This is a genomic window from Pusillimonas sp. MFBS29, assembly GCF_020687695.1.
Lineage (GTDB): Bacteria > Pseudomonadota > Gammaproteobacteria > Burkholderiales > Burkholderiaceae_B > Pusillimonas_C.
Genome location: NZ_JAJEWL010000012.1, coordinates 1 through 56973 on the forward strand (window position 1 = coordinate 1; position 56973 = coordinate 56973).

53 protein-coding genes (1 of these 53 only partly in view) are annotated in these 56973 nt (G+C 56.9%); 15 read left to right on the forward strand and 38 right to left on the reverse strand.

The genetic code is table 11. The features are described from left to right. Positions 1–191: 191 nt before the first annotated feature. Genes LKR43_RS14890 through LKR43_RS14900 form a run of 3 tightly spaced genes read right to left on the reverse strand, consistent with a single transcriptional unit; the run spans position 192 to position 3356 of the window. The gene (locus tag LKR43_RS14890; RefSeq protein WP_227685003.1) at positions 192–1175 is read right to left on the reverse strand and encodes a tripartite tricarboxylate transporter substrate binding protein; all 984 of its coding nucleotides are present in this window, start codon (positions 1173–1175) and stop codon (positions 192–194) included. A gap of 57 nt (positions 1176–1232) precedes the next feature. Next, positions 1233–2168: an alpha/beta hydrolase gene (locus LKR43_RS14895; protein ID WP_227685004.1), complete on the reverse strand. Its 936-nt coding sequence runs from the start codon at positions 2166–2168 to the stop codon at positions 1233–1235. A 21-nt stretch (positions 2169–2189) separates the two neighbouring features. After that, the gene (locus LKR43_RS14900) at positions 2190–3356 is read right to left on the reverse strand and encodes a mandelate racemase/muconate lactonizing enzyme family protein (protein ID WP_227685005.1); all 1167 of its coding nucleotides are present in this window, start codon (positions 3354–3356) and stop codon (positions 2190–2192) included. Positions 3357–3478: 122 nt separating this feature from the next. Here LKR43_RS14900 and LKR43_RS14905 point away from each other — a divergent pair, with 122 nt between their 5' ends. Continuing rightward, positions 3479–4363, forward strand: coding sequence for a LysR family transcriptional regulator (locus LKR43_RS14905; RefSeq protein WP_227685006.1), 885 nt, complete (start codon positions 3479–3481; stop codon positions 4361–4363). A gap of 60 nt (positions 4364–4423) precedes the next feature. On the opposite strand, the gene LKR43_RS14910 is transcribed toward LKR43_RS14905, so the two are convergent. The 3 genes from LKR43_RS14910 to LKR43_RS14920 form a co-directional block, all read right to left on the reverse strand. Beyond that, positions 4424–5416 carry an Ldh family oxidoreductase gene (locus tag LKR43_RS14910; RefSeq protein WP_227685007.1) on the reverse strand — a complete coding sequence of 331 codons (993 nt, stop codon included), beginning with the start codon at positions 5414–5416 and terminating at the stop codon, positions 4424–4426. Between the two features lie 16 nt (positions 5417–5432). Beyond that, entirely contained in the window at positions 5433–6377 is a 945-nt protein-coding gene (locus LKR43_RS14915) for a hydroxyacid dehydrogenase (protein WP_227685008.1), read from the reverse strand. Positions 6378–6464: 87 nt separating this feature from the next. After that, a complete protein-coding gene (locus LKR43_RS14920; protein ID WP_227685009.1) occupies positions 6465–7214 on the reverse strand; it encodes a GntR family transcriptional regulator in 750 nt (249 codons plus the stop codon). Between the two features lie 274 nt (positions 7215–7488). Between LKR43_RS14920 and LKR43_RS14925 the strand changes: the two genes are divergently transcribed. The 3 genes from LKR43_RS14925 (at position 7489) to LKR43_RS14935 (ending at position 10122) form a co-directional block, all read left to right on the forward strand. Then, the gene (locus LKR43_RS14925) at positions 7489–7770 is read left to right on the forward strand and encodes a UxaA family hydrolase (RefSeq protein WP_227685010.1); all 282 of its coding nucleotides are present in this window, start codon (positions 7489–7491) and stop codon (positions 7768–7770) included. 45 nt (positions 7771–7815) lie between these two features. Further along, positions 7816–8991 (forward strand): UxaA family hydrolase, encoded by a 1176-nt coding sequence (locus tag LKR43_RS14930; protein WP_227685011.1) that lies wholly within the window; start codon positions 7816–7818, stop codon positions 8989–8991. Positions 8992–9117: 126 nt separating this feature from the next. Next, on the forward strand, positions 9118–10122 hold the full coding sequence (locus tag LKR43_RS14935) for a tripartite tricarboxylate transporter substrate binding protein (protein WP_227685012.1): 1005 nt from the start codon (positions 9118–9120) through the stop codon (positions 10120–10122). 33 nt (positions 10123–10155) lie between these two features. On the opposite strand, the gene LKR43_RS14940 is transcribed toward LKR43_RS14935, so the two are convergent. From LKR43_RS14940 to LKR43_RS14975, 8 genes are read right to left on the reverse strand one after another with little or no spacing between them, the layout of a single operon-like run. Further along, the gene (locus LKR43_RS14940) at positions 10156–10908 is read right to left on the reverse strand and encodes a sulfite exporter TauE/SafE family protein (RefSeq protein WP_227685013.1); all 753 of its coding nucleotides are present in this window, start codon (positions 10906–10908) and stop codon (positions 10156–10158) included. A 36-nt stretch (positions 10909–10944) separates the two neighbouring features. Continuing rightward, positions 10945–12582: a thiamine pyrophosphate-binding protein gene (locus LKR43_RS14945; RefSeq protein WP_227685014.1), complete on the reverse strand. Its 1638-nt coding sequence runs from the start codon at positions 12580–12582 to the stop codon at positions 10945–10947. Continuing rightward, positions 12579–14312: an L-aspartate oxidase gene (locus LKR43_RS14950; RefSeq protein ID WP_227685015.1), complete on the reverse strand. Its 1734-nt coding sequence runs from the start codon at positions 14310–14312 to the stop codon at positions 12579–12581. The genes LKR43_RS14945 and LKR43_RS14950 overlap by 4 nt, the downstream gene beginning before the upstream one ends. Beyond that, a complete protein-coding gene (locus tag LKR43_RS14955) occupies positions 14312–14920 on the reverse strand; it encodes a FumA C-terminus/TtdB family hydratase beta subunit (RefSeq protein WP_227685016.1) in 609 nt (202 codons plus the stop codon). The genes LKR43_RS14950 and LKR43_RS14955 overlap by 1 nt, the downstream gene beginning before the upstream one ends. A gap of 16 nt (positions 14921–14936) precedes the next feature. Then, positions 14937–15815, reverse strand: a complete 879-nt coding sequence (locus tag LKR43_RS14960) for a fumarate hydratase (RefSeq protein WP_227685017.1) — start codon at positions 15813–15815, stop codon at positions 14937–14939. A 3-nt stretch (positions 15816–15818) separates the two neighbouring features. Continuing rightward, positions 15819–16172, reverse strand: a complete 354-nt coding sequence (sdhC, locus tag LKR43_RS14965) for a succinate dehydrogenase, cytochrome b556 subunit (RefSeq protein WP_227685018.1) — start codon at positions 16170–16172, stop codon at positions 15819–15821. Then, complete coding sequence (locus LKR43_RS14970; protein ID WP_227685019.1) at positions 16169–16525, reverse strand: succinate dehydrogenase; 357 nt, start codon at positions 16523–16525, stop codon at positions 16169–16171. The genes sdhC and LKR43_RS14970 overlap by 4 nt, the downstream gene beginning before the upstream one ends. Continuing rightward, positions 16525–17271 (reverse strand): succinate dehydrogenase/fumarate reductase iron-sulfur subunit, encoded by a 747-nt coding sequence (locus tag LKR43_RS14975; RefSeq protein ID WP_227685020.1) that lies wholly within the window; start codon positions 17269–17271, stop codon positions 16525–16527. Before LKR43_RS14975 ends, LKR43_RS14970 begins: the two co-directional genes overlap by 1 nt. A gap of 139 nt (positions 17272–17410) precedes the next feature. On the opposite strand from LKR43_RS14975, the gene LKR43_RS14980 reads away from it, so the two are divergent. Beyond that, positions 17411–18304: a LysR family transcriptional regulator gene (locus LKR43_RS14980; RefSeq protein WP_227685021.1), complete on the forward strand. Its 894-nt coding sequence runs from the start codon at positions 17411–17413 to the stop codon at positions 18302–18304. Positions 18305–18335: 31 nt separating this feature from the next. Here LKR43_RS14980 and LKR43_RS14985 read toward each other — a convergent pair whose 3' ends face one another. After that, entirely contained in the window at positions 18336–19922 is a 1587-nt protein-coding gene (locus LKR43_RS14985) for a TerC family protein (RefSeq protein ID WP_227685022.1), read from the reverse strand. A gap of 104 nt (positions 19923–20026) precedes the next feature. Then, positions 20027–20359, reverse strand: a complete 333-nt coding sequence (locus LKR43_RS14990; protein ID WP_227685023.1) for a hypothetical protein — start codon at positions 20357–20359, stop codon at positions 20027–20029. A 237-nt stretch (positions 20360–20596) separates the two neighbouring features. Here LKR43_RS14990 and LKR43_RS14995 point away from each other — a divergent pair, with 237 nt between their 5' ends. Then, complete coding sequence (locus tag LKR43_RS14995; protein WP_227685024.1) at positions 20597–21649, forward strand: glycosyltransferase family 9 protein; 1053 nt, start codon at positions 20597–20599, stop codon at positions 21647–21649. 52 nt (positions 21650–21701) lie between these two features. Here LKR43_RS14995 and LKR43_RS15000 read toward each other — a convergent pair whose 3' ends face one another. The 9 genes from LKR43_RS15000 to LKR43_RS15040 all read right to left on the reverse strand — a co-directional run bounded on the left by LKR43_RS15000 (position 21702) and on the right by LKR43_RS15040 (position 31626). Continuing rightward, a complete protein-coding gene (locus tag LKR43_RS15000; protein ID WP_227685025.1) occupies positions 21702–22271 on the reverse strand; it encodes a YceI family protein in 570 nt (189 codons plus the stop codon). A gap of 189 nt (positions 22272–22460) precedes the next feature. Then, positions 22461–24545, reverse strand: coding sequence for a proline/glycine betaine ABC transporter permease (locus LKR43_RS15005; protein ID WP_227685026.1), 2085 nt, complete (start codon positions 24543–24545; stop codon positions 22461–22463). Further along, positions 24542–25501, reverse strand: coding sequence for a glycine betaine/L-proline ABC transporter ATP-binding protein (locus LKR43_RS15010; protein WP_227685027.1), 960 nt, complete (start codon positions 25499–25501; stop codon positions 24542–24544). The genes LKR43_RS15005 and LKR43_RS15010 overlap by 4 nt, the downstream gene beginning before the upstream one ends. 272 nt (positions 25502–25773) lie before the next feature. Next, positions 25774–26739 (reverse strand): ABC transporter substrate-binding protein, encoded by a 966-nt coding sequence (locus tag LKR43_RS15015; protein ID WP_227685028.1) that lies wholly within the window; start codon positions 26737–26739, stop codon positions 25774–25776. A gap of 436 nt (positions 26740–27175) precedes the next feature. Beyond that, positions 27176–27835 carry a DUF2894 domain-containing protein gene (locus tag LKR43_RS15020; protein ID WP_227685029.1) on the reverse strand — a complete coding sequence of 220 codons (660 nt, stop codon included), beginning with the start codon at positions 27833–27835 and terminating at the stop codon, positions 27176–27178. Then, positions 27832–28479, reverse strand: a complete 648-nt coding sequence (locus LKR43_RS15025; RefSeq protein WP_227685030.1) for an OmpA family protein — start codon at positions 28477–28479, stop codon at positions 27832–27834. The genes LKR43_RS15020 and LKR43_RS15025 overlap by 4 nt, the downstream gene beginning before the upstream one ends. Further along, the gene (locus LKR43_RS15030) at positions 28476–30449 is read right to left on the reverse strand and encodes a DUF802 domain-containing protein (RefSeq protein ID WP_227685031.1); all 1974 of its coding nucleotides are present in this window, start codon (positions 30447–30449) and stop codon (positions 28476–28478) included. Before LKR43_RS15030 ends, LKR43_RS15025 begins: the two co-directional genes overlap by 4 nt. 18 nt (positions 30450–30467) lie before the next feature. After that, positions 30468–31220 carry a DUF3348 domain-containing protein gene (locus LKR43_RS15035; protein ID WP_227685032.1) on the reverse strand — a complete coding sequence of 251 codons (753 nt, stop codon included), beginning with the start codon at positions 31218–31220 and terminating at the stop codon, positions 30468–30470. A gap of 55 nt (positions 31221–31275) precedes the next feature. After that, a complete protein-coding gene (locus tag LKR43_RS15040) occupies positions 31276–31626 on the reverse strand; it encodes a two pore domain potassium channel family protein (protein WP_227685033.1) in 351 nt (116 codons plus the stop codon). A 451-nt stretch (positions 31627–32077) separates the two neighbouring features. On the opposite strand from LKR43_RS15040, the gene LKR43_RS15045 reads away from it, so the two are divergent. From LKR43_RS15045 to LKR43_RS15055, 3 genes are all read left to right on the forward strand, one after another. After that, positions 32078–33232, forward strand: a complete 1155-nt coding sequence (locus LKR43_RS15045) for a TRAP transporter substrate-binding protein (protein WP_227685034.1) — start codon at positions 32078–32080, stop codon at positions 33230–33232. Positions 33233–33354: 122 nt separating this feature from the next. Continuing rightward, a complete protein-coding gene (locus LKR43_RS15050; RefSeq protein ID WP_227685035.1) occupies positions 33355–33984 on the forward strand; it encodes a TRAP transporter small permease subunit in 630 nt (209 codons plus the stop codon). After that, positions 33981–35891, forward strand: a complete 1911-nt coding sequence (locus LKR43_RS15055; RefSeq protein ID WP_227685036.1) for a TRAP transporter large permease subunit — start codon at positions 33981–33983, stop codon at positions 35889–35891. The genes LKR43_RS15050 and LKR43_RS15055 overlap by 4 nt, the downstream gene beginning before the upstream one ends. An 80-nt stretch (positions 35892–35971) precedes the next feature. Here the strand turns inward: LKR43_RS15055 and LKR43_RS15060 are convergent, their stop codons facing one another. Next, positions 35972–37303, reverse strand: a complete 1332-nt coding sequence (locus LKR43_RS15060) for a UDP-glucose/GDP-mannose dehydrogenase family protein (protein WP_227685037.1) — start codon at positions 37301–37303, stop codon at positions 35972–35974. A 114-nt stretch (positions 37304–37417) separates the two neighbouring features. Between LKR43_RS15060 and LKR43_RS15065 the strand changes: the two genes are divergently transcribed. Beyond that, positions 37418–37939: a C40 family peptidase gene (locus LKR43_RS15065; protein ID WP_227685038.1), complete on the forward strand. Its 522-nt coding sequence runs from the start codon at positions 37418–37420 to the stop codon at positions 37937–37939. Positions 37940–37988: 49 nt separating this feature from the next. Here LKR43_RS15065 and LKR43_RS15070 read toward each other — a convergent pair whose 3' ends face one another. The 7 genes from LKR43_RS15070 to LKR43_RS15100 all read right to left on the reverse strand — a co-directional run bounded on the left by LKR43_RS15070 (position 37989) and on the right by LKR43_RS15100 (position 45595). After that, on the reverse strand, positions 37989–39575 hold the full coding sequence (locus tag LKR43_RS15070) for a glycerol-3-phosphate dehydrogenase/oxidase (RefSeq protein ID WP_227685039.1): 1587 nt from the start codon (positions 39573–39575) through the stop codon (positions 37989–37991). Positions 39576–39590: 15 nt separating this feature from the next. After that, positions 39591–41321 (reverse strand): ABC transporter substrate-binding protein, encoded by a 1731-nt coding sequence (locus LKR43_RS15075; RefSeq protein ID WP_227685040.1) that lies wholly within the window; start codon positions 41319–41321, stop codon positions 39591–39593. A gap of 81 nt (positions 41322–41402) precedes the next feature. Continuing rightward, positions 41403–41711, reverse strand: coding sequence for a DUF2160 domain-containing protein (locus LKR43_RS15080; protein ID WP_227685041.1), 309 nt, complete (start codon positions 41709–41711; stop codon positions 41403–41405). 25 nt (positions 41712–41736) lie between these two features. Next, positions 41737–42552 (reverse strand): carbohydrate ABC transporter permease, encoded by an 816-nt coding sequence (locus tag LKR43_RS15085; protein ID WP_227685042.1) that lies wholly within the window; start codon positions 42550–42552, stop codon positions 41737–41739. Further along, on the reverse strand, positions 42545–43438 hold the full coding sequence (locus LKR43_RS15090) for a carbohydrate ABC transporter permease (RefSeq protein WP_227685043.1): 894 nt from the start codon (positions 43436–43438) through the stop codon (positions 42545–42547). The genes LKR43_RS15085 and LKR43_RS15090 overlap by 8 nt, the downstream gene beginning before the upstream one ends. Beyond that, positions 43435–44511: an ABC transporter ATP-binding protein gene (locus LKR43_RS15095; protein WP_227685044.1), complete on the reverse strand. Its 1077-nt coding sequence runs from the start codon at positions 44509–44511 to the stop codon at positions 43435–43437. The genes LKR43_RS15090 and LKR43_RS15095 overlap by 4 nt, the downstream gene beginning before the upstream one ends. 1 nt (position 44512) lies before the next feature. Next, positions 44513–45595, reverse strand: coding sequence for an ABC transporter ATP-binding protein (locus tag LKR43_RS15100; protein ID WP_227685045.1), 1083 nt, complete (start codon positions 45593–45595; stop codon positions 44513–44515). Positions 45596–45730: 135 nt separating this feature from the next. Here LKR43_RS15100 and LKR43_RS15105 point away from each other — a divergent pair, with 135 nt between their 5' ends. After that, positions 45731–46498: a DeoR/GlpR family DNA-binding transcription regulator gene (locus LKR43_RS15105; protein WP_227685046.1), complete on the forward strand. Its 768-nt coding sequence runs from the start codon at positions 45731–45733 to the stop codon at positions 46496–46498. Positions 46499–46557: 59 nt separating this feature from the next. Further along, complete coding sequence (gene glpK, locus LKR43_RS15110; RefSeq protein ID WP_227685047.1) at positions 46558–48051, forward strand: glycerol kinase GlpK; 1494 nt, start codon at positions 46558–46560, stop codon at positions 48049–48051. Between the two features lie 15 nt (positions 48052–48066). On the opposite strand, the gene LKR43_RS15115 is transcribed toward glpK, so the two are convergent. Continuing rightward, a complete protein-coding gene (locus tag LKR43_RS15115) occupies positions 48067–49371 on the reverse strand; it encodes a type II toxin-antitoxin system HipA family toxin (protein ID WP_227685048.1) in 1305 nt (434 codons plus the stop codon). After that, the gene (locus LKR43_RS15120) at positions 49368–49703 is read right to left on the reverse strand and encodes a helix-turn-helix domain-containing protein (protein WP_227685049.1); all 336 of its coding nucleotides are present in this window, start codon (positions 49701–49703) and stop codon (positions 49368–49370) included. The genes LKR43_RS15115 and LKR43_RS15120 overlap by 4 nt, the downstream gene beginning before the upstream one ends. 196 nt (positions 49704–49899) lie before the next feature. Here LKR43_RS15120 and LKR43_RS15125 point away from each other — a divergent pair, with 196 nt between their 5' ends. From LKR43_RS15125 to LKR43_RS15135, 3 genes are all read left to right on the forward strand, one after another. Further along, positions 49900–51072, forward strand: a complete 1173-nt coding sequence (locus LKR43_RS15125) for a class I SAM-dependent methyltransferase (RefSeq protein WP_227685050.1) — start codon at positions 49900–49902, stop codon at positions 51070–51072. 125 nt (positions 51073–51197) lie between these two features. Continuing rightward, on the forward strand, positions 51198–51665 hold the full coding sequence (locus LKR43_RS15130; protein WP_227685051.1) for a TM2 domain-containing protein: 468 nt from the start codon (positions 51198–51200) through the stop codon (positions 51663–51665). A 12-nt stretch (positions 51666–51677) separates the two neighbouring features. Further along, the gene (locus tag LKR43_RS15135) at positions 51678–52400 is read left to right on the forward strand and encodes a lipoate--protein ligase family protein (protein ID WP_227685052.1); all 723 of its coding nucleotides are present in this window, start codon (positions 51678–51680) and stop codon (positions 52398–52400) included. A 22-nt stretch (positions 52401–52422) separates the two neighbouring features. Here LKR43_RS15135 and LKR43_RS15140 read toward each other — a convergent pair whose 3' ends face one another. From LKR43_RS15140 to LKR43_RS15150, 3 genes are all read right to left on the reverse strand, one after another. Continuing rightward, positions 52423–54054 carry a SulP family inorganic anion transporter gene (locus LKR43_RS15140; RefSeq protein WP_227685053.1) on the reverse strand — a complete coding sequence of 544 codons (1632 nt, stop codon included), beginning with the start codon at positions 54052–54054 and terminating at the stop codon, positions 52423–52425. Positions 54055–54256: 202 nt separating this feature from the next. Further along, positions 54257–56536, reverse strand: a complete 2280-nt coding sequence (locus LKR43_RS15145; RefSeq protein WP_227685054.1) for a nitric-oxide reductase large subunit — start codon at positions 56534–56536, stop codon at positions 54257–54259. Then, positions 56523–56973: the 3' portion of a hemerythrin domain-containing protein gene (locus LKR43_RS15150; RefSeq protein WP_227685055.1), read on the reverse strand. 77 nt of this gene lie beyond the right edge of the window; 451 of the gene's 528 nt are visible here — the last part of the coding sequence; its start codon lies off the right edge, out of view — the gene reads right to left on this strand; it ends in the stop codon at positions 56523–56525. The genes LKR43_RS15145 and LKR43_RS15150 overlap by 14 nt, the downstream gene beginning before the upstream one ends.

A 56973-nucleotide genomic window follows, 5' to 3' on the forward strand; every position in this document is an offset into this window, starting at 1 on the left:
GCCACGCTCCACGCGCTCAATCATTACATCTCGGATTCCTAAGATAAAATCTACTGGGGACATCGGCATTCCTTCCATTAAGCTCGTTCTTCGCAAAAACAAGTTTAATGAATGTCGCTTGTCCCCCTTTTATGATGAAGAGCCAGTGCCGACCAAAAGTCCTGACGCACTCAGATCCCAAGCTGTAAACCCTATTTCTTCAACCCTAACTGCTCCAACAAGCCGGAATACAGCTCTACCTCACGGTCTACCACTTTCTGGAATTCCTGGTTGGACATGGGATTGATGCCCAGGCCCATACCCTGGTATTTGGCTTTGGCTTCCGGCGTTTGCAAGTAGGCGCCGGCAACCTCTTCGAGAACGCTCAGTTTCTCGGGTGACGTGCCTTTAGGTGCCATCAACCCTATCCACGATGCAATGTCGAAATCCTTCAGTTCGGTGACTTCTGCAATCGCAGGAATATCGGGAACTGACTCGCTGCGGTCTTTGGATGAAATGGCGTAGGCGGTTACCTTGCCTGCCTTTAGTTGACCCGACACCGATGCCACCGTATCGAACATATAGGTAACACGACCCGCCAGTACATCAGTCAGGGCCGCCGCGCTGCCTTTGTATGGCACATGGGTGGCCTCGATGCCATGACCCATATTGAATGCTTCGGCCATCAAGTGCGTGGCCGAGCCGTTGCCGGACGATGCAAACGTATATTTTCCGGGATTGTCTTTAAGAAGCTTGATCAGTTCATTGATGTCTTTTGCCGGAAAGTCTGCCGCCGTAATCAGGATGGACGGGCTTTTTGCAATCATGGCGGCGGGAACGAAATCCGAGGCCGAATACGATGTTTCATTTAACAGCGGGCTGACGATGACAGAGCCGGTCGATGCGGCAAGCAGGCTATAGCCATCTGCCTTGGCGCGTGCCACATAAGCGCTGCCAACGGCGCCGCCTGCGCCTGCCTTGTTGGATATGAAGAAGGTTTCACCCAGCTTTGCCGTCAGTTCTTCGGCGAAGGTTCTGGCGGCAATATCCGTGGCCTGGCCTGCTGTCCAGGGAACCACCACCTCAACCATTTTTTCGGGGTACTTGCCCTCTGCACTCGCCAGGCCGGCCGCCAGCAGCGCTGCCAGACCGGTCGCACGGGCAATATTTCCAATGAACTTTCCTTTCCTCAACATAGTCTTCTCCTTGATGGTTAATTCTTCTACCGGCCTTTCGGCAAACAGCAGCGTGGTTTATGCAAAGCGAGTTCGCAGCAGCAGTGCGGCTTCTTCAATGGCGTCGAGTGCCTCGGGAATGATGCGGCCCCGTGTAATAAAGCCATGTACCTGGCCGGGAAATCGCCTTAAGGTGGTTCTGACGCCGGCTTGCGCGAGCCGCAGCGCATAGGCTTCGCCTTCATCGACCAGCGGATCAAATCCGGCGGTAATGATCAAGGCTTCCGGCAGGCCGGACAGATCTTCTTGCAGTATGGGTGACGCCCGCCAATCGCGCTTATCGCTTTCGCCTGCGAAATACTGGTCGGCGTAAAAATTGATCGCCGATCGTGTCAACAGATATCCGCTCTCGTAGCGCTTTTTGCTGTCGTAGTCGGCGTACTGGTCGGTCACGGGATAAAACAATATCTGCAAGGACAACGGCTGCAAGCCCTTGCGTTTCATGTCGATCGCCACAACGGTCGCCAGGTTTGCGCCGGCGCTGTCTCCGGCCAGTGCAATACGATGGGCATCTATGCCCAGTTCATCCGCGTGTGCGGCTATCCAGGCTGTGGCATCAATGGCATCGTGTACCGCAGCCGGAAACTTGTGTTCCGGAGCCCGGCGATAATCAATGGCGATCACCACGCAAGCCGATTCCTTGCAGATTTGCCGGCAGACAAAGTCATGGCTGTCCAGGTCACCCAGTACAAAACCACCACCATGAAAAAAGATCACGGCGGGCGCTTTCGTCATGGCGATTTCCGGTCGATAGACTCTGAATGGAACCACCGCCCGCAGTCCGGAAGTCCCGCCCTCTTCGACACTGGCCAGCACTGGCGCCTCGGGCTGCAGCTGTGCACGTATCGCATTCGACTGCGCTCGTGACTGCCCGACCGGCACCGTGCCCAGCGCGGGGCTGTTCTGCTGTTTGGTAAAGTCAATCAGGGCCTGGGCGCTCGCGTCCAATTTCATTGATGCTTCCTTGCCGCAGTGTTAATCAGAGAGCTTGCGCATCTCGGCATACAGATCAGCCTTGCCCTCAAAGCCAATTCCCACCAGGTCGGGCATGGTGATGTAGCTGTTCTCTACCTTGACGCCGTCAGGAAAGCCGCCGAAAGGCTGGAACAAGTCGGGGTAAGACTCGTTGCCGCCCAGCCCCAGGCCTGCGGCAATATTGAGCGACATCTGGTGGCCACCGTGGGGAATGCAACGGGTAGGCGACCAACCGTGCTCGTGCAGCATATCGAGTGTGCGCAGATACTCCACCAGGCCGTAGCTGAGCGCGCAATCAAACTGCAGCCAGTCGCGGTCGGGGCGCATGCCGCCGTAGCGGATCAGGTTTCGGGCATCTTGCATGGAAAAGAGATTCTCGCCAGTGGCCATTGGGTTTTTGTAATAGCTGCGCAGCGCGGCCTGCAGTTCGAAATCCAGCGGATCGCCCGGCTCTTCGTACCAGAACAGATCGTATTGCGACAGCGCCTTGGCGTATGCGATAGCAGTGTCCAGATCGAACCGGCCGTTGGCATCGACACACAGCTTCTGGCCGTCTTGAAGAATGCTCAGGATGGAGTCAATGCGGCGCAGATCCTCGTCGAGCGATGCTCCCCCTATTTTCTTCTTGACCACGGTATAGCCGCGATCCAGATAGCTGCGCATTTCGTCCTTGAGCTTGCCGTGGTCTTGCCCCGGGTAGTAATAGCCACCGGCGGCATAGACAAAGACCTTGCGGTTGGGCTGCCCGTTGCCGTATTCATCGGCCAGATGCTGGAACAGGGGCTTGTTGGCAATCTTGGCTACAGCATCCCAGACCGCCATGTCTATGGTGCCGATCGCCACAGAACGCTCGCCGTGCCCACCCGGTTTCTCGTTGGTGTACATGCAATCCCAGATTTTGTGCGGGTCAAGATTGTCGCCGGCCTCGTTGATCAGGGTGTCGGGATCAGCTTCCAGAATGCGCGGAATGAATCGCTCGCGCATCAGGTTGCCCTGGCCATATCGTCCATTCGAGTTGAAGCCGTAGCCCACCACGGGCTTGCCATCCCGTATGACGTCGGTGATGACGGCAACCAGGCTGAGCGTCATTTTGCTGAAGTCGATATAGGCGTTCCGTATGGAGGAACTGATAGGCAGGGTGACTTCGCGAATTTCCAGGATTTTCATTTTGTGGCTGACTTATAAAGGATAAAAGATAATGCGATACCGCATTTATGTGAACAGGATACCCATAGAGCAATCCCTATTTATTTACTTATAATTAATTCACTATTGCTTTTTATTTATATATGGACTCCACCCTGTCGTTCTTTGTCATGCTGGCCCAGTACAAGAATCTGTCTGCGGTCGCCCGTGCGCTCGACATCACGCCACCTGCCGCCACACGCAAGCTGATGCAGCTTGAGAACCGGTTGGGTGTACGTCTGGCAAATCGAACCACCCGCAGCATCAGCCTGACCAGCGAAGGTGAATTGTTTCTGGAGCAGGCCAAGCGCATACTGGCCGACATCAAGACGATGGAAGACTCCGTCTCGAATCACCGGCAACAGCCTCGTGGCGTGCTGCGCATCAATGCCAGCCTGGGGTTCGGCCGCCGCCGTATCTCGGCACTGGCCTCAAAGTTTGCCCTGAGGTTCCCCGACATAGAACTCGATCTGCAGGTAACCGATAAGCCGGTGGATCTGGTTGCAGACAATTTCGATCTGGCCATTCGTTTTGGCTCCCTGCCCGACCGGCGCCTGGTGGCCCGACGCCTGCTGGCCAACCGCCGCTACCTGTGTGCTTCACCCAAGTATCTGAAAAAGTACGGTGAGCCCAAAAACCTGGCCGATCTGGCGCATCATCGCTGCATCATTCACAACCAGAATGACGAAGCGCACGGCATCTGGCGTTTTTCGCATCAACAGCATACTGAAGTCATCAAGGTCAGGGGTGCCATGTCGAGCAACGATGGCGATATTGCGCTTGGATGGACGCTTGAAGGACACGGCATCATGATTCGTTCGGAATGGGATCTGAACAAATATGTGGCGGCGAGGCGCCTGAAGATCGTGCTGTCGGATTTCCTGCCCGAGCCGGCTGATCTGTTCGTGTACTACCCCAGCCGTCAGAATCTGCCGGCCCGGGTCAGGGTGTTCATTGATTTTCTGGCCGATCAGTTTGACCCGGTTTGATCTGGCCTGAAGCAGGCCACGGAAGGCTGACCGCGCAGCCTTCCACCGTGGCCAACCTGGCTACGCTTGCAGCTGCGCCATGACACTATCCGGAACTTCAATACCTTGCGCAAGACTTCGCTCAAGGACCGCATTCCGCCGGCCTCCGGGCAAGCGAACCTGCTCATCTTCCAGCATGGCATTGATCAGGTCTTCGACTCTGTCAAAATACGCTTCCTGACCTGAAAGCGCCGACGGATCAATGGCCAGGAACGCATGCCCGATATGCGGACGGTTGCCCTGATCGCCGAAGAAGGAATCTGCCTCATAACCAAACGAGGCACCCGTCAAGGCAACACACAGCAGCTCGACCATCAAGGCGAGCATGGCACCCTTGACGCCGCCTGCAGGGCACATCATGCCTTCAAGCCCTACTGCGGGATCGGTCGTCGCCTGACCATGCTTGTCCATCGCCCAACCTTCGGGGATGGAACGCCCTTCGCGCGCGGCGACCATCAGCTTGCCACGTGCCACTTCCGACAACGACAGGTCGATGGTGATGGGCTCGCCTTGACGGCGCGGGAAAACAGCGGCAATGGGATTGGTGCCAAACAAAGCACGCTTGCCCCCCCAGGCCGGCATTGCAGCCGGGGAGTTGCTGAAGGCCAGACCAACCATGCCGCTTTGTGCGATGGGTTCGAGATGCATGCCGGCCATGCCAAAGTGGTGACTGCGCGTAACCCCGGCGAAACTGATGGTGAACTGCCGGGCGCGTTCGATAACTTCGCGCACCGCCAATTCGCAAGCCGGAAACGCCAGGCCTTCGTCCGCATCGATCAGCAAGCCGGCACCATGCGTCTTGATGATGGCAGGTGTAGCACCTGCGTTCACCCTTCCGCTGCGCAGATGTCCTGCATACTGGCCTACCCGCGACAAGCCGTGAGAACCCATGCCGCGCGCTTCGGCCATGACCAGTGCGCGCGCGGTGCTCTGGGCCATTGTCCGGTTGGCACCGGCCCGTTCCAGTGCGCCGCTTGTCAACTCAATCAATTCATCAACTGTATGGATAGCCATCATCCTTCTCCGTTTGCTATCGTGCCGTGGCCGCAGCATCGGCCGACAGGCATTTGCTGACGCGATCCGCAATCAACTGGCTGACACGCTGATTGGATTCAGCAGTGACCCCGGCAACATGCGGGGTAAGAATCAGATTCGGAAGATGGGCAAGATGCTGCCCAGTGGGCGGCTCTTGCTCAAAGACATCCAGAGCCGCCCCCCCAAGCCGGCCCTCTTGCAGGGCTGAGACCAGTGCTGCCTCGTCCACGATACCGCCGCGCGACGTGTTCACGAGAACAGCTCCAGGTTTCATTTTTGCGATGCGGGCCGCATCAAACAGGCCGCGCGTGCTGTCCAGCAAGGGAATATGCAGGCTGACAACATCGGCCTGTTCAAGCAACTGATCCAGCGACACGGGCCGCACACCCGTTTCTTGCCAGATGGCTGCATCGTCTTTGATGGCAGGATCGTAGGCGCATACCGACATCCCCAGATTACGTGCCAGCGATGCCGCCAGCTGCCCGATGCCGCCAAAGCCTATCAGGCCCAGTACCTTGCCCCCCGTTTCACGACCATCGGACAGGCGTGCGCGTGGCCATTCGCCGCGCGCAATATCGGGTGAGGCGGCAAAAACACCCCGCAACAGCAGCATGGCCGAGACGATTACGTATTCAGCCACCGCCAGCGCATTCGCACCGGTTGCCGGCAATACCTGAATATTGCGCTGTTCGCACGCGGCAACATCGATATTGTCCAGACCGACGCCCAACCGGCCTACAGCCTTCAGTTGCGGAGCACCTGCCAGGAGCGCCTGGTTGACCTGAGTGCGATTGCGGACGATCAGGGCATCGGCGTGGGCCACAGCGGCAAGCAAATCGTCGGGCCTGTCGACCAGGCCGGCGTCGTAGGTTACGTCAAAACGAGCGCGCAGCTGATCAACCGCAGCTTCGTCCATGAACTCCGAAATAATGATTTTCATAAGTGTCTCTCCACAGAACGTACCGATGGTACTTGTGGCAGACATGCCATGTCAATCAAATCATATATATGACCTGTATGGCTGTAATCAGGAGTTTGCGTTGTCCTGCCCGATGTACTCGTAGTGCTCGGTGTTGATCGCCGAGACACGCCACTCAACAGGCTGCTTGTTGTAGGAATATGCCACACGACGCACGCTGAGCAAGGGATTGCCCGGCGGTACATCCAGCAGGGTTGCATGGTCGTCATCGGCAGCGACGGTGCGCACACGCTCTGATGTGGCAATGACATTGATATCGTACGAATCTTGATAGAAGCTGTACAAAGTGCTGGGCCGTGTGGCCAGTTGTTCCCGCGTCAGGCCCTGGAACAGCGTTTCGGGCACAGCAATGGTGTCTACAATCACCTTATCACCATTGAGGCTGAGCAGGTTTACGAACTCGTAAACATAGGCCCCCTTGTCAAGGGCAAGCTTCTCACGAACCTCTTCATTGGCACGCATTCTGCGGAATTTCTGCAGTTCTGTAGATGGATAATCTTTCTTGCCATCTTGTCGCACAACCCGGAAGAACCTGAAGAAATGCTGGTTGCGCGAATGGATGGCCACGAAGGTGCCCCGCCCCTGATGCCTGATCAGGATGTTCTCGGCCTCGAGCTCGTCGATGGCTTTGCGCAAGGTGCCAATGGACACGACAAAACGCTCAGCCAGATGCTTTTCCGGTGGCAACGCCTCGCCCTGCGTCCATTCACCGGCCGCCAAAGCAGCCAGAACGGCGCGTTTGACCTGCTGATACAAAGGAGTGCCCGTGGGGCTGAGTTGCGGCAGTCTGTTGATCATAAGCAAATTTGGTCAAGTAAATTCCTGCGTCATTATAAAGCGGGTGCATAAGGGTATAAGCCAAAGGCATAAAGCGGGCACCTTGCACCGCTGCACGGCATGCCGCGATTGCCGATCAGTACGCCATTCAATACACCTTACCCTAACCCTAACACCTTATCAACTGATTCATCTATATGATATGCTTGACATGTGGAAATTAAGGGCATAAGATTTCTCCATCAACTACGGACGGACCAGGGTGGTCCGGCAATTTTTCACAAAGAGGAAAACAATGATTCATGCCATATTGCACGACGAAAAGGACACGGTAGCCGTCGCCGTGGTGGAAGGCATTACCGCCGGTACCGACATGACCGCCTGGATTATGGAAGAAGACAAACTAATCCAGATCAAGGCCCTCCAGGATATTCCTATCGGTCATAAAGTGGCCACCAAAGATATGAACGTTGGCGATACCGTCTGGAAATACGGCGTCGATATCGGCAAAGTTGTTGCCCCCATCAAGGCAGGCGACCACGCCCACGTACAGAACATCAAGACCAAACGCTGGTAATCCCCAGAAGACCTCACTCAAAGCTTAAAGACAAGGAGCATCACAATGGCTGTCATTTCTGCCAACACCACCTTCATGGGATACCGCCGCGACAATGGCCGCGTGGGTGTACGCAACCATGTCATCGTCCTGCCCGTAGACGATATCTCGAACGCTGCTGCCGAAGCAGTCGCCAACAACATCAAGGGCACCATGGCGCTGCCGCACCCCTATGGCCGCCTGCAGTTCGGTGAAGACCTGGAGCTGCACTTCCGCACGCTCATCGGCACCGGCAGCAACCCTAACGTGGCCGCTGTAATCGTTATCGGCATCGAAGAGGGCTGGACCAAGCGCATAGTCGATGCGATTGCAGCCACCGGCAAGCCTGTAGCTGGTTTCAGCATCGAGCTTCATGGCGACCACGACACCATCATGCGTGCATCGCGCAAGGCCAAGGAGTTTGTTCACTATGCAACAGGTCTGAGCCGTGTCGAGTGCCCCATCAGCGATTTGTGGGTATCCACCAAGTGCGGCGAATCAGACACAACGTCCGGCTGTGGCGGCAACCCCACCGTAGGCAACGCTTTCGACAAACTGTACGAAGTGGGCAGCACGCTGGTTTTTGGGGAAACCTCAGAAATCACCGGTGGCGAACAAATCGTTGCAGCGCGCTGCGCCAACGACGAAGTGCGCGAACGCTTTATGTTCATGTTCAACCGCTATCAGGACATGATCGACCGCTGGAAAACCAGTGACCTGTCTGAATCGCAGCCCACAAAAGGCAACATCGCCGGCGGCCTGACCACCATTGAAGAAAAGGCTTTGGGCAACATCCAGAAGATCGGTAAGAAATGTATGGTGGACGGCGTACTCGACAAGGCCGAAACACCTACTGGCAAGGGCCTGTGGTTCATGGACTCATCCTCGGCTGCTGCCGAAATGGTCACACTGTGCGCCGCAGCGGGCTACGCTGTGCACTTCTTCCCCACGGGGCAAGGCAACGTGATCGGCAACCCCATCCTGCCGGTCATCAAGATCTGCGCGAACCCACGTACCGTACGCACCATGTCAGAGCACATCGACGTCGATACATCTGCTTTGCTGCAGCGCGAGATCGATCTGGACCAGGCTGGCGACAAGCTGCTGGAATGCATGCTCGAAACGGCCAACGGCCGCTGGACGGCCGCCGAGGCACTGGGCCACCGTGAATTTGTGCTGACACGCCTGTTTGAAAGCGCCTGACCCAATAGCAGCACCTGGATGTAAGTACCTGCCCCGCCACGACACGATTGATGCCCTGGCGGGGTTGTAGTCTGTAGTCGTTGAATACGTTTTATCCACTATGCATAACTATATCCGGAGACTTCCATGGCTTTACCTTTTCGCCCCTTGCGACGCACCACCCTGTTGTTGGCGGCTTCCGCCTTCGCCGCAGGCCTGACCGCACCAGCCGCATTCGCGGCTAGCTGGCCCGACCGACCCGTTACCCTGGTTGTCCCATTTTCTGCAGGCGGTACCACCGACGTCGTCGGGCGCCTGGTCGGGCAAAAACTAGGCGAAATGTGGGGACAAAGCGTCGTCATCGAGAACCGGCTCGGCGCCGGCGGCAACATCGGTAGCGCGGCGGTTGCACAATCCAAACCAGACGGCTACACCATCTTGCTGGCATCCGGCAGCATCCTGACCGTCAATCCCCATCTGTACGCATCCCTGCCCTTCGATCCTGAAAAGGATTTCCTGCCTGTTACTAATGTAGCGCAAGGCCCCATGGTGGTTTCAACAGCCAAGAAGGTCAAGGCCAAAACGCTGAAGGAGCTTCTGGACTATGCGAAAAAGAACCCGAAGAAACTGAACATGGGTTCGGCCGGCATGGGAAGCCAGGTCCATATGGCTGGCGAGAACTTCTCATACTCCGCCAAAATCGAGGTCACGCACGTACCCTATCGTGGGGAAGCAGCAGCCTTTGCTGATCTGATGGCTGGCCAGATTGATCTGGTCGTCGGTAACATCGGGGCAGCTACCCCATTGATCAAAGGCGACAGAATCAATGCCCTGGCGGTGACCAGCAAGGAAAGAGCTCCCATGCTGCCCGATTTGCCCACCGTAGCCGAGGCGGGTGTACCCGGCTTTGAGAACTATGGCTGGTTCGGCTTTGTCGTGCCCGCCGGCACACCCGCCGACATCGTGACCAAAATACAGCAAGACACTGTCAAGGTTCTGGCCATGAAAGATGTAAAGGAAAAGCTGGCATCGCTGGGTATGGAACCCGTGGGTAACACTCCTGATGAACTGGCCAAGGCCATCAAGGAAGAATCCAAGCGCTGGGAAAAAGTGATCAAGGAACGCAATATCACCATCTCGAGCGGCGGGTAAGCCATGAAACGCTGGTAGCCGGCAGCAGGAACGTCAGGCTACCAGCCGCCATACCTGGGGAGCGGTCGAAATCAGCAGCATAACGCCCGACAAGGCCAGCAGTCCCAGCACGACCACCTTGAATGAACTGTCTGAAAATCGGCGATACAGCCGTATGGCAACCAAAGATGGAATCACCATCACCGGACCGACCAGCGCAAAAAGCCAAAGAACCTCACTGGTAATCATGCCATTTAAAGCGAATGCAGACAGCGTCAGGATATGCATGAGCAGATTGAAAGTCTGAAAGACATTGCGTTGCTGGTCTTTGGGCCAGTCTCGTAAAGTACACCACAAAGTCGGTATGGCGCCGGGCAGGCCGCCAAAACCGCTCATGGTTCCGCCCACCCAACCTATCAGGCCATCGGCCTTGCGCCCACCACGCTTAATGCGCGGAATGCTGGGCAGGAACAACATGATCGTGCAATACACCGCCAGCAGCAGGCCCAGGCCGAATTTGAACAGCAGCGGGTCCAGCAGCTTCAACAGCCACAGGCCGGTCGGTATACCGATCACGCCACCGATCAGAAAGGGTTGCAGCCGCCCCCAATTGAAACCCTTGCGCAGGGAACCGACCGCCAGCAACTGGCCGACCAAAGAGCCGAACACTACCGCAGGAACGGCCAGTGCCGGCTCGAGCACCCAGGACCAGATGGCCAGCGAAACCATGCCAAAACCAAAGCCGGCCAGACCTTGCACAAACGCGGCTGCCACGCTGCCGATAACCACATAAACCCAAAAATCCATACAGGGCCTGTCAACACAATTGAAGGGGCTCGCGCGTCATGCTTGTCGAATGACTGGTGCCGGCAAGCCGTCGATGCTGACATTCACGCAGGCCGGCAAGCCTGATGCACGCGCGCTTTGCAAGGCTCCGGCCAAGTCGCCGGCCTGCTCGACGTATTCTCCATGACCGCCAAAAGCCTGACAGACGCGTTCATAGCGCGAGGGTAATAGCTCACAACCTATCGTGCGGTCGGCGCCATAACTGCGCACCTGTATCTGATATTCAGCGTTCCATCGCGCATCATTGCCGATCACACACAACATGGGCGCGCCATAACGCAAGGCGGTATCAAGCTCGGCACAATGAAAGCCAAATGTTCCGTCTCCCATGACGGCAATTACCGGCGCAGACGGATAGGCCAGTTGCGCGGCAATGGCCATAGGCAAGGCCGCCCCGATGGCACCCGCAGCACCGTTGATAATGCGATGCGGTGCAGTCAGGCAGGCCTGAGCCCACTGGCCGATTTCACCGCCATCGACCACCAATGTGGCATCGGGATGACTATCAAGAATCGCCTGCACAGGCTCAAACACCTGCACAGGATGCAAAGCTTGCTCGCGAGAAGATTCTGCTTTTTTCCATGCAGGTGGTCGGTACGCGACGGCTAGCTCAACCTGTTGTCGCCACTGTGATGCTTGCTGCGAAACCTCTTGCCTGACCAGCGCCAGCGCCGCAAGCGCCGATGGCACATCTGCCTGATGGGTCGCCAGCAGACGGGAACCCACTGCACGGGCGCTGCGCTCAAACTCGGCACTGTCCGCATCCACTTGCAAGAAGACGCACTCAGCAGAGAATGTGGGGTTTCGCCCGAATCCCAAGGTGAAATCCAGCCGCTTGCCAACCAGCAAAACACAATCAGCCTGGCTCAGTACGGGCGCAAAAGCGCCCAGACTGGGATCATTGCTGCCGCGCGGACTCTCTGAAGCGACCACCGGTACGCCACCGGCCTGCTGCAGGCGGGCCACTGCCGCGCGCCCGGCATCGGTCAGTCCTTGCGGACCAACCAGTATCAACGGCCGGGCCGCTTGCGCAAGACGCGCCATCAGCCCCGATGCCTCGGCCTCGCCCAGCGGTACGGCTTGCGGGCGATAGGCTTCGAGCCCCGGAAGGCTGTCGCTAGTTGCAAGTTTCTCGAGGACATCAGTTGGCAGACTCAGGTGCACAGGCCCGGGACGTCCGCTTAATGCGATTCGGCAAGCCTTGGCAAAATCGGCGGCGATGGTGTCTGGATCAGAGGCTGCCCACGCAGCCTTGACCACCGGTTGCGCCATGGCGACCTGATCCATTTCCTGAAAAGCGCCCTCGCCCAGCTGCGACAAGGGTGCATGCCCCGATAGCAGAATGACGGGTGATTCCGACATGGCAGCGGTATACAACGCAGATATCGCGTTCGCATGGCCTGGCCCGCCTGTAACCAATGCAAGACCTACGCCGCCGCTCAGCCGCGCCCAGGCGTCGGCCATATGCACCGCTGCACCTTCATGTCGGGTATGGACGATTTGCAGCCCCTCGCTCAGGATGGCGTCGTATACGGGCATGATGTGGTTGCCCGATAAGGAAAAAATCGTCTTGACGCCGGCCTGCCGGATGGCGCGTACCAGCATGTCGGCACCGCGTGGATGTGTGTTCGTCATGTAGCGGCTTCCTCTTCAGTCAGTATGGTCTGGCCTGGTGCCACACGGGTAAAGGACACTGGCCGGCGTTCCAGATGCAACGTGCCGTCTTGTTGACGAATAATCGAGAACCATGAGTTTTCAAGGTCACGCACATCGGGGAAGTCTTCCCGGAAGTGCGCGCCGCGCGAATCTTCCCGCGCCAGAGCAGCATGCACAATGGCCTGACTGACATGAATCAGACTATCGAGATTCAGCCAGTCTTGCCAGGTAAGATTGTAGGCACGCTCGCCATCGGCTACCCCCGAAGCCAGCAGCTCCTGGTGCAAGACTTTAAGCTGAGCGGCAGCACGCTCCAGACCTGCCTTGTCGCGCACAATACCGGCGTCATTCCACATGACCTCGGCCAGACGTTCACGCAGCGCGTACAAATCTGCGGGTTGTTGCCCGAACGGTCGCTCGGCTGCGGCGACAGCCTGCTGTGCGCTATCTTCACTGTAGTCCTGCAACGAACGGCCTTTTACCCATTGCGCCATAGTGTCACCGGCCACGCCTCCGAATACGGTAGAGTTGGCCACGCCATTGCCACCCAGGCGATTAGCGCCGTGCACGCCGCCGGTATCCTCGCCCGCCGCGAACAGACCCTCCCATTCGGTAGTGCAATCTGGCTTGAACATCAGGCCGCCCATCATATAGTGCGCAGTCGGTACCACCTCGACCAGGCCACCGGCCAGATCAAAACCGCAGTCGGCGCAGCGATCGACCATGCCCTTGAACTGCTTGCGGACGTTATCTGGACCCAAGTGATTCATTTGTATGTAGACGCCGCCATTCGGTGTCACGCGACCGGCCCGCATTTCTGAAAAGATGCCACGCGACACGACGTCACGCGTGGCTCGCTCACCCCGGGGATCGACGTTATGCATGAAGCGTTCGTGGTTACCGTTAAGCAAATAGCCGCCTGCGCCACGCAAGCCCTCTTCAAGTACCGTACCCGTCATGCGGGTATCAGAGCCTGCAAGCAAACCGGTAGGATGAAACTGCACCATTTCCATATCGCGCAGGCCAAGGCCGGCCCGCAGCGCCATCGCCAGGCCGTCGCAGCTCTTGTCACCAGACGGCGTATGGAATTTGTACATGGCGGGACCACCACCGGTGGCCAGGAGCACTGCCTTGGCACGCACCAGCCGGTACTTGCCGGTACGCAGGTCTATCATCATGACACCGGCGATAGACTGCCCGTCTGCCGTGGCAATCAGCTCGATGGCGCGGTGTTCTTCCAGGCGCTTGATCTTGCGGGCCCACACCTGCTCGGCCAAACGATTGATGATCTCGATGCCGGTCAGGTCACCTTTGTGAACCGTGCGGTCAAAAGTCTGGCCGGCAAAGGCTTTCTGGTGCAGGCTGCCATCCGCATTGCGGTCAAAGAAGCAGCCCAGCTCGTTTTCCAGCTCGTGTATGCGTTCCACGGCCGTATTGACGAGCTTCCATGCAAGCTCCTGGTCGGGCAGCCATTTTCCGCCCGTAATGGTATCCATGAAATGGCGCTCTGGTGAATCGCCTTCGGCAAGCGCCACGTTATAGCCACCCTGCACCATGCGTGTGCAGCCACACTTGCCCAGCAACCCCTTGACGGCTACAGTGATATCCAGCGATGGATCTGCATCGTGTGCGTGCAGCGCGGCAAACAAACCCGCACCGCCAGAACCCAGAATCAGGATGTCGGTAGAGACGACGTCGAAAGCATTCATCAGTTTGCCCCCAACGATGCCAGCACAGCGTCGCGCCTGCTTTGCACAGAGTCATTGACTTCGTCATACAAGGAATTGCCGTGACTATCCATCGCCACCAGCAATGGTCCGAAATCACGTATGCGGAACTTCCACAACGATTCCGGATTCAGGTCATCCAGGTCAACGTCTTCGATCTGTTCAATCCAGGTCGTTTCCAGGGCAGCCGTGCCACCCACAATACCCAGATATACGCCGCCAAGCTCTTTGAAAGCCTTCAGCGAACCCTCATGCATGCCGCCTTTGCCAATAATGATGCGTACCCCGCATTGCTCGATCAGCTGCCCGGTAAACCGCTCCATACGCGAAGAGGTTGTAGTGCCAATGCAAACCGATTGATAGCCGGCGGGAAACTCTTCGGATATCTCTACCTTGCGCACGTTAGGCGCAGTATGGATGACCGCGTGGCCGTTCAGGTCGAAACGGGTCTTGCGTCCCTTGTCGAACATGGCGATATAACTCGCGTCCCGTATTCCGAACAAGGTTTTCTGCAGGGTAACGGTATCGCCCACACGCAAGGCGCGGACCTGTTCTTCCGTCACCGGCATCGTTAATTCGTAATGTGCCATGATCGTTTCTCCGTTATCAGAATCCGTATTCGATGCCATTGGGGCCCAGGCTGGCCAGCGCGCGCCGGGCCGAGTGACACTGCATATTGACCGCAACGGGATTCATGGTGATGTGGGTAGCCGCCAGTTCCACGTGGACAGCAAACGCTGTGGCGTCGCCACCCAACCCCTGCGGCCCAACCCCCAGCTTGTTCACGGCTTCGGAAAGCTCACGCTCAAGCTCGGCACCCAGCGGGTCATCGCACACGGAGCCCAGCGGACGCGTAGCTGCCTTCTTGGCCAGGTGGACGCACAAGTCGGACGTACCGCCCACGCCCACGCCGACAATGGTCGGGGGACAGGTTTTGCCACCGGCGTTGATGACGCAGTCAATGACAAATCGCTTGACTGCCGCCAGCCCCTCGGCCGGTATAGCCATGCGCAGGAATGAGTTGTTTTCCGATCCGCTGCCCTTGGGGATCATCTGGATCTCCAGCGTGTCTGGCGCCTCGACGAAGTCGATGTGAATGACAGGCACGCCTGGTCCACAGGAGGTGTGATTATTCTTGCGGCTGATAGGATGAACCACGCTGGAGCGCAGCGGATGCTCCCGGGTAGCACGTTCACAGCCCTTGGCAATTGCCTGCTTCAGGCGCCATCCGTCGACAGCAACGTTACTGCCAATATGAACGTTGTAAATCGGAATGCCGGTATCCTGGCACAGCAGGTTCTGGTTATCTTCGGCAACACGGATATTGGTCACCATCGTACCCAGTATGCCACGGGCCCTTTCAGACGTTTCCATGCCCTGCAGCATTTCGAAACCGTGTTTGATGTCATCGGGCAATATTTTGAGGGCCCGGATATAGAGCTCACGGGCGGCCTCTTCCACTTGTGCGTAATCGATCTGGTTCATAATTCAGCTCAGTGATGCAATTAGAAAGACAACAGAAACCGCCGCAGCGGTGCCCAGGCTGGCAGATATCCAGCCCAATCGCAGGCCGCGCCACGGCTTGAATTCAATCAGCAGCATGCGCACGCCCCCGATCGCATGAACGGCCAGCAGGAAGACCAGCAGCCATTCGCCCACCTTGAAGATGGGTGCCTCGTACCATGACAGGGCGCTATCCAGCGCAGCCTCACCTTCCAGTGCCAAGGCCAGCGTCCAGAAATGGAACGGCAGGAAAATAGTCAACAAAATGCCCGACAGGCGGTGTATGCCGAACGCCATCCAGCTGGCATGCTTGCGGGCGCGCATATCGTTCTTCTTCATGCTGCGCCTCCGAAAGTGACCGCCCATACGGCTCGCAAGCCCATAATCAGCAGGATCAGTGCCAGCAATCGCGATGCCCAAGTAGCCGTAGAGTCACCCAGCGAGCACCATTCGACCAGTACATTGCGTATGCCGATGGAGGCATGCACGGCAACCAGGCCGACGAAGGCTGCGTAAAACAGCCCCCACAATAGATTGCCCCGCGTGCGCGCCAGTATTTCCGCCGCACTCAGGCCTCCCTGAATCGCGTAGATGATCACGAAAAGATGGATGGTAACGAAGGCCGCCATAGCCATGGCGGTAATGCGCTGCCAGTACCAGCGGCGCGCACCCTGTATATTGACGGCGGTCATCAGCGGCTCCTTTTCACGGATTCAGCATCGAGCTCACCGCGCATGGCCGCACGGGCTGTTGTTCGCTTGAGACCGGCAATGCTGCCGGTTGGCGAAATCTCCTTGGGACAACGCAAGGTACAGGATCCTTGTGTATGACAGGAATGGCAACCCGCATCGCCTGCAACCGCCGACAAGCGCAGGAAGTCAATATCACGGATATCGTTCACCAGAGTCCATGCGCGGTTCAATGCCGCGGGCCCCAGGTAGTCGGGTTTCCAGGTGACGACATCGCACGAGGAATAACAGACACCACAGCCGATGCACTCTATGCCGGCATCGGCTTCCTGGCGCTCGGGGCTGTCGGGTTTGACTGCCGCAACCGGATCGTGGCGGGTATGCTCTCCGACAAATCGACCGTGTGCCGACTGTATTTTTTCGAAGAAGGTGTCCATATTGACCACCAGATCTTTCACGACCGGCATATTGGACAAGGGCGCCAATTGCAGGCGCCCGTCTGTTGCCACTTTCGAAACGTGAGTACGGCATGTCCACCGCGCCACGCCGTTGACCTGCATGGCACAGGATCCACACATCCCGACCCGACAGGCATAGCGATAAGACAGCGTCGGATCCTGATGACGCTGTATATGTGTGACCACGTCGAGCACCGTTTGATTTGCCCGGCGCGGGACCTCGAAGGGCTCGTAACCGCCCTGCTCGCCACCGCGCCAGACCTCAACGTGCAAAGTAGATGATTCCGTCATGTAAAACCTTCGTTGCGAGGCAAAAAATGCATGCTGTTGAATAGTCCCTCTATAGTGGACTGAAGCTTGACAAAAGTAAAACTATTAATTATTTTGATCAGGCCAAGTATTTTTTATAACAAGGTTTCGTAAACACCTTATGTCTTCCATCCGGCAATTCCGAACTGCACTTGCCGCAGCACGACTGGGCAGCTTTGCCGAGGTTGGCCGCCAGATTGGCCTGACCCAGGCCGCCGTCAGCCTGCAAATCAAGAATCTGGAAACTGAACTGAACCTGCGGCTGTTCGAGCGCGGTGCACAAACCTTCAGCGTCACACCTGACGGGCGCCGGGTGCTCGATCGACTTGAAAAGCTGGTGGCCGATTACGACAATCTGTTGGTGCAATCAGACGGCACCCTGCGGGGTACCTTGCACATGGGTGCCCTGGTATCGGCACTGATGGGTACCTTCGGCGGCGTTCTGGCAGACATCAAACGCGCCTATCCTGATCTTGATGTGCGACTGCTGGCCGGACAATCAGCCCAGTTTGCAGGCATGGTATCCAAAGGCGAGCTGGATGCCGCCGTCGTCACCGAGCCGCCCAACGCAGTACCGAACGGCCTCAGATGGACACCTTTATACGAAGAAAGAATGGTATTGATCGCCGCACAAGATCTCGGAAACAGAACCGTCATGGATTTGCTGCATCACGAGCCCTTCCTGCAGTTCGACCGTTCGCTCTGGACGGGCCGGCTGGTCGACTATGCACTGAAACAACTGAGCGTTACACCCAATATCGCACTTGAGCTGAACTCGATTGAAGCGATCGCCCAGCTGGTACGCCAGCATTATGGCGTAGCCATTGTGCCGCAACTGGGCAATGCGGAATGGGATAGTCAGCAACTGGCGATCAAACCCCTGCCCGGCCCACTTATCGTACGCCGTGTCGGCATGCTGGAACGACTGGAGCACGGCAAGCAGCCCATTACTCAGGCGCTGTGCGATCTGTTCGGGCGTCAGCAAAAAGGCCTTGGGCTGACCGCAACGTCATAAGCCCGAAACCCTTCTGCAACACCTCGACGTTTTACGGCGCCTCGTTAACATCTGTGGTCTCCGGTTTGTCGAACTCCCGACCATACGTTCGTACCACCTCCAGCGTGGCGATGCGTCGATGACTCACCTCCATTACCTCGAACCGCAGGCCGCCCAGCTCCATCGTGGCGCCTATCCCGGGCAATGAGCCGAATCGTCCCAACAGCAAGCCTGCGACAGATGTGTGCCCATCGGCCAGTCGCAGCAGTGCATCGGTCTCGAGCACCTGGGCCAGGTAGTGCAGATCGGTCGCACCCTCAACACGCCAGCGGCCAGGCTCCATGAGTTGAATGGCCGGCAACTCATCTTCGTCAGGAAACTCACCGGCAATCGCTTCCAGAATATCCATGGGTGTCAGCAGACCCTGGATGGTGCCATACTCATCAGTGACCAGCACCAGCTGACCGTGCGACGTCCTGAGCGTTTCCATCACGCTCAGCACACCCGTCAATTCATGAACGATTATCGGCTCACGCAGGCTTGAGAGCTCGTTAAAGCTCAGCCCATCCATCATATCCGCTATCAGGTCTTTGGCCCGTGCAACACCCAGTATGTTGTCAAGCTGACCGCGGCAAACCGGGAAGAAACCATGAGGCGTTTCTCGCAGGTGCTGGAGTATCGCGGCAGGTTCCTCGTCCACGTCGATCCAGGAAATTTCAGCCCGAGGAGTCATGACCGAGCGAATCGAACGTTCGCCCAGCGTCAGCACACCGCTGACCATGCTGCGCTCCTCGGCTCCGAAGGCAGATTCGAGCTCCTGCACATCCGCTTCCGACCCCTGGTTTGCCGCCTCAGTGCCCTTCTTGCTGCCCAGCATGCGCAAGACGGCATCCGCAGTGCGGTCCCGCAGCGGCAGGCGAGCCTGGTTCCTTAGCAGACTGCGACGCGCCAGCTGGTTGAAAAACTCGATAAGAATGGAGAATCCGATCGCGGCGTACAGGTAACCCTTGGGAATTTTGAACCCCAACCCCTCCGCCGTCAGGCTCAGCCCTATCATCAGCAGAAAGCTCAGGCACAACACCACAACTGTGGGGTGTGCGTTCACGAAGCTGGTGAGCGGCTTGGACGCCCACATCATCATGGCCATGGAGATCAGCACCGCAGCCATCATGACAGGTAGCTCATCGACCATGCCGACGGCCGTGATGACGGCATCCAAAGAAAATACAGCATCCAGGACCACAATTTGCACAACCACGACACCAAAGCCCGCATAGACTTTGGAATCTTTGCGCTCATGAACCGTCCCCTCCAGCCGCTCATGCAATTCAGTAGTGGCCTTGAACAGCAAAAAGATCCCGCCCAACAGAAGTATCAGATCCCTGCCCGAAAACGAAAAGGCACCCAGAGAAAACAAAGGGGTGGTCAGAGTTACCAGCCATGAGACTATCGTCAGCAAGCCCAGACGCATGATGAGCGCAAGGGACAAGCCTATCAGCCTCGCCCTGTCGCGCTGATGAGGCGGAAGCTTGTCCGCCAGAATCGCGATGAAGATCAAATTGTCGATGCCCAGCACGATCTCAAGTACAACCAGAGTGAGCAGACCTACCCAGATATTGGGGTCCAGAAGCCATTCCATATACAAACCTGATTAAATAAAGTAAGCCGCGTCATTGCGCAGGCGGACAACGCACGCCAACACAGGGCCGTGCGGCGCAGCCCTGAAAACGCCAGATGAGCGCTTCAGACGCGCGGCGGCTTGATAAATCGAAAATAGATCAGGCGAAATGGAACCGGACGGTAGCTTTGCCAGTGTCCGGCGGGCGTGTTTTCGTACACTGATGGCATTGCACCGCTGATTAAATCAGCGATGTCTGAATGCATCGGTTGCTGAGGGTTTGAATCGCCGGGAAACGACAGTGGCGCCTTTGCGATGGCAGTATCGCTCGCAGAGGCTGCGTCAGAAACGACGATGGCGGCGTCTTGGGGATGGCCGGCAAACAAGGCGGCTGAAGATTCAGCCAGAACCTGAACAGGAAGCAGAAAGATGAAAAATATGACGATAAATCGTCGCATGCGCAATAAGGCAATAAGATAACGTGCAGAGTATAACCTCCGATACGTCGGGTCGTTTCGAAAGACAGGCTTGCAGGCATTAGAAGCCATAAATGCTTTATACAAACCCCAGGCTTCTTAAAAATGCCATAAAGCAAGCATATCATTGCGCCAGCCGCCAGACGCCAGCGCTGTTTTCACAGAAACATCCATTCCGTCCGCGCGATCCAAATACTTATGCTGCGGGAAGAATCGCTGATGAAAAGGCTTGCGAAGAAGTTGGAAAAGATCGCCAAGCGGGCTGTTTTTATTGCACTACGCACCTCGTCGGCCAGCCAGCCGGAGATACCGGTTGCAGCGCTGCAGGATGTTGCAAGGATTATTGTCGTCCGCCCCAACTACCGCATAGGCAATGCGATTCTTAGCACCGCCGTTATTGCTCCGCTGCGCGAGCAATTTCCCGGGGCGCAGATAGACTTCCTGGTTACAAACAATACTGCGGCGCTGTTTACCAACCTGTCCATCGACAATGTTATCGCAATATCCAGATCTGCAATGCTGCTGCCCTGGCGTGCCTTGGCGATAGTGGGCAAAATGCGGGCCAAGCGCTACGACCTGGCGGTGCAGCTGGCATCCAGCTCTTTGAGCGGCCTGATGTTCTCGAGGCTGCTTGGCGCCCGCTACATAATGGGGCAGCCGAAAGACGATGCCGCCTGGTATCACGTCAAGGTCAAGGATCCTGTTGTTCATGCTTACGACACCGGCACGGCTTTTTCGCGGGCGCTGGGAGCCGTTGGGCCGGCCCGCACCCGGCTTGCCATATCAGACGAAGAAACGGCAAGCGCACTCGGCCAACTGCAAGACCTGGGTCTGGCGCTGAACGGCACTAACAAAGCCGAGCCATTCGTTGCGGTTTTTGTGGGCGGCCATGCAGACAAAGTCTGCCCTCTTTCCTTCTGGCTGGCACTGATGGCAGGCCTGGATCGGGCAGGAAAAAGATTTGTGGTTTTTGTGGGCCCCGAAGAGAAGACCATGCTGCCTGACTTGCAGCGCGCCCTGGAAGCGTTGCCTCACGGCACGCTTTGCCTGCCTCAGCCTCTACGGAAATTTGCCGCCATGCTGGCTCAGGCTCAACTTATGATTACGCCCGATTCAGGGCCTATGCATATGGCGGCGGCCCTGAGCGTACCCGTGGTGATGATGCTGCAGACACAGAAATCACTGGCGTTCATGCCACCCGGCGCCGACTCGCATTTCATTGAAAACCTGGATGTGCCACAGGCGCTCACGGCGGTGGCCAGGATGGGCTAGCCGTTATGGCTGCGTCCTGGCATCTGCCACGGCATGCCTGCGGCGCATTCCGTCAGCCCTTCTTCAAGGCTTCGATCTGTATAAGTATCCGTACGGCATCAGGTATGCCCGGCAGGCCGAAGTTCATGCCGAAGTCACTGCGTTTGATTGTCGTCTCGAAATCACCGCCACAGGCCTGTGCTTTCGCACGAGGGTTGTCGTAGCAGTTGAAACGCTGTGCCTTGAGCGTGACGGGCCGGGTTTTGCCCAATAGGGTCAATGCACCGGTAACGGATTTGACCTTGCCGTCTTCAAAAACAAAATCATCGCCCACGAACGTTGCTGTCGGATACTCTGGTGCATTCAGAAAGTCGGCGTTGAGCAAGTGTTCGTTATAGGACTGAATGCCTGTGTTAACCGAGGTCGGGTGCACCAGGATGTCGACCTTTCCGGTTTGCGCCTGAGGATCGAGCACAATCTGGCCTTCCACCGTGTCGAAACGTCCTCGATTGGTAGAAGTGCCGGCATGCAGGACTTCAAAATGAACAAAGGTATGGGTGGGTTCGACAACGTAAACGGCTTCCTGCGCGTGAAGCAGGCCCGAGGCGGCGAGGATGGCGGCGCCAAGCGCAACTTTCTTCATGAAGTAGTTTCCTTTACAAGATCGGCTGTCATTGCAGCCTGGAGCAAAAAGGACACAACAAGCGTAAAAAAACCCGCTGTGTCCCGATGCCTTTAACTCTAGCCAATTTGCAGTGTGGCGCACCACGCCAAAGCTGCAACCGACTGATTTAAATCAAGTAAATGAAGAAATGGAAAGCTTCAATGTGTTTCAACCGGCAATCAGACCCAACGCAATCTTCTTGCGCCTGACCCATGCACCAATCAGACGATCCGCGGCAATGCCGAGGAACGCAATACACAGGCCGGCAACCAGTGCCTTGCCAATTTCATTGCCCGAACGTGCCGCGTTGATTTCTGCACCCAGGTCCTGGGTACCTATCAGCGCCGTAATGGCAACCATGAACAAGGCCATGAAAATCACCTGATTCACACCCAGCATGATCTCCGGCAGCGCAATAGGCAGCTCCACTTTCAGCAGCCGCTGACGCGGCGTTGTGCCCTGCTGGGTTGCCGCCTCGATGATATGCACCGGCACGCTGCGCAACCCCAGTATGGTGTAGCGTATCATCGGCACCACGGCGAACAGCAGCACGGCAATAATGGCCGACAAGTCACTGACTTTGAACAGCATCACCACCGGAATCAGATAAATGAACGACGGAAAGGTCTGGAAGAAGTCGCATACACCCGAGGCAAAGCGCGACCCCTGCGCAGTACGCGAGCCGATCAAACCGATCACAAAGCCTGCAATTATGCACACTACGGCTGCAGTTCCTATCATGTAAAGGGTAGTCATCGCCTCGGTCCACAAACCGGTTGCAGCAGGAAACCATACCAGCAGCCCGGCGGTCAGGGCCACGCTCCAGCCACCGAGCCGGTAGCCCAGCAATGCGACCAAGGCCACGAAAGTGGGCCAGGGAATCGCGCGGAAGAAGGTACGAATCGGTATCAGAACCTCCATCAAGGCGAAGTTGCGGAAGGCCTGAACATGGTCATACAGATGCAGGTTGATCCAGTCTATACCCGCATTCCAGTACGGCGCGGTGGTGATGCTGTACTCATCGGTCAGCAACGCCAACTCTGGCAGCACACCGGCTATTCCGATGCTTGCCAGCAGAAAGGCTATGGCCAGCGAAAGATGCGGATGACGTCGCCACCAGCTCAGGTCGGGATCCACGTACACGGGCTGCTTGAGTGCATACGCACGGCTCAGGCGATCGAGTACAACAGCGATCACGACAATCGCGATCCCTTGCTCCAGCGCCTCGCCCAGACGCAATGACTGCAAGGACGTCAGCAGTTCACTGCCAAGACCCGCGGCGCCGATCAACGCCGCCAGCACTATCATGGCCAGTGTTTGCATTACCCCCTGATTCAGCCCCACCAGCAAAGCGGAACGAGCTGCCGGGATCTGCACACGCCACAATAACTGCGCGCGTGTGCACCCCATCATCTGCCCCGCCTCGATCACGCCTTTGTTTACGCCATCCAGACCGAGCGCGATGCAACGCGCAACCGGTGGCACGGCAAACAGTGCTGTTGCGATCATGGCCGGCACGTTGCCTACGCCATACAGCACCACGATAGGAACCAGATAGGCAAAGGGCGGCATGCTCTGCAGCACATCGAACAAGGGTGTGATGACACTTCGGAAGCGCGGACTCCTGCTCATCAGTATTCCGGCGGCCAGGCCCAGCACGAACACCAGGGGCACGGTAATAAGGACCAGTGAAAAGGTCTGCATCGACGCGTGCCAGACATCAAACAATGTCAGATAGGCAAACGAGACCGCAGCCAGCAAGGCGGTTCGCCAGCCTCCCAGCCAGTGCCCCAGGATGGCGGCAAAACCTACGACCGTAATCCATGGCAAGGCCGGAATGGATTTGGAGAAACCGTCAAAAAACAAGGACTCGGTCAGGTTCAGCGGATGAGCCAGCAATGCCGAGATCCCCCGCGTAACGTCACGCGGAGTAAAGGCATAGGACGTACCGTCAAAAAACTTTATGCCATACACCAGCCACTCGAAAAACGAATCGATCCATTCCTTGACCGGCAACACCCAGCCGGACGGATACTCTGCGACCCAGTCGTAGCGGGTAACCATGAATTGGCCCAGCACTATCAGGACAATGGCGGCAGACCAATACAAAAGCCAGGAAGGAATCGGCCTGGCGCTATTGCCAGCAGGTGACAAGGCGTTCTGCTTGACGGCAGCACTCAGTACCTCCGACTGCTTTGCCTTGCGTTGCTGCGTGCCTGATTTGGCACTGGTTAAGATTGCTGTCTGTGTCATTGGAATAGTGCCCTCGCCAAGTGCTCACGGCTCACCTGCCCCACCAAGGCGCCTGCAGCATCGACCACCGGCAAGGCACGCTCCGATTCAATCACACGCTGAGCAATCTTTTCCAGCACGTCGGTGCTCTTGATCACATTGCCAGTGTCGGCAAGATTGACGCTTTCCGTCTGTGCCGGAACCATGATCTGACGGGTCGTGATGAGCTTGGCTCGCGGCGCATGCTCGACAAATTTCCGAACATAATCATTTGCCGGGTTCAGCAGCAATTCCTCGGCAGTACCTATCTGGGCCAGACGACCATCCTTCATGATGGCTATACGATCACCCAGGCGTACTGCTTCATCAAAATCATGGGTCACGAACACAATCGACTTGTTCAGGCGCGACTGCAGGCTTATGAACTCATCTTGCATTTCGCGACGAATCAATGGGTCAAGTGCCGAAAAGGGTTCGTCCAGGAACCAGACATCACACTCGCCAATCAGGCTGCGGGCAATGCCGACGCGCTGTTGCTGTCCGCCAGAGAGTTGACGCGGAAAGTTGTGCTCGCGCCCTTCCAGACCCACCGTCGCAACAAGCTCGCGCGCCTTGGCCAGTCGTACTTCCTTGGGTACGTTCTGAATCTCGAGTGGAAAAGCAACGTTATCGATTACTGTGCGGTGTGGCAACAATCCGAAGTTCTGGAATACCATCCCCATCTTGCGTCGACGGATATCGGTCAGGCTGGCGGGTGATGCCTTCAGCAGGTCAATGCCGTCAAACAAAATCTGCCCGGCGACAGGCTCGACCAACCGGGTCATGCAGCGGACCAGCGTAGACTTTCCGGAACCGCTCAGGCCCATGATGACCAGAATTTCGCCGGCATGAACATCGAAGCTGACATCACGGATGGCAGCAATCAGACCGACAGCCTCGAGATCGGCATCGCCCGGATTGTATTGATGTTTTTCCAAGAAACCGGCACTACCCTTGCCGAACAACTGCCAAAGATTCCTGCATGAAATTTTTACCTTATCGCTCATAAATAGACCTGTCAGATAGGCGCGTGCGAACGCGCAGCCACTCTCCGACGGATCAGCAATATAAAAACAGATCAGGCTGGTTCAGTAAAACCTATGCGGCGTCGGAAAAGTGTGGAGTTGAACAGACAGGCTACGCACACGCGGGTGTGAAGCCTGTTCCAACGGTGCACAGCCTGCTCAGCAGTGCTGTGCACCAACGCGTGTTATTTGGCGCAATCAGGCATCCAGGCGGCAACCTGCTCCTGGTTTTTCTCGATCCATGCTGTAGCGGCATCATCGTGGGACAGGCCATCAACATCGGCCAATGCCGCAGCCTGGTCTATCATAGGCCCGGTGAAGTCAATGTTCTTGATCAACTGATAACCGCAAGACCATTTTTCCTCGAAGCCGGCCCAGGCGCCCTTCTTCAGGTAGCCGCCAGTGGGCGAACCGCAGTCGTAGGTCTTGTCCGGATTAACGCCCCATGCCGGGTCTTCGGTGCACGCCGGTTCGTTGGCAGGAAACTCCACAAACTTGCCGGGGAATGCCGCACCCACCCAGTTAGGTGCCCAGTTGAACAACACAATTGGTTCTTTGCGTGCGGCGGCTGACTTAAGCTCGCCAAACAGTGCGGCGGCAGAGCCGGCATTGACCACAGTGAAGTTCAAATCCAGCGCTTCAATTTTTTCTTTATCGTGCTTGATCCAGTCGACCGGGCCTGCAAGATAGCGTCCTTTGGGTGCCGTCTCGGGCGCTGCAAACTTTTCCGCACACGCATTGAGCGCTTTCCAATCAGGCAGACCCGGGCAAATTTCTTCCATGTAGTCGGGGTACCACCAATCTTCACGCGTTGTTGCCGTGTGGCTGCCCAGGTCAACCATACGTCCGGCATTCACTTCCTTCATGAAGCTGTCGTGCATCGTGCCTTCCCAGACCTCCATCTGCAAATGAAGGTCGCCCAGGCCCATTGCCGCAAATTGTCCTTGGCTGTCTGACGGCACAATATCGGTTTGGTAGCCAACTTTCTCGAGTAGTTGCTGTGCGACGCGGGCAAGTACTTTCTGACTCGACCAGTTGTTATCGATGATCTTGATCGGGTCGCTGGATTCGGGAACGGCTGCCAGAGCGGGTGCGCCGATTACGCTGGCGGCAAGCAATATACTGACGCTGAGTTGGTTGAGTGTTTTCAATGGTTTTTTCTCCGTTATGTTGAACAAGCCGAAAGTCGACTCGTTGCAAGGGGTTGATAAACGACACAGCCGTGCCCCATGACAGTAACGGACCCGCTCGTCCCGATCGGCACGGCGCGCGCGCTGAACGACGCACAGGCGAAATGCCTGTGCTGCCAAACCGCAGGGTTCAGAATGCTGGAGTTATTTCAGACACATCGAGTAGAACTGCACTTTCCAGCGCTACCCGCATCGCAGTTTTATGCCCATTGATGACAGGCTTTGACTGCGTAAAACTTGCGGGTACGTAGATGATTTTGAAAACAACAAATTTGCCGCGTACGCTGCGTTTGACCGGTTTTTTTATTAAACCGTTAACTGACATGAAGTTAACCATTGTACTTGAAATTGACCTTTTTAGATATGGACAATTTCATTTCACTAATACAAATACTCGCTAAGCCTTGCGTGGCGCGGCTTTGCGCTTGCCCGACGCAGCAGGTTTGGCTTCCGCTTTAAGCCTGTCTTCATTCAGCTGCTCGATCCATGACAAGGCATCCATGTAAGAGAGAAAGTGCTGAAGATAGCCCGGCGACAAAGTCTGCATCAGTGTCAGCGTACGATGGGCCAAACCGCTGGAGTTAAGCGGGCCGGCGTTATCGGGAACCTGCTCGCCCGACTGCCTTACCATGCGGCTGGCACTGACGCTTGCCCACGCATTGCGGAAGTAATCAATCAACGCAGGATCCAGACTCAATGGCTGCATGGCGCTGGCATCTGTCGTCGTGCCACCGCCGCTGCCTTCCATCTGCAGCCTGGTTCTGTCGCGCAGCAGCTCACCCAAAGGGCCCGATGCTGCCTCGCGGCCGCCGTGCGCGGCAGCCTGCTGCGAGCATTGGGCAGACTGGCGCGCCGGCTCAACGATCTCGTCCTGATAGTGACGCAGGTACCGCAACAGGCGCTCTTCCAGTACACGCCAGGCATCACCATCCTGACCTGCCATGCGTCGGGCCAGCGCTTCCATAAAAAGAAAGCGTGATGGCGCCAGGCTGTCCTCGCCGCGCTCGCGCCACTCGGCCAGTTGCCTCGCCGCCAACGCTAACTTTTCCTGTTTCATGGCGTGGCACGTACCCCCTGCGACAGGCGGCCGGGAACCGGCGAAATTTCAACGCGCCGGTTTTTGGCGCGCCCTTCTTCGTCGGCATTCGAGGCAACCGGCTGCTGATCGCCAAAGGCCGCCGCAAATACCGACGATGCCGGAATGCCCGCTTCCATCAAGGCACGAGTAACCGTCAGGGCACGTTGTGCCGAAAGATCCCAGTTGTCATCAAACTTCAGGTTGCCCTCGAGCACTTGCTGGTCATCGGTGAAGCCGCTCACCATCAGGATCTGATCATGCGACTGAAGATAATCCGTCAGCGGCGTCACCAGGGATTGCAGCACTTGCAAGCCTTCATCCTGCAGCAGGGCGGAGTTCAGCGCAAACAACACGCTGCCGCTAATGCCTATCCGCCCGTCGACCAAAGTCACGCTGCCTTCGGCCAGCGGTCTGGCCAGCGCCTGCTCCAGGCTGATGCGCCGCTGCGTTTCTTCCTGGCGATGCTCCACTTCTTCTTCGAGCCTGGCCGAGAGCTCCAGCTGCAAGCCGATCGCCCCTACCAGGACCAATACAAACGCGCCCAGGAGCACGGACATCAGATCGCCAAATACCGCCCATACCGGCGCAGTCGGCTCGATACCGGTATCCAGATCGTCGTTCATGGCGCCGCCGTACCGGCAGGTGCCTGCTTCGCACCGGCCTGCTGAAGCTCTTCAATAATCTGCTTTTGCGACATGACACTCAGGTCTATGACCTCTTTGGCTTGCGCCACATAGTAGGCAAGCTGCTCGTCGCTGCGGGCCATGGATTTCTCCAGCGCGGCTTCTATACGCTGCAGATGCTCGACCAATACCGCATTGGACGTACCGAATGCATGGACGGCAGATCCGAATGCATCGCCCAGGCTGGCAACTTCGATGGCGCTGCCGGTAATCTGACTGGCTGCATACGCCAGTCTTTCCGTTTCACTGCGGGTCTGCTCGGTAAAGCGGGTGCCCACACGGTCGAGCACATCGGCGGACTTGACCAACAAGGCGTCGATGGCCTCGCGCTGCCCTGATGAAGCATGTCGCATGGCATCGAGCAAGCCGGCCGAAGTTTCCAGCAGACTGTTGCGCTCTTCGAGCATGGCGTTCTCGCGAGCCATACTGTTGGAGAAAGCCTGGCGAACCTCGGCGACCAGACCCGCGGCCGCTTTGGGGGCGTCGCCGGACAAGGCGGCCAGCCTGCCCATCTCGGCCATCGTCTCGTCTGCCTGATGCTTTGTCTGTGCCGTCAGGTCGGTGGCAGTCTGGGCCAGGGCTGCGCAGATTTCCCGCTGCTGACTCATGGCTTGTTCCCCCGCTTCCTGCCAGTGCATGCGCAAGTCTGCGGCCGCTGTGGCCAGGCTGGCAACCATGGCCTCAAGGCGCTTCTCGTCCTGGCCAGCAAGGTCTGCCCGCAGCGTCTGATGCGACTGATCCACGGCATGCACCAGTGCAGTGGCCTGTTGCTCCAGGGCCGCTGCTGCCGCTGCCAACGCGCGCTGATTATCTGCGAACAGCTGCTCGCTGGTTGTTTGCTGGGCACCAAGCGCCCTCTGCCAGGCAGCCGACAGGTCGTGCACCGTCGTCTGCATGCTTTCGGATACACCCTTCAGTATGCCGGCCGAGCGCTGCTCGAATGTTTGAGTCAGCCTGTCCAGCTGCTGCTGCGCAGCCTGTGTCACGTTGTCGTGCAAGGCGGCTGTCTGCTGCGTCAGGCCCGACATCGTGGTTTGCACCAAGGGCTCGATCGCTGTGCCTGCGCTGCGCACACCTTCCGCAACACTGGCTTTCAATGACTGCTCTACCGACTCAGCAAGGCGCAGATATGTCGCTTCGTTCTTTGCATGAAATTGCTCCTGGCGAGCTTGCAGCTGCTCATTCAGGCTCGCATTTTTCTCTTCCATTGCAACCATCATCGCCTGCAGCCTGTCGGCTACGGAGGCCATGCTCAGCGTCTGTTGTTGCAACAGCCGGTAGCCTTCTTCACGCTGATGCACTGGCGTATGGGCACGCAAGGCACCAAGCGTCGTTGCGTCCAGCGCCTGTGCTGCATGAATGCGATCACGCGTAAGCAAGGCCGACAGCAGGCCCAGCATCGCCGAGGTTGCCACGCCCGCAACCGAGGTACCAAAGGCAAAACCCAGACCCTGAACCGGCGCGGCAAGCGAGGCCCGGATCGCGGCCAGGTCGGTCGCACTTTCCAACGCCAGCCCCGTACCACGCAATGTCGCGATCATGCCCAGAAACGTGCCCAGCATGCCCAGCAATACCAGCAGGCCTACCAGATAAGGCGTCAGCACCGGCCTGGGCAAGCCTGAGCGCCCTCCCCGAACCCGCTGCGTGACCGCAGTCCGAAGGGCGGGATGCACCGAGCTCAACCAGGTTTCCAGCCCATCCGGCGTCTCGGGCAATGCCTTGAGCGCCCTCATCAGACTGCTTGTGGCCTGATGATAACGAAGCAGCTCGAACGCACCGGCCAGGTAAACAATGACGATCAGCGCAATGACGGCCAACGCCAGCAGGTTCGATCCCAGGTAATGAGAACCTATCCAGCCTGTGGCAACGAGCCCTGCGAGAAATGTAAGAAGTTGAAGAAGTCGATTCATAGGCTTATCAGTTAACGGCTACGGCCGGCGCGTCAGCGCTGCCAGCAGCCCTTGAGTCGGTTGCAGACGAATTTCGAGTTCTGCGAATAATACGCTCTGCATATCCTGGTGAAATACATTCAGCCATGCATTGGCAGTGGTCGCCGACTCCTGGCCAGACTCAGCCGCAGGCAACGGTGCGGCCTCGTGCTTCAGACGCCGGAAGTGCGCCTCGAGCACGACAGGCACCCGCGCCAGCACGGAAAATTCACGCTCATTCAACGCCTGCTCCATCACAGCGTCCACCGCCGCCAGGCGTGCCATCTCAGGTGACATGCCGGCCAGTCTGGCACGCAGGCGAGTGCGCAACTCGCTGCAGCGTGCTTCCATGGTCTGCTGCAGAGTAATGTAACGCTGCCGATACGTTGAAAATTCAATGGACTCCGTTTGTACGGGATTGTCCGGCCTGGCCGCCGGCGCCTGGCGATGCCTGTGCCTGACCGGTGGCGGCTTGTTGACATTGTCGATCAAGTCGACCAGGGCGTTTCTGACCCGTTCGTATTCCTGATCGTAGTCTGGTGAGCGGGTCGTCCGCGATGCTGAAGGGGTCATCGGAGAACCAGCCGGTACGGCACCACCCAATGCACCGGCCAAGGCGATCGCATCCGACCACCCCAGCCATTGGCTCAGACGATCGGAAAGCGACTGCGACGGCTCCCGAATCCGGGCATCATTCCAGTGCGCCAGCAGGCGAACGAGCGCCGGCCCGCTGAAACTTGTGCGTCGTGCCAATTCTTTCGCCATACCTTCAGGACAAAACGTGCAAGTTTACACGCTGATGTAAAGTTCAATCGTCGTCCTGCTCGTCAAGGTGGAACTTATGGATGATGCGGTGTGCCAGCGGTGCCAGCACGAGCCCCAGGGTCGCCACAAAAACCAGGCCCACCAGAATGCTGTACAAAGAAAAGAAAATCTTTCCCATGACATTCGCCGGCACAATGTACGGACCTATTCCAGAGAGAATCAGCGCGGTATTCAGAACGGCATCGTGCCATACAACCGGCTCAAGCAGCAGATGGCCCAGTACGCCTATCGACAGGGTGAAGCCTACGACAAACAATGCAAGGCCTACATGCGACACAATCCGGTAAGCAAAATTCCTCGGCGACAGTAAAGACTCGTTCTTGGACTCGTACATTGTCCACCCCCTTCAGACTGAACAAACTGGCTTTTCGTTGACCGAATCCTAGCCCAGTTCTCCCGGAAAAGGTATAGGTGAACGCTTTATTTATACGACTTGCCTGCGGCCGATGACGGAAACCAGTTTCACGATCAAAACGAATTAAGGCTGACCGGCTTGTTGAAAGAGCAAAAAACTTACGAAAACTACTACGTGATAACCCTGCTCACACAGCTCGAAAAACGTTTTGAAACATAAACAAAACGAGCGTCAATTTTCAGAAAGACCCGCATGAAGTCTGGCTCTCAGAAGTTTTCCGCCTATTTGCAACACGTCCCAAAGGGTCATTTTTACCGGCTTGAGACTTATTGACGTGGTTTTTTGTATCGCCTATAAAAGCACCGGCAGTTAAAAGTTTGCAGTCAGTTGCAAACAACAAAACTTCATCGCATCATGCCAGGAGACATAAATGAAAAGTAGTGCAAAAGTGGACGCCAAAGCCGTTCAGCCCAAATCGTCGCGCCGTCAGTTCTTGGGGGGCGCCGCAGCAGGTACCGCCGCTGCCGTCGGCATGGGTTTCCCTGCCATTGTCAGCGCACAAGCCCCTACCAACTTCAGGTTCCAGAGCACTTGGCCCACCGTTGACATCTTCCACGAGTACGCACTTGACTTCGCCCAGAAAGTCAACGACATGACGGGTGGCGAGCTCAAGATCGAAGTCTTGCCGGCTGGTGCGGTTGTTCCTGCATTTGCCCTGCTCGACGCTGTGTCCAAGGGCACGCTCGATGGCGGCCATGGCGTGCTGGGTTACAACTACGGCAAACAAAACGCCCTGGCACTGTATTCGTCGGGCCCTGCCTACGGCATGGACGCCAACATGGTACTGGCCTGGCACAAATACGGCGGCGGCAAGGAATTGCTCGACGAACTCTATGCTGAAATCGGCGGTAACGTCGTTACCTTCCTGAGCGGCCCCATGCCCACCCAGGCATTCGGCTGGTTCAAGAACCCCATTACCAAGACTGAAGACCTTAAAGGCCTGAAGTTCCGTACCAACGGTCTGGCCATTGACTTGTTTACAGCCATGGGCGCAGCCGTGAACGCCTTGCCTGGTGGCGAAATCGTTCCCGCACTCGACCGCGGCCTGCTCGACGGCGCCGAGTTCAACAACGCTTCATCCGACCGTCTGCTGGGCTTCCCCGACGTATCGAAAGTGTGCATGCTGCAAAGCTTCCACCAGTCGTCGGAAACCTTTGAGATCACCTTCAACAAAGACAAGTACAACGCCTTACCAGACAAGATGAAGGCCATTATTGCCAACGCAGTTGAAGCGGCTTCGGCCGATATGTCCTGGAAAGCGGTCAGCCGTTACTCGGAAGACTACATCAAGCTGCAGCAAGACGGCGTCAAGTTCTACAAAACACCCGATGCCATTCTGCAAGAGCAGCTGGTCGTCTGGGACAAGATCATTGCCGAGAAAGCCAAAACCAACCCCATGTTCAAGAAAATCGAAGAATCGCAACGAGCCTTCGCCGCCCGCGCAGTAGCCTGGGACATGGACACCAACAATAATCGGCGCATGGCCTACAACCACTATCGCAAAGCAGCTCAGAACAAGAGCTAAGCCGAAACGCAGCAAACAACAATACCACCCACAAGCAGTACGGGTGGTGTTTTTAAATCGGCTACGCAGGGCAAGGCACATTCCGTTCGGCGCCCTGCAGTTCCCCCCCCAGCAGGTTCACCATGCAAAAATTATTATTGGCCATAGACCGGTTCAATACCTGGGTCGGTCAGCTTTTCGGCTGGCTGGTTCTGGCCTTGACGCTATTTGTCACCTATGAAGTTTTTTCCCGTTACGCACTAGGCAATCCGCATGCATGGTCATTTGACGCCATGAACATGATGTATGGCGGTCTGTTCATGATGGCAGGTGCTTATACCCTGTCCAAGAACGGGCACGTACGTGGCGACGTACTTTATGGTTTTTTCCCTCCCCGCCTGCAGGCCGGACTGGATCTGACTTTATATATTCTGTTTTTCTTTCCCGGCGTTATCGCCCTGGTCTGGGCCGGCTACACCTATGCCGCCGAATCCTGGATGATCAACGAGCACTCCACCATCACGGCTGACGGCCCACCCATCTACCCCTTCAAGGCCATCATTCCACTGGCCGGTATCGCCTTGCTGTTGCAAGGTTTTGTTGAAGTGGTCTATTGCGTTCAGTGTCTGAAGCGCGGTGATTGGCCCAAGCGTGAAAAAGACGTGGAGGAAGTCGACCTGGATAAACTCAAGGGCATGGTCCACGTGGACGAGCAAGATATCAAAGACCTCGACAAGCTGGTTGTCGAGCAAGAAAAAGGGAAGCAACCATGAGAAAAGAGATATGGTTTGGCCTCTCTATATTAGTGGCCGTTGTCATTGCGCTGTTTGTGCTGATGCCGTCGCCGGAGAACATCACCAACGGTCACCTGGGCCTGCTCATGCTGGGCCTGATTGTCGTCACCATCATGTTGGGCTTTCCCACCGCCTTTACCCTCATGGGCATGGGGGTGATGTTCACCTACCTGGCCTATCGGGGCATGGGGCCACAGATTGCCATCGAGCAAACACTCGACCTGATGGTGCTGCGTACCTACGCCGTCATGACCAACGATGTGCTCATCGCGGTGCCCCTGTTCATTTTCATGGGTTATCTGGTTGAACGCGCCAACCTGGTCGAACGGCTGTTCAAGAGCATGCACCTGGCCATGGCCCGCTTGCCGGGTTCGTTGGCCGTAGCCACCGTCATTACCTGCGCCGTGTTTGCTACCGCAACAGGTATTGTGGGCGCAGTGGTTACGTTGATGGGTCTGCTGGCCATGCCGGCCATGATGAAAGCTGGTTATAGCGTGCGCCTGACTGCCGGCGCCATTACCGCAGGCGGTTGCCTGGGCATCATGATACCGCCATCAGTGCTGCTGATCGTGTACGGTGCCGTGGCAGGTGTCTCGGTGGTCAAGCTGTATGCAGGGGCCTTCTTTCCAGGCCTGATGCTGGCGTTGCTGTACGTGTTCTACATCATGATCGTCGCCAAGATCAGCCCCAAATCAGCTCCTCCATTGTCTGCAGAGGAACGCCGCGTCACCTTGCCCGAGTTTGCCGAGAACATCAAGAACTCCATAAGCAATCGCGTGATTCCCGGGCTGGTTGGCGCCATGAAGGGCAAGCGCAACATCGATGTACCCATGGGCACCTTGTTGTACAACATGGTGATTGCGCTGCTGCCTGCGCTGGTCTTCGCCGCCGCCATGGCGCTCACCTACGACATTGTCACCGAACCCGACCCGGTTCAGGAAAGCGGTCTTGTAGAGATGGGTTCGTTCTCCATGGGTAGCGAAACCCAGTTTTCGGGCGGGCTGGCCGAACCGCCGGGTTCGGGCGGACTGGCCGAGCCGCTGGGTGCCCAACCCCTGGGTGCTGACAGCACAGCCGACACAAGTGCGCCTGCCCAGGCCGAAGCGGCCGAGGAGACCGATGCCGACGCACGATTACCTGCTCCGATGTCGTTCTGGATCACACTGATAGTCCTCGGTGCCCTGCTGCTTATTTACTACGCCTTCCTTACCTTTGCCCGCCTTGAAATCTTCAAGATGCTGCTCAGCTCGTTCTTCCCGCTGGCACTCATGATTCTGGCGGTGCTGGGCAGTATCGTGTTCGGCTTTGCCACACCGTCAGAAGCAGCGGCCATGGGTTCGTTCGGGGGGTTGTTGCTGGCATTGGCCTATCGTCGCCTGAACATACCCATGCTCAAGGAGTCGGTCTATCTGGCGGCCAAGACCAGCGCCATGGTGTGCTGGCTGTTTGTCGGCTCCAGTATCTTCTCGGCAGCCTTTGCCCTGCTGGGCGGGCAGGCAATCATTAACGACTGGGTACTGGGCATGAACCTGACACCGGTCGAATTCATGATTCTGGCGCAGATCGTTATCTTCCTGCTTGGTTGGCCGCTGGAATGGACGGAAATCATCGTGATCTTCATGCCCATCTTCCTGCCGCTGCTGGCCCATTACCAGATCGATCCGCTGTTCTTCGGTCTGCTGGTGGCGCTGAACCTGCAAACCGCCTTCCTGTCACCGCCGGTTGCCATGTCGGCCTTCTATCTGAAAGGCGTATCGCCGCCACACGTCACGCTGAACCAGATTTTTGCAGGGATGCTGCCATTCATGGGCATACAGATCATCGCCATCGTGATGCTGTATATGTTCCCTGGCATCGGCCTGTGGCTGCCCGAGGTGCTGTACTGATCCCGGCAGCAAGCCCGTAAAAAGGCCGCTTATGCGGCCTGCAGTTCACCACCGGTTCCCGCTCAGGGAGCCGGTTTTTTTTATGCCTGACGACCTATGGCGTAATAGGCAAAGCCATGAGACTTCATTCTCGCCGGCTCAAAAAGATTGCGGCCATCGAATACCACGGGCTGCGCCAGCCGCGCTTTCAGGCAGGCAAAGTCCGGTGCCTTGAACACTTGCCAGTCGGTCACAATGACCAGCGCATCGGCCCCCGTCAAGGCGTCCTCTTTGGTTGCGCATAACGTCAGGGTTTCGGGATTATTGCCATACAAGCGCCGCGCTTCGTTCATTGCCACGGGATCGTAGGCCTGCACTCTGACACCGGCCTGCCAAAGGGAGTGCATCAGAACCCGACTGGGCGCATCACGCATATCGTCGGTATTGGGCTTGAAGCTCAGGCCCCACAGTGCAAAGGTCTTGCCTTCCAACCGGCCCTGATAATGCTGATGAATTTTCCGGAACAACAGCATTTTCTGTGCGTTGTTGCGTGCCTCGACCGCCTTCAGAATGCCTGCATCAACATCATTTTCATTGGCTGTGTGTATCAAGGCACGTATGTCTTTGGGGAAGCAGGAACCACCATAGCCCGCCCCCGGATAAATGAAGTCGTAGCCAATGCGCGGATCGGATCCTATACCCTGGCGCACCATTTCTATGTCGGCACCCAGCCTGTCGGCCAGATTAGCCATTTCGTTCATAAAGCTGATCTTGGTGGCCAGCATGCAATTGGCGGCATATTTGGTCAACTCAGCACTACGCACATCCATCACTATCATTTTTTCATGATTGCGGTTGAAGGGTGCGTACAGCTCGCGCATCACGTCCTCGGCATGACGGCTGTCGGTGCCGATAATAATCCGGTCGGGCCGCATGCAATTTGCGACCGCGGCGCCCTCTTTCAGGAACTCGGGATTCGACACGATATCGAAGGTGAGCTTGCTTAATCCCCGCTTTGCCAGCTCTTGTGTCACGCAGCTGGCTACCTGGTCGGCAGTACCCACCGGCACAGTGGACTTGTCGATAATGATGCGATGGCTGTCCATGGTCTGTGCAATGGTTCGCGCGACGGCAAGCACCTGCGACAAGTCTGCTGAACCGTCTTCGTCGGGCGGCGTGCCCACAGCTATGAACTGAACTTCGCCATGAAGCACACCCACGGCAGCATCGACGGTAAAACGCAAGCGGCCAGCGGCATGATTATCTTGCACCAGGCGACTGAGCCCTGGCTCGAATATCGGGATCTGGCCGCGCCGGAGCTGTTCCACCTTTTCCGGATCAATATCAACACACACGACATCGTGACCAACTTCGGCCAGGACAGCAGCTTGTGTCAGCCCCACATAACCTATGCCAAAAACCGTGACTTTCATATATGCGCGATGCTCCGTGAGCTTTTATCGTAATAGGAACATAACGCAATTACTTGAATAATATATGACACAATAGATGGCATTGGCTCTGGAGCCGTCTGAAAAGATGCCCTCATGATGCAATCTTCCTTGACCACGCGAAGCATCCGCCTGCCTCTGGCATTGTCCCTCACCCTGCTTGTTGCGTGTACGGGGCCGACGCCAACAAAGACGCCGCAGCCGCGCGTTCCTCCACCCACTATCGCACTCGACGGCGCACAGCGCGGCAATGTCATATTGACGGCAGCAGGTCTCATGCAAACAAACTACCGTTACGGCGGCAGCGCGCCGGCTACGGGTTTTGATTGCAGCGGCCTGGTCGCTTACGTATTCCGGCAGGCTGCCAGCCAGCCGCTGCCGCACAACACGGCCGCCATCGCGCACCTGAGCAGACCTATCTCGCGCAGCAAGTTAAAACCGGGTGACTTTGTCTTTTTCAACACCCTGAATCGCCCGTTTTCTCATATGGGTATTTATTTGGGCGACGGGCGCTTCATCAATGCGCCCTCTTCGGGTGGAAAAGTCCGTATAGATTCCCTGGACAACCCTTATTACGCCAAGCGCTTTGAGTCGGCCAGAACATTATTCACTTCTTGAACAAGGCATGAAGATCCGGCACGCAGGCTGACACGTGCCGGAACCTGCCTCAGGCAGGCACATGCTGATATTGGGCTGCCAGCGTCAGGAAGTCATCAAGCTTGGGATCCACATTGATTTCTTCCTGCAGAATTTGCGCAACAGTCGGAGCCAGTTCCGCGGCCAGCTTCGCATCGAGGAACAGCAGCCGTATACGCCTGGCCAGCACATCTTCTACTGTGCGGGCGTATTCATAGCGTGCGGCAAAGCGAATCATTGCCACGGTAAAGCCGGGGGCCAGTTCAATATCGGCACCAGGCAAGCCCTGCACTACACTGGCTTCGGATCCGTATGACAACAACCCCGGGGTCTGCGCCATGGAAGTACGTCCGGAGGATGCGCCCAGCAATTTAAGGCTTGCCGTACTAGAGGCAGGAAGATCTTGCAGCAAGCCATGCTCAACGCATTTTTGCAGCGTATCTTCTGCCATGGCCCGATAGGTCGTCCATTTGCCGCCTGTGACCGTAACCATTCCAGACGGACTGACCAGCACAGTATGCTCGCGACTGATCTTCTTGGTGTTGTTCCCTTCGTTCTCGGGGGGACGCACCAAAGGCCGCAAACCTACCCAGATACTTTTTACGTCGGCTCGTGTGGGGGCCCGCTTCAAATACCTGGCTGCCTCGCCAAGGATGAAGTTGACCTCTTCGAGAAATGCATCAGGTTCGCGCGACAAGTCATGCCGTGGCGTATCGGTGGTGCCCAATATGACCTTGCCCAGCCATGGCACGGCGAACAATACCCGTCCATCTTGTGTCTTGGGCACCAGCAGGGCGTGATCACCCGGGAAAAATTCGCTGTCGACAACCAGATGCACGCCCTGGCTTGGTGCAACCATAGGCTGCACTGTGCGCCCTGCGGCCTGGCCGTCTTTCTGACGGATGTCATCCACCCAGACCCCGGTTGCATTCACCACGCAACGCGCCCGGACGGTGAAAACCTGCCCTGATTCGGCATCAGCGCAGCGCACGCCCACGACCTTGCCCTGCTCGTGCAGAAGCTCGGTAACAGGACAGTAGTTGACCAGCAGCACTCCTTGCGCCGCGGCCGTGCGCGCCAATGCCAGGGCCAGCCGTGCGTCATCAAACTGGCCGTCCCAGTATTTGACGCCACCTTTCAAGCCCTGCTCTTTCACACCCGGCATACAGTCGAGTGTTCGCCTGGCGCTCAGAAACTGGGTCGAACCCAGGCCGGCCTTACCAGCCAGGGCGTCATAGGCTTTCAAGCCCACCCCATAAAAGGGCACTTCCCAGCACTTGTAGCCTGGCACCACGAAAGGCAGTGGCCTGGCCAGATGGGGCGCATTATTCAGTAGCGTGGTGCGTTCATGGAGTGCTTCCTGGACCAGGGAGATATTGCCCTGGGCCAGGTAACGTACACCGCCGTGCACAAGCTTGGTGGCTCGTGACGACGTGCCCTTGGCAAAGTCATGCGACTCAAGCAAGAGTACAGACAGGCCACGCTGGGCGGCGTCCAGCGCAACACCCAACCCGGTTGCGCCGCCGCCGATAACGGCCAGATCGACCTGGCCTAGTCCGGCCAGCGCCTGCAACAGCTGCGGGCGCCCGGACTCTTGGTGAGTAGCTTGATTCGACATGAAAAAGTATGGATTCTACCGTACCTTGCCTTCCTTCCATGCACTCAACAATGCATCGTAGGCAACTGTTTCACCTTTGGGGCTTTCGTTGTCGAGTTTCTTCCATGGGGCTTGGGTATCACTGAGCCACTTGGAGGGGTCACTCTTCTTGTTGAGTTTGGGCGCACAATGGCTCATACCTGCACGTTCCAGCCTGGCCATGATGTCATCCATTTCCTTGGCCAGATTATCCATAGCTTGCTGTGGAGTTTTCTCGCCGGTAATCGCGGTCGCCACGTTTTGCCACCATAGCTGCGCCAGCTTGGGATAATCAGGCACGTTGGTACCGGTGGGTGTCCAGGCCACACGGGCCGGGCTGCGATAGAACTCGATCAGGCCGCCGTACTTGTCTGCATTCTTGGTGAAGTATTCGCTGTGAATATCGCTGTCACGGATAAATGTCAGCCCGACGATGGACTTCTTGAGCGAGGTGGTTTTGGCGGTTACAAACTGGGCATACAGCCATGCACCAGCGACTTTCTTGGGATCATGATTCTTGAAGAAGCTCCAGGAACCGACGTCCTGATACCCGTTCTGCATGCCGTCTTTCCAGTACGGGCCGTGCGGAGCGGGTGCCATACGCCACTTCGGGGTACCGTCCTCGTTCACAACGGGCAACCCCTTCTTGGTCATGTCGGCCGTAAATGCGGTGTACCAGAATATCTGCTGGGCAATATGTCCTTGTGCCGGCACCGGTCCCGATTCGCTGAATGTCATGCCTTGCGCTTCCTTGGGCGCGTATTTTTTCATCCAGTCGACATATTTGGTCAGTGCATACACTGCGGCCGGCGAGTTGGTTGCACCACCACGTGCGACCGATGCGCCAACGGGGGTACATTTGTCGTCGGCAACGCGTATGCCCCATTCATCGACCGGCATGCCGTTGGGTGTACCTTTGTCGGCGGTACCTGCCATCGACAACCACGCATCGGTAAAGCGCCAGCCCAGCGACGGGTCTTTCTTGCCATAATCCATGTGCCCGTATATGGGCTTGCCATCAATGGTCTTCACGTCGTTGGTGAAGAAGTTGGCAATATCTTCGTAGGCAGTCCAGTTGACCGGCACGCCAAGCTCATAGCCATACTTGGCCTTGAACTGGTCTTTCAGATCTTGCCTTGCAAACAGATCGGCACGGAACCAATACAGGTTGGCAAACTGCTGGTCGGGCAGCTGATAAAGGTTGCCATCGGGCGCTGTCGTGAATGATGTTCCTATGAAATCCTTAATATCCAGTTCGGGGTTGGTCCATTCCTTGCCATCACCCTTCATGTAGTCTGTCAGCGAAAGCATATTGCCGTAGCGGTAATGCGTGCCGATCAGGTCAGAGTCGGAGACCCAGCCGTCATAGATGGATTGTCCCGATTGCATGGACGTCTGTAATTTCTCGACGACGTCACCCTCCTGGATCAGGTCGTGGTGCACGGTAATGCCGGTGATTTCGGCAAAAGCCTTGGCAAGTGTCTTGGCTTCATATTCATGGGTGGTAATGGTTTCGGACACCACAGAGATTTCATTGACGCCCTGTTCCTTCAGCTTGCGTGCGGCCTCGATGAACCATTTCATTTCCGCCATCTGCTGGTCTTTGCTCAGAGTCGAAGGCTGGAACTCGTTATCTATCCATTTCCGGGCTTCGGCTTCACCGGCAAACGCCTGTCCGGATAGCAGGCATGCTATGGCTAACCCCAATGCAGTACGTCGAAATAACATTGCTGTCTCCTATGACAAAGTCCCCATTCTTATGACGACGCGCAACCCGGGGGGATGGTCGGGCCACACGGTTTTAATTATTCAACCCTTGCGCAAGGTAAATGCCAGAACCAGCATCGACACGACAAAACTGATCCACACGCTGGGCTCTTCCTCGAGGGCAAACCATTCCAGCATGCTTTCGCCCAGCCCGAGGAACACCAGGTTAATATAAGCGGCAAGCAGCAGGCCTATGAACAGGCGATCGCCCCTGGTCGTGCTCATGGGAAGGAAGCCCTTGCGCAAGGTGGTGGGAGACTTCAGCTCCCACACCGTCATGCCAACCAGCATCAGTACGATGCAAATGAAAAATACCGCAGTTGGCAAAGTCCACATCATCCAGCCAAACATAATGTCTCCTTATCGTGCCAGGGGCCTAGACGCGACCCATTGCGAAGCCTTTCGCAATGTAGTGACGCACGAACCAGATGACGATGGCGCCAGGAATGATGGTCAATGTGCCCGCAGCAGCCAGCGTTGCCCAGTCCATCCCCGAGGCCGACACCGTACGGGTCATGGTCGCCACAATAGGTTTGGCGTTGACACTGGTCAAAGTACGCGCAAGCAATAGCTCCACCCAGCTGAACATAAAGCAGAAGAACGCCGCCACACCGACACCCGACTTTATGAGCGGCAGGAATATGGTCAGAAAAAAACGGGGAAAACTGTATCCATCGATATAGGCGGTTTCATCGATTTCACGTGGGATGCCACTCATGAAACCTTCAAGTATCCAGACCGCCAGCGGCACATTGAACACCAGGTGCGCGAGCGCCACAGCCCAATGGGTATCCATAAGGCCCATAGTTGAATACAGCTGGAAAAATGGCAGCAGAAACACGGCCGGCGGCGTCATGCGGTTGGTCAGCAACCAGAAAAACACATGCTTGTCGCCCAGAAAACGATAGCGCGAAAACGCATAGGCAGCCGGTAATGCCACCGACAGCGAAATCACCATATTCAGCCCGACGTAGATCAGGCTGTTGATATAGCCGCTATACCAGGAACTGTCGGTGAAGATCGTGATGTAATTATCGAGCGTGAATTCCTGCGGCAGCAGGGAAAAGCTGGACAAGATGCCGGAGTTGGTCTTGAAGCTCATGTTGACCATCCAGTAGATGGGCAGCATGGCAAACACCAAATATAGAATCAGGAAGATCGTGCGCTTGCTGAAGCGTGCTTTTTTATTCATGGCCGGCCTCTTTGCTTTGAGTGCCCACCCTGAGCATCCAGTTGTACAAAATGAAGCAGAACACAAGAATGATCAGGAAATAGATCAGGGAAAACGCCGCCGCCGGCCCCAGATCGAACTGCCCGACCGCCTTTTGCGTCAGGTACTGACTGAGGAAAGTGGTGGCATCACCCGGCCCGCCCCCGGTCAGCACAAACGGTTCGGTATAAATCATGAAGCTATCCATGAACCGCAGCAGCACCGCGATCATCAGCACCCCGCGCATCTTGGGCAGCTGTATATAGCGGAATACGGCAAACTTGCTGGCACCGTCGATACTGGCAGCCTGGTAGTATGCCTCGGGAATCGAGCGCAGGCCCGCATAGGCCAGCAAGGCCACCAGCGGCGTCCAGTGCCAGACATCCATCAGCAACACCGTAAGCCAGGCCTGGGTTGGATTACTGGCGTAACTGTAATCTATGCCCATCATGCTCAGGGCGCGCCCCATCAGGCCGATATCCGTACGCCCGAAAATCTGCCAGATTGTGCCCACGACGTTCCAGGGAATCAGCAACGATAGCGCCACCAGCACCAACACCGCCGAAGCCCTCCAGCCCGTGGCGGGCATGGACAGGGCCAGCAAAATACCGAGCGGAATTTCTATGGCCAGCACCGACAGTGAAAAACCCAGCTGGCGAAACAAAGCGGCATGCAGGTCTTCATCGCGCATCACGATGGCAAACCATTCAGTTCCCACAAATACCGACCGGGTAGGTGAAAAAATATCTTGCACCGAATAGTTCACCACCGTCATCAGCGGGATGATGGCGGAAAAGGCTACGCACAGACATACGGGCAGAATCAGCCACCATGCCTTTTGATTGACGGGTTTGGTGTCTTGACTCATGCGACGAGCTCCTCGTTGCGGTAAAAGCAGGACTGCGGTCCCAGCAGGGCGAGCCCGACCGTTGCCCCAATTTCGGGCAGGTTGTGCTCCATCGCCAGCCTTGCCCGCACCAGGTGGTTACCCAGCCTTGCCGTCAACAATTGATGAGTGCCAACGTCTTGTATGTTCTCGACGGCGGCACTCACGACACCGGGCTCACCCACTGGTGCAAGCCGTGTGTACTCGGGCCTGATGCCCAGCTTCAGCTCACCCTCGCCCACCGAAAGATCCGAAGGAATGGAAACGGTGACGCCGGCTACCGTGGCCATACCTGCCCGCACGCTAAGCGGCAGCAAATTCATGCCAGGCGAGCCTATGAAGTGGCCGACAAATGTATGGGCAGGCCGCTCGAACAATTCCTGCGGCGTACCCATTTGCACGACCCTGCCGCGCGACATCACCATAATCTGTTCGGCAAAGGTCAGTGCCTCGACCTGGTCGTGTGTGACGTAGATTAATGTCAGCTTCAGTTCCTGATGTATCTGCTTGAGCTTGCGACGTAACTGCCACTTCAGATGCGGATCGATCACGGTAAGCGGCTCATCGAACAGCACCGCCGACACGTCGTCACGCACCAGCCCACGCCCCAGAGAAATCTTTTGCTTGGCATCGGCCGACAAACCTGCGGCACGCTGATTCAGCTGATGGCTCATTTCAAGCATTTCGGCAATCTGCCCCACCCGCTCCTTGATGCGGGCCTCGGGTATCTTGCGATTGCGCAGAGGAAAACCAAGGTTCTCTCCGACTGTCATGGTGTCGTACACAACAGGAAACTGGAACACCTGGGCGATATTACGCGCCTGGGGAGACGCCTGCGTCTGGTCAACGCCGTCAAAATGAACCGTACCCTGCGATGGTGCAAGCAGGCCGGAAATAATATTGAGCATGGTCGTCTTGCCACAGCCTGAAGGGCCGAGCAAGGCATACGCCCCGCCATCCTCGAATGACATTTTCAAGGGAAGCAAGGCGTAGTCTTCGTCGCTTTTGGGGTGTGCCACGTAAGAATGCGACAGGTCGAGGTCGATACGCGCCATGTCAAGCCCCCTTTGTCTGGCTGGGCGCCAGCACCAAATCGCCGGAAGCGCTGAAAATGAACGCAGAAGCTGGCGAAAAATACAAGGTCAGGTCATCACCAATATTGAAATGATGAACACCAGGTGCCTGCGCCACGATCTCTCCGATTTCACTGCTTACGTGCACATAGGTATCAGAACCTGATATCTCGGCCAGCAGTACCTTGCCGTGCAGGATCTGATCGCCCTCCTGAGCCTGCAGACGCAAGGAGCTGGCACGAAGTCCCAGGGTGACCGCTTGCTGACCTGCTACGACGCCGTCGCGCAGGGCCAGCGGCAACACACCCATACCGGGCAGCTGCACGCCGCCAGCAGTCGGACTTGCCTGAACAAAGTTCATGGGTGGGTCGCTGTAGGCGCGGGCAACGTCGATGGTTTTCGGAAAATGAAAGACTTCGGGCGCAGGACCATACTGCAGCAGCCGCCCGCGGTCGAGAACGGCGGTGTAGCCACCGAGCAGCAAGGCTTCACCTGGTTCCGTCGTAGCGTAGATGACGGTCGCATCACTGCTGCGAAACACCTGCGTAAGTTCTTCGCGCAGTTCTTCACGCAACTTGTAGTCAAGATTGACCAGAGGCTCGTCAAGCAGCATGAGGGGCGCGTTCTTGGCCAGTGCACGCGCCAGCGCAACCCGCTGCTGCTGCCCGCCTGAAAGCTCGGCAGGCAGACGGTCGAGAAACATTTCTATATGCAGCTTTTCTGCCAATGCACGAACTTGCTGGTCTATGTTTTTTTCACCTCGCAGTTTCAATGGCGAAGCAATATTCTGACGCACCGTCAGTGAAGGATAGTTGATGAATTGCTGGTACACCATCGCGACGTTGCGCTGGCGCACAGGCTGCCCCGTGACATCAGTGCCGTCAACCAGAACCTTGCCGGAACTGGGCACATCCAGGCCCGCCATCACGCGCATCAGACTGGTTTTTCCGGCACGGGTAGCCCCAAGGAGCACTGTAACCGCTCCTGGCTGCGGGCTCAGGCTCATCTCGTGGAGCCACGTTTCGCTTCCTACCCTCTTGGTTATGCCATCTAGCGTCAACTGCATGGGTTTGTCTCGTGTTTATTGTTCTATTCTGCGCATTATTGTTCGTTTAGGAGCATATTTCCCTTGCTGATAACCCTAGCATTCGTTCTTTTTGTTTCGTTGTACAGTGCCTTACTTGCTATGAGGGACAAAAAAATGACTCCCAATCCTCGCCAGCTCAAGTTGCTGCAGCATGTGAACGAGCACAGCAGCAGCACCGTCGACCAGCTTGCCTCCCATCTGGGCGTGACAGTGCAAACCGTAAGGCGCGATCTGCAGCGCCTGTGTGAGGCCAAGCTGCTCACCCGCTTTCACGGCGGCGTGCGCGTGCCGAACTCAACCATAGAGAACATCGGCTATCGTCAGCGTGAAAGCCTGCATGCCGAGGGCAAGCGGCGCATTGCCCAGGCGGTCGCCCGTGCGGTGCCCAATGGTTGCTCGTTGCTGATCAATATCGGCACGACCACAGAGGCTATTGCCAGGGCCCTGCTGCAGCACATCGGGCTGCGTGTCATTACCAATAACATCAACGTCGCCTCCATCCTGAGCCTCAATCCGGATTGCGAAGTCATCGTTACCGGCGGCGTCGTCAGACCAAGAGACTACGGTATCGTGGGTGAGGCTACCGTCGACTTCATCCGGCAATTCAAGGTCGATATCGCACTGATCGGCATATCGGGTATTGAATCAGATGGATCATTACGCGATTATGACTACCGCGAAGTTAAGGTTTCACAAGCGATCATTGCACACGCGCGCGAGGTCTGGCTGGCCACCGATGCCAGCAAGTTCAATCGTCCGGCCATGGTACGAGTGGCGGAGCTCAAGCAAATAGATCGCCTGTTTACCGACGCACCACCACCCGACCCCTTCCCTGATCTGCTGGCGCATGCACAGGTTCAGTGTGATATAGCCCAGGGCTAGTTGTGTGGCCCGTACCGTTACCCGTACACTCCTGATCAGCCTAAATTCCAGAACTTAACATGACTTATTTACTTGCACTCGACCAGGGAACCTCCAGTACACGCAGCATTGTTTTCGATCGAAATGGAAGCATCGTTGCGGTAGCCCAGAAAGAAATCACGCAAATCTACCCCGAACCCGGTTGGGTCGAGCATAACCCCAGGGAAATCTGGGAAACACAGCTGAGCACCGCACAGGAAGCGATTGCCAAGGCCGGGCTGCAAGCCAGCGACATACACGCGGTCGGCATTACCAACCAGCGCGAAACCACCGTTGTCTGGAACAAGAAAACAGGTGCACCTGTCTACAACGCTATCGTCTGGCAAGACCGCCGCGCCGAACCTACCTGCGTCATCCTGCGGGAAAAAGGCCTTGACGGCGTGATCCTTGAGAAAACCGGCTTGCGCATCGACGCCTATTTTTCAGCGACCAAGCTCAAGTGGATTCTGGATCATGTACCTGATGCACGCAATCAGGCCGCCAGGGGAGAACTGGCCTTCGGTACGATAGACAGCTGGCTGATGTGGCAGCTGACCCAAGGCGAAAAGCACGTCACCGACGTCAGCAACGCATCGCGTACCATGCTGTTCAATGTGCACGATAACGAATGGGATACGGAACTGCTGCAGATCCTGGACATCCCTGCCGGCCTCATGCCGCAAGTATTGCCCTCGAGTGCCGAATTTGGCGCCGTCAGCACCCGGTTGCTGGGCCATGCAATTCCAATATGCGGCGTTGCCGGCGATCAGCAAAGCGCACTGTTCGGCCAGGCTTGCTTCACCGAGGGTATGGCCAAGAACACCTATGGCACAGGTTGCTTCATGCTGATGCATACAGGGTCAACTTTTCATACCTCGCAAAACGGTCTGGTCACGACCAGCGCGGCACAAACCGGCAGCCAGCCGCTTTATGCCATGGAAGGCAGTGTGTTTGTGGCCGGAGCAGTCGTGCAATGGATGCGTGACGGCCTGAATGCCTTCCGCAAGAGCAGTGAAATCGAAGCGTTGGCGCAAAGCGTACCCGATTCAGGCGGTGTTATGGTGGTGCCGGCCTTTACCGGCCTGGGCGCCCCCTACTGGAAACCCGAGGCGCGCGGAACTATTACCGGGCTGACACGGGGCAGCACCATGGCGCATATTGCACGGGCGGCACTTGAAAGCATCGCCTATCAAAGCACTGCCCTGCTCCAGGCCATGAGCCGCGATGCCGTGGCGGCGGGGTCTGCACCATTGGCAGAGCTGCGTGTTGATGGCGGCGCCTGCGCCAATGATCTGCTTATGCAGTTCCAGGCCGACCTGCTGGGTATTCCTGTGTTAAGACCCACCATGATAGAAACCACGGCGCTGGGCGCTGCTTATCTGGCTGGCCTGACCAGCGGCGTTTACCGCGATACCGAGGAGCTGTCGACGTTGTGGAAGGTGGAGCGCCGCTTCACGCCGCAAATGCCTGCAGAACAGGCCCAGGCACTGATGCAAGCCTGGGAACACGCGATACGCCAAACCTGCGCCGACTAAGCAATAACGCTAGGCCTATGTGGCGGTTAAGGCCAAACCGCCGTCCAGTCTTTCCTGCACGGCACGCTGTACCGAAGGCGGGCCGTCTTTCAGCAGCGCCGGCCAGACGGCCTGCGCACGCCGAACCACTTGTCTGGCCAGACTCAGGTAGCGGCCAGGTCGCATGACTTGCGTGGCAGCCAGCAATGATTCGAGGTCGTTCCAGCTGAACTGCCGTACCCACCTGTCGATGGCACGGTTAATGCCATAGTCGGTTTGCGCCACGCTGTCGAACAAAGCTGTGACACACACAGGGTCGTACACGGGTGCCAGCTGGGGCGTACGCCCATCGGGATAAATCAGCGCCCAGTTTTTCAGGTGTGCATCAGTATTGCCCATCAGCATGAAGGCGACCAGGCGCTCGACAAAAGACCGGATATCTTGTGCCGGCCTGCCGGACAGCTTGTCGAGTACACGCAACATGGCTGCATAGTCGGTGATCATGTCTTTGCCATATTTGTGGCGCGGTTCGTATTGCAGGGCTTGCGCAAACTCCTCCATGTGTATGCGCTGCCCGCCCGGGCCGCGATCGAACCTGGCCACTGCCAGAATATGATCAAAAGGCAGGTTTTCCGGCAGATCAGCATCGGCACGCGAGATCACTGACGCCGAGGCGCAATCCAGGTCAAGTGCGGCGCAGAGGCGATAACAGGTATATTCATTTTCGACCAGGTCAGCGTGACGGGAAGACGGCAACTTCAATATGTAGGAACCTGCCTGACCCCGCCGTTTGACCACATAGCGACGCCCGTCCTGGACTGCAGAGAACTTGGTTACGGCGCCTGGCAGCGAGGCGGCATCTTCGACCGGCATCTCGACAAAGCCCGACTCCAGCACATCCAGACCTAAAGCCGTGTGCCAATGCCGGACCGTATCGGGTACGCCCAGTTCGGCTGCTACGGGCTCGACTTCCAGCGCCCCCATCAAATCATGTCCGGCCGCAGCCAGCAGCTCGAATTCATCGTCGGGTGCGCAGCCGCGTTCGTGCGCCAGACGTTCACGGTTGTGCCCTTCCGGCAGCAGATTCTGGAAGAAGACCGGGAGACGGCCATCGTTGCGCACCAGTCGGGCGTCACGCATGGAGGTCAGGATCTCGCGGGTTGCGGCCTGGGTGGTCCCCTGATAGCTCAATGACAACAGCGGACGCTCGGGATCATTGACATAATCGTCATCGAAAGAGACTCTCAGGATGTCTCCGTACTGCGACAAATACCCGATCGCGCGCCTGTCGCCAGCGGGCTGGTGCAGGTACATGCGCAGGTATTTGATGGACGTAGTCATGACCGCTGCTTCTTGCCTGGCATATGGTCAGGCGCACTGAGTATATCAACGACTGACGCGGGCGCATCCGCGCCTGATGGCTGGCCCAGCAACTTGCCACCAGACTGTATGAAACCATGAACCTCATGGCGCAAGGACTGCGGCACCAGCATCAGCTCCATACCCATGACACGCGCGATCTCCATCAGAGTTGAGACGCGTGGATCAAGTGTTCCCGTTTCCAGGCGCTGGACCGTCATGCGATTTAGCCCGGCACGCTCAGCCAACTGGCCCTGAGTCAATTCGCTTGCCTTTCGTAAGGCGACAAGATCGGCAATCAAGGAAAAGTTCATTTTAATAATCTTTTTGCATATAAAGATACTTAATAGTAGCTTACATCAGAAGCCGACACAAGATTTGATTATTTTAAATAGCTTTTTTTATATAAAGATACTTTAAATAATCTTTATATTATTTGATTTTGAATACCTGAACTCGTCATCGCCTACAATGTTCAGTTCTTAGATCTGGCACGTATTCCAACCCGTCATGCCCGTAGACCCATCCTCCCCTTCCTTCGCCACGATCTCCTGGAGCGAAAGCGACACCACCCGCCACGCTCTATGGCACGCAGAAATATTGGGTCAGCCCCCCGTGCGCATCATCACAGCCGACGACACGCTGAGCGCCGATGCAGCCTACCGCCTGGTCAGTCAGGGCACATCACTGCTGTGGCGCGGTGATTTTCAGAATGCACGGCAATTGCTGCAGGCGCTTGCCCGCCGGATAGACCACAGGCCTGCTTCCAAAAAGCACCGCAAGCCCGATGCAAAGAAGGCGGCCACGACACTGGATGCCTTCAACCGACACCGGCAGCAACAATCCCAACGCGCCGCCCTGCTGAATCGCCTGCTCATTGAGCTGGATGCCCAGGCAGGCATAGCCTTGCGACGTGCTCCAGACGCACGAACTGCCTGCCTGGAGGCAGTGGGAGAAGCAGACGGGCCCTTTTTGCTGCCCTTGCGCACGCTGCAGGGTTTCATCGGCGCACACGAATGGCGTAAAAAAGGCGTCACCGCAGCCGGCCTGCCCGAAAAAATCCATGTCCATTATGGCGTGTTCTCTCCCAATCGAGGCGAGTATCTTGATCTGGTAGCACAAGCCCCCTTGCCTGCGACCCGCCTGGCCTTTGACATCGGCACGGGCAGCGGTGTTCTGGCAGCCCTGTTGGCACAGCGCGGCGTACGCAAGATTGTCGCGACTGACGTAGACACACGCGCACTGGCCTGTGCGCGCGAGAACATCGACCGCCTGGGCCTGGGCGACACCATCACACTGGAACAGACCGATCTTTTTCCGAATGGCAAAAGCCCTCTGATCGTCTGCAATCCACCATGGCTGCCGGCTCGTCCGAGCACCGCGATTGAAAATGCCATCTACGACCCCCAGAACCGCATGCTTCTGGGCTATTTGCAAGGGCTGGCCACACATCTGGAAGCCGATGGTGAAGGCTGGCTGATCATGTCCGATCTGGCCGAGCATCTGGGCTTGCGCGGCCCCGACTTCCTGCCGCAGGCCATCGCCGATGCGGGCTTGCGCATTATCGAACAGCACACCGCCAGACCCAGCCACCCGAAGGCAGCCGACCCGACGGATCCGCTGCATTTTGCGCGTCAGGCTGAAGTGACCTCTTTATGGCGTCTGGGCCTTCAAGCACCTTGAATTGCCGGACTTAGCTCCAATCTAACCAAAGTGCACAATTGATACATGTAAACTCATTACACTATGAGCGTCTGAATCATTGCGCCTTATGCCTTATTCAAGGCGCGGGAGTCCCAACAAACACTATGTTGCAGAAAATCATTCTGGCAATCGCCATCTTCATCATCATTCTGGTCGCCCTGACCTTTGGTGAGACCATTGCACACGACGCATTGGCATGGATATCGCACCTGACCGGCCTGGTCATCGAAAACTTCTCGGATATTTACTACGCCGTGCACGACTATGTGCGCAATCACGCAATCAAGGTTCTTATCGCCCTGGTGCTCACGGTACCAATCAGCTTGTGGATCATCAAAAGCAAGAGCGATGAGCTTGAAAAGCCCACCAACCATAGAAAGATCACCATTGTGCTGGCCCTGTTCCTGGGCTGGCTAGGAGCACATCGTTTCTATCTGGGGCAAATAGGCTGGGGTATTTTTTATCTGATCATTTTCTATCTGTTCGCCCCCCTGGTCATCATACTGGGCCTGATCGACGCAGTACGCTATATGTTCATGAGTGACGAAGATTTCGCGCAAGCACGTATCTGAGGCCGCAACGCTATGCCGTTCACTTTGCTGTCATGGAGAGATGAACCACAACATGCCCGTTTTGACGAATCGCTGATCGCGCTGGCTGCACAACAAGGCCCCATCGCCTGCATCTGGGAGGCCGAACAAGGGCTGGTGGTACCACGCACCTATCAGCGCCACGCGACATTCACGCAAGCTTGCGCAACATCGGAGCACGCAGGCTGGCCGGTAACAGTGCGCCAGTCGGGCGGCGGCATCGTGCCCCAAGGCCCCGGCATCATCAACCTGAGCTTGGCCTACTCTGCTTGCGGCAAACCCCTGGATCACTCTGATAAGGCGTACCTGCTCATTTGCAATGTTATCGGCCGAGCGCTGCAGGATTTCGGCATACAGTCCCACCCGCAGGCGGTAGAAGGATCTTTCTGTGACGGACGATACAACCTGGCCGTTGGCCAGGGAGCCGCAGCCAGGAAAATTGCCGGCACTGCGCAAGTATGGCGCAGGCATCCAGAACCATCAGGCCCGGATCAGCAAATCGTCTTGGTCCATGCGCTGATTCTGGCACACGCCGACATGCAGCAGGTTTGCGAACAAGCCAATCATTTTGAACAAATGCTGGGCAGCGACAAACGTTATGACAGCGAACGGGTCGCGTCTTTGCACACCATGTCTGAAGGCCCTGGGCAGTCCAGGCACGCATGGCTGGCTACGCTGCGACAAGCGCTGTCGCAGCAAGTAAGGCTACTGCCATAGGCGCCAGGCGCCGTGCCAATGCCTACAAGTCTGCCAGCGCCTCGGCCAGGGTTCCCTTGAAGTTTCCGGCGCCCAACCTGCCGATCAGCCCCATTCTGTTCAGCTTTCCACGCACACGGTCGTTGGCTTCCACCAGAATTACACGCATGCCCCTGCCTTGCATGGTTATGACGGCATCTTCCAGCGCCTCCAGACCTGTAGCATCGATAAAGGGCACATGCGCCAGACGGATAAGCACCACTTTCGGGTCGGTGCCTGTTTCCGCAAGAACCCTTTGAAAAGCATCAGCTGCTGCAAAGAAGAAAGGCCCTTCGATGGTGTAGACCAGAACGTCAGGTGGCAGCTGAGCCACCCCTTCGGGTGCGAGTTCCTTTTTCAAGGCATGCTCATCCTGCCGGCGCACAATCACGCTTTCGGACATACGGCGCAAAAAATGCAGCATGGCCAGCACAACACCAATGTTCACCGCCACCACCAGGTCGGCGAAAACCGTCAGACCGAATGTAACCAGCAATATGACGACATCGGGCCGAGGAGCCCGCTTTATCATTGCCACGACATGACGCAAATTGCTCATATTCCAGGCAACCACGAACAGAATGGCCGCCAGCGTGGCAAGAGGAATGCTGGCGGCCAGCGGCGCCAGCAACAGCAAAACCAGAATCAGCACAATGGCATGCACAACACCGGCTATCGGGCTGTTGCCGCCATTACGGATATTTGTAGCCGTACGAGCGATTGCGCCCGTAGCAGCAATGCCACCGAACAAGGGCGCCAGCACATTGGCCAGACCCTGCCCCACCAGCTCCTGGTTGGAGTCATGACGCGCACCGGTCATGCCATCAGCCACAACAGCAGACAGCAAGGACTCGATGGCGCCCAGCATCGCAATGGCAAACGCGGGCCCGATCAGCTCCACCAGGCGCGTCAGGGTAATGTCGGGCCACTGGAAAGTCGGTAAACCGGAAGGTATTTCACCAAAGGTACTGCCTATGGTGGCCACGCCTTCGAAGTTGAATATGGCCTGGACGATGGTGATCAGCACCAGCGCACACAGCGGACCCGGAACACGCGACATGCGCGGGATGCGCGATGTGAAGATAACCAGCAGCAATGAGGCGATGGCCAGCAGCGTGGTCGTCATGTTCAGTTGCGGCAAGACCTGCAGCAGCTGCCAGAGCTTCTCGTGGAAGTGATCACCGCCGACATCCGGCAATCCGAAAAAATCCTTCCATTGGCTCACCCAGATGATGACACCTATGCCGGCGGTAAATCCCACGATGACCGGCGCCGGGATGAACTTGATGACGGCTCCCATGCGGGCCAGGCCAAACAAAAACAAAATTACGCCGGCCATCAGGGTGGCGCTCTGCAGTCCTTCAACACCATGCTGGGCCACAACGCCCGACAAAATAACAATGAAAGCGCCGGTTGGCCCGGCAATCTGCACACGGCTGCCGCCAAACAGAGAAACGGCCATACCGGCAATAATGGCGGTGTACAGACCCTGCTCGGGCTTGACCCCCGAGGCAATGGCAAAGGCCATAGCCAAAGGCAAGGCGACAATGCCTACAACAATGCCCGCAACGATATTGGCCATCCAGTGCCGGCGAGCCAGCAAGCCTGCACGCCTGGCTTCAAGAACCGCAAACATGCTTATGTGCATCCTTCAAAATTACCGGGGCCTGCCTGACGGCCATACCGCCCTGCCTTGCCGGTGTTCCCATCACAGCCCGTCAATATAATACTTCTCGTGACAATCGGCGGAACAACCGGGCGCCCCCAAAGCGAAAAAGGCCGCCATTTCTGGCGGCCTTGGTACGGATCAGGCGCTCAGGCGCCTGGAAGTGCCGACCTTATTCGGCGCCGACTGTTGCGCCGTAGCCAACATTGGCGGCGTAGCTTTTCGGGCGGAATACACCCAGCACGACTTGCCAGAAGATGGCCAGGGCACCGATGATGAACACGACGTCACCAAAGGTACGAATCCAGCGCAGGGTTTCAAGCAGTGGCTGCTGCATGAATTCTTCGCTACGTGCGTACCACATGCCTTCCGACACGCTGGCGTAGAACTGGATGATGCCGATGGGCAGCAGGCTGGTGGCAATCATCAGCACCAGACCGGCATTCAGACCCCAGAAACCAGTGCGCATGACTTTCTCATTGAAGCTGAAGCCAGGCACGATGTAGCGCAGCACGAGCAAGGTGAAGCCTATGGCCAGGAAGCCATACACACCGAACAGAGCAGCGTGCGCGTGAACCGGCGTGGTGTTCAGACCCTGGATGTAGTAGAGCGAGATGGGCGGGTTCACCATGAAACCGAACACACCGGCACCCAGCATATTCCAGAATGCCACTGCCACGAAGCACATCAGGGGCCAGCGAACGGCTTCCATCCAGGGAGCACGCTCTTTAAGGCGCCAGTTTTCCCATGCTTCGTAACCCAGCACGATCAGGGGCACCACTTCCAGCGCGCTGAAGCTTGCGCCGATGGCCATGACGGGCGTGGTAGTTCCCGAGAAGTACATGTGATGCAGGGTACCGGGTACACCGCCCAGCATGAACAGCGATGCCGATGCCAGGCTGGCTACGGTTGCACCACGCTTGGATACCAGACCCATGCTGGAGAAGATGAAGGCCAGTGCCGTTGTAGCGAACACCTCGAAGAAGCCTTCCACCCACAGGTGAACCACCCACCAGCGCCAGTATTCCATGATGGTGATATGGGTGCGTTCGCCATAGAACAGGCCCGTACCGTAGAACAGACCGATAGCAATGGTGGAGGCTGCCAGCAAGGCCAGCAGGTTCTTGTCGCCCTCTTTCTTGAAGGCAGGCAACATGCCACGCAGCATGAGGACCAGCCAGAAAGCCAGGCCTGCAAATTTCACAAGCTGCCAGACGCGGCCAAGTTCAAGATACTCGTAGCCCTGGTGACCCAGCCAGAAGTTCAGGTGCTCGGGCATGATGTGCTTGATGGCCAGGAAGTTACCGATATAGGAACCAACCACCAGTACCACCAGCGCCCAGAACAGAACATCGACCCCCAGCTTTTGATACTTGGGATCTTTGCCGCCATTGATCATGGGAGCCAGGAACAAACCTGCTGCCAGGAAGCCCGTGGCAATCCAGAACAAGGCTGTCTGCAGATGCCAGGTACGTGTCAGCGAATAGGGGAACCACTGCGATACATCGATACCATAGAAGGACTGCCCTTCAATCGTGTAGTGAGCGGTAAAGCCACCCAGGAGCACCTGGAACACAAAGAGAGCCACGACCAGGAACAGGTACTTGCCCAGCGCGCGCTGCGAAGGAGTCAGTGGGCCGATGCCCAGTGGGTCTTTCTTGGGAGCGACGGGTTCTGGCTCTTCACGGTGGGTAAACGCCCAGCCCCAGACCAGGAAGGCGATACCGGCGATCAGGAAGATCACACTGGCAATCGACCACAACACGTTGGCTGTCGATGGCTTGTTGTCGATCAGCGGCTCGTGCGGCCAGTTGTTGGTGTAGGTAACCTGGCTGTTGGGACGCTCGGTAGAGGCTGCCCATGCCGTCCAGAAATAGAAGTTGGTAAGATCCTGGCGACGCTCAAGGCTGGGCAAGGTATCTTCCTTCATGGCGAAGTTATCGCGCGTCTGGCGGAACTCCGGATCGGAGCCATACAGCTTGACGTAGTACTCAGCCGTTTGCGCCATAGCTTGCGCGCGCCGGTCGGTAACGGTCACGATGCCTGTTTCAGGATCAAGCGTGTTCGTGCGGTACTCATTCTTGAGTTGGTTCTTCAGAATGATTTGCCGGTCGGAATCGAGCTGATCAAACGGCACACCAGCCTCTTCCTGGGCTGCCAGATCGAGCCAGGCCAGCAGTTCGCGGTGCAGCCAGTCTGACGACCAGTCAGGCGCCTGGTAGGAACCATGCCCCCAGACTGAACCGACCTGCATGCCGCCTGTGCTTTGCCAGGCTGTTTGGCCATCGAGAATTTCTTCCTTGGTCATCAACACCTTGTTCGAGGTAGTGACCACCTGCTCGGGAATAGGCGGTACTTGCCGATAAACCTCGACACCGCTCCAGCCAAGCACTGCAAAGGTAAGGGCCAGAACAGCCAACAATACCCACCATAACTTCTTATACTCGCGCATTCTCAACTCCTTTTGCTGCGTTCGAGCCCTTTAAAAACAACACATCGTTTTCCAGATGGATGTGCTCCGACAAATCTTCAGTAAAGCTTTTCAAACCTTCATATAACAACTGCCACGTACCGCAGGCGCCATCAGGCAAGGTCAGTTCATTCGTAATCTGATGAATCTGCGCCAGAGCCTGATCCTGCTCGTCATGCTCGAAACGCATGACGGCCACAGGACCGCGCGCCAGTGCTCCCATGCCTTTCAGCAGCATGGGAAACAACACTTGCTCTTCCTTCAGCATGTGACTTTCCAGAGCTTGCTGCAGGCCTTCCAGCACATCAGCCAGGCCAGCCGGGCAAGCCTGATTGGATGCATGTACATGCTCGACCTTGCGTGCAAGGCGAATCAATTCGGGTAGTTCCTCCCGATGACGCTCATGAAATCGCTTTACG

Excerpts from the sequence above, each read along its gene's own strand:
- LKR43_RS14890 (WP_227685003.1), bottom strand. The coding sequence starts at position 1,175 with ATGTTGAGGAAAGGAAAGTTCATTGGAAATATTGCCCGTGCGACCGGT.
- LKR43_RS14895 (WP_227685004.1), bottom strand. The coding sequence starts at position 2,168 with ATGAAATTGGACGCGAGCGCCCAGGCCCTGATTGACTTTACCAAACAG.
- LKR43_RS14900 (WP_227685005.1), bottom strand. The coding sequence starts at position 3,356 with ATGAAAATCCTGGAAATTCGCGAAGTCACCCTGCCTATCAGTTCCTCC.
- LKR43_RS14905 (WP_227685006.1), top strand. The coding sequence starts at position 3,479 with ATGGACTCCACCCTGTCGTTCTTTGTCATGCTGGCCCAGTACAAGAAT.
- LKR43_RS14910 (WP_227685007.1), bottom strand. The coding sequence starts at position 5,416 with ATGGCTATCCATACAGTTGATGAATTGATTGAGTTGACAAGCGGCGCA.
- LKR43_RS14915 (WP_227685008.1), bottom strand. The coding sequence starts at position 6,377 with ATGAAAATCATTATTTCGGAGTTCATGGACGAAGCTGCGGTTGATCAG.
- LKR43_RS14920 (WP_227685009.1), bottom strand. The coding sequence starts at position 7,214 with ATGATCAACAGACTGCCGCAACTCAGCCCCACGGGCACTCCTTTGTAT.
- LKR43_RS14925 (WP_227685010.1), top strand. The coding sequence starts at position 7,489 with ATGATTCATGCCATATTGCACGACGAAAAGGACACGGTAGCCGTCGCC.
- LKR43_RS14930 (WP_227685011.1), top strand. The coding sequence starts at position 7,816 with ATGGCTGTCATTTCTGCCAACACCACCTTCATGGGATACCGCCGCGAC.
- LKR43_RS14935 (WP_227685012.1), top strand. The coding sequence starts at position 9,118 with ATGGCTTTACCTTTTCGCCCCTTGCGACGCACCACCCTGTTGTTGGCG.
- LKR43_RS14940 (WP_227685013.1), bottom strand. The coding sequence starts at position 10,908 with ATGGATTTTTGGGTTTATGTGGTTATCGGCAGCGTGGCAGCCGCGTTT.
- LKR43_RS14945 (WP_227685014.1), bottom strand. The coding sequence starts at position 12,582 with ATGACGAACACACATCCACGCGGTGCCGACATGCTGGTACGCGCCATC.
- LKR43_RS14950 (WP_227685015.1), bottom strand. The coding sequence starts at position 14,312 with ATGAATGCTTTCGACGTCGTCTCTACCGACATCCTGATTCTGGGTTCT.
- LKR43_RS14955 (WP_227685016.1), bottom strand. The coding sequence starts at position 14,920 with ATGGCACATTACGAATTAACGATGCCGGTGACGGAAGAACAGGTCCGC.
- LKR43_RS14960 (WP_227685017.1), bottom strand. The coding sequence starts at position 15,815 with ATGAACCAGATCGATTACGCACAAGTGGAAGAGGCCGCCCGTGAGCTC.
- sdhC (WP_227685018.1), bottom strand. The coding sequence starts at position 16,172 with ATGAAGAAGAACGATATGCGCGCCCGCAAGCATGCCAGCTGGATGGCG.
- LKR43_RS14970 (WP_227685019.1), bottom strand. The coding sequence starts at position 16,525 with ATGACCGCCGTCAATATACAGGGTGCGCGCCGCTGGTACTGGCAGCGC.
- LKR43_RS14975 (WP_227685020.1), bottom strand. The coding sequence starts at position 17,271 with ATGACGGAATCATCTACTTTGCACGTTGAGGTCTGGCGCGGTGGCGAG.
- LKR43_RS14980 (WP_227685021.1), top strand. The coding sequence starts at position 17,411 with ATGTCTTCCATCCGGCAATTCCGAACTGCACTTGCCGCAGCACGACTG.
- LKR43_RS14985 (WP_227685022.1), bottom strand. The coding sequence starts at position 19,922 with ATGGAATGGCTTCTGGACCCCAATATCTGGGTAGGTCTGCTCACTCTG.
- LKR43_RS14990 (WP_227685023.1), bottom strand. The coding sequence starts at position 20,359 with ATGCGACGATTTATCGTCATATTTTTCATCTTTCTGCTTCCTGTTCAG.
- LKR43_RS14995 (WP_227685024.1), top strand. The coding sequence starts at position 20,597 with ATGAAAAGGCTTGCGAAGAAGTTGGAAAAGATCGCCAAGCGGGCTGTT.
- LKR43_RS15000 (WP_227685025.1), bottom strand. The coding sequence starts at position 22,271 with ATGAAGAAAGTTGCGCTTGGCGCCGCCATCCTCGCCGCCTCGGGCCTG.
- LKR43_RS15005 (WP_227685026.1), bottom strand. The coding sequence starts at position 24,545 with ATGACACAGACAGCAATCTTAACCAGTGCCAAATCAGGCACGCAGCAA.
- LKR43_RS15020 (WP_227685029.1), bottom strand. The coding sequence starts at position 27,835 with ATGAAACAGGAAAAGTTAGCGTTGGCGGCGAGGCAACTGGCCGAGTGG.
- LKR43_RS15025 (WP_227685030.1), bottom strand. The coding sequence starts at position 28,479 with ATGAACGACGATCTGGATACCGGTATCGAGCCGACTGCGCCGGTATGG.
- LKR43_RS15030 (WP_227685031.1), bottom strand. The coding sequence starts at position 30,449 with ATGAATCGACTTCTTCAACTTCTTACATTTCTCGCAGGGCTCGTTGCC.
- LKR43_RS15040 (WP_227685033.1), bottom strand. The coding sequence starts at position 31,626 with ATGTACGAGTCCAAGAACGAGTCTTTACTGTCGCCGAGGAATTTTGCT.
- LKR43_RS15045 (WP_227685034.1), top strand. The coding sequence starts at position 32,078 with ATGAAAAGTAGTGCAAAAGTGGACGCCAAAGCCGTTCAGCCCAAATCG.
- LKR43_RS15050 (WP_227685035.1), top strand. The coding sequence starts at position 33,355 with ATGCAAAAATTATTATTGGCCATAGACCGGTTCAATACCTGGGTCGGT.
- LKR43_RS15055 (WP_227685036.1), top strand. The coding sequence starts at position 33,981 with ATGAGAAAAGAGATATGGTTTGGCCTCTCTATATTAGTGGCCGTTGTC.
- LKR43_RS15060 (WP_227685037.1), bottom strand. The coding sequence starts at position 37,303 with ATGAAAGTCACGGTTTTTGGCATAGGTTATGTGGGGCTGACACAAGCT.
- LKR43_RS15065 (WP_227685038.1), top strand. The coding sequence starts at position 37,418 with ATGATGCAATCTTCCTTGACCACGCGAAGCATCCGCCTGCCTCTGGCA.
- LKR43_RS15070 (WP_227685039.1), bottom strand. The coding sequence starts at position 39,575 with ATGTCGAATCAAGCTACTCACCAAGAGTCCGGGCGCCCGCAGCTGTTG.
- LKR43_RS15075 (WP_227685040.1), bottom strand. The coding sequence starts at position 41,321 with ATGTTATTTCGACGTACTGCATTGGGGTTAGCCATAGCATGCCTGCTA.
- LKR43_RS15080 (WP_227685041.1), bottom strand. The coding sequence starts at position 41,711 with ATGTTTGGCTGGATGATGTGGACTTTGCCAACTGCGGTATTTTTCATT.
- LKR43_RS15085 (WP_227685042.1), bottom strand. The coding sequence starts at position 42,552 with ATGAATAAAAAAGCACGCTTCAGCAAGCGCACGATCTTCCTGATTCTA.
- LKR43_RS15090 (WP_227685043.1), bottom strand. The coding sequence starts at position 43,438 with ATGAGTCAAGACACCAAACCCGTCAATCAAAAGGCATGGTGGCTGATT.
- LKR43_RS15095 (WP_227685044.1), bottom strand. The coding sequence starts at position 44,511 with ATGGCGCGTATCGACCTCGACCTGTCGCATTCTTACGTGGCACACCCC.
- LKR43_RS15100 (WP_227685045.1), bottom strand. The coding sequence starts at position 45,595 with ATGCAGTTGACGCTAGATGGCATAACCAAGAGGGTAGGAAGCGAAACG.
- LKR43_RS15105 (WP_227685046.1), top strand. The coding sequence starts at position 45,731 with ATGACTCCCAATCCTCGCCAGCTCAAGTTGCTGCAGCATGTGAACGAG.
- glpK (WP_227685047.1), top strand. The coding sequence starts at position 46,558 with ATGACTTATTTACTTGCACTCGACCAGGGAACCTCCAGTACACGCAGC.
- LKR43_RS15115 (WP_227685048.1), bottom strand. The coding sequence starts at position 49,371 with ATGACTACGTCCATCAAATACCTGCGCATGTACCTGCACCAGCCCGCT.
- LKR43_RS15120 (WP_227685049.1), bottom strand. The coding sequence starts at position 49,703 with ATGAACTTTTCCTTGATTGCCGATCTTGTCGCCTTACGAAAGGCAAGC.
- LKR43_RS15125 (WP_227685050.1), top strand. The coding sequence starts at position 49,900 with ATGCCCGTAGACCCATCCTCCCCTTCCTTCGCCACGATCTCCTGGAGC.
- LKR43_RS15130 (WP_227685051.1), top strand. The coding sequence starts at position 51,198 with ATGTTGCAGAAAATCATTCTGGCAATCGCCATCTTCATCATCATTCTG.
- LKR43_RS15135 (WP_227685052.1), top strand. The coding sequence starts at position 51,678 with ATGCCGTTCACTTTGCTGTCATGGAGAGATGAACCACAACATGCCCGT.
- LKR43_RS15140 (WP_227685053.1), bottom strand. The coding sequence starts at position 54,054 with ATGTTTGCGGTTCTTGAAGCCAGGCGTGCAGGCTTGCTGGCTCGCCGG.
- LKR43_RS15145 (WP_227685054.1), bottom strand. The coding sequence starts at position 56,536 with ATGCGCGAGTATAAGAAGTTATGGTGGGTATTGTTGGCTGTTCTGGCC.